The 57,671-nt window shown below is 65.6% G+C and carries 47 protein-coding genes (2 of these 47 running past the window's edge); 16 read left to right on the forward strand and 31 right to left on the reverse strand.

Translation table 11 applies throughout. The annotated features are described in order from the left end of the window. The 6 genes from lnt to E1N52_RS11535 all read left to right on the forward strand — a co-directional run. Positions 1 to 1,004: the 3' portion of an apolipoprotein N-acyltransferase gene (lnt, locus tag E1N52_RS11510; RefSeq protein WP_133182877.1), read on the forward strand. Its footprint begins 688 nt before the window's first position; 1,004 of the gene's 1,692 nt are visible here — the last part of the coding sequence; the start codon falls outside the window, past its left edge; it ends in the stop codon at positions 1,002 to 1,004. 248 nt (positions 1,005 to 1,252) lie between these two features. Next, positions 1,253 to 2,260: a glycine--tRNA ligase subunit alpha gene (gene glyQ, locus E1N52_RS11515; RefSeq protein ID WP_133182879.1), complete on the forward strand. Its 1,008-nt coding sequence runs from the start codon at positions 1,253 to 1,255 to the stop codon at positions 2,258 to 2,260. Positions 2,261 to 2,276: 16 nt separating this feature from the next. After that, positions 2,277 to 4,376 carry a glycine--tRNA ligase subunit beta gene (glyS, locus tag E1N52_RS11520; protein WP_133182881.1) on the forward strand — a complete coding sequence of 700 codons (2,100 nt, stop codon included), beginning with the start codon at positions 2,277 to 2,279 and terminating at the stop codon, positions 4,374 to 4,376. Between the two features lie 30 nt (positions 4,377 to 4,406). Continuing rightward, entirely contained in the window at positions 4,407 to 4,970 is a 564-nt protein-coding gene (gmhB, locus tag E1N52_RS11525; RefSeq protein ID WP_133182883.1) for a D-glycero-beta-D-manno-heptose 1,7-bisphosphate 7-phosphatase, read from the forward strand. Between the two features lie 41 nt (positions 4,971 to 5,011). After that, a complete protein-coding gene (locus tag E1N52_RS11530; protein WP_133182884.1) occupies positions 5,012 to 5,773 on the forward strand; it encodes a lysophospholipid acyltransferase family protein in 762 nt (253 codons plus the stop codon). Between the two features lie 145 nt (positions 5,774 to 5,918). Next, positions 5,919 to 6,818 (forward strand): M48 family metallopeptidase, encoded by a 900-nt coding sequence (locus E1N52_RS11535; protein WP_133183015.1) that lies wholly within the window; start codon positions 5,919 to 5,921, stop codon positions 6,816 to 6,818. Positions 6,819 to 6,926: 108 nt separating this feature from the next. Here the strand turns inward: E1N52_RS11535 and gloA are convergent, their stop codons facing one another. Then, complete coding sequence (gloA, locus tag E1N52_RS11540; RefSeq protein WP_133182886.1) at positions 6,927 to 7,313, reverse strand: lactoylglutathione lyase; 387 nt, start codon at positions 7,311 to 7,313, stop codon at positions 6,927 to 6,929. A gap of 188 nt (positions 7,314 to 7,501) precedes the next feature. On the opposite strand from gloA, the gene panE reads away from it, so the two are divergent. Further along, entirely contained in the window at positions 7,502 to 8,452 is a 951-nt protein-coding gene (gene panE / locus E1N52_RS11545) for a 2-dehydropantoate 2-reductase (protein WP_133182888.1), read from the forward strand. A gap of 42 nt (positions 8,453 to 8,494) precedes the next feature. On the opposite strand, the gene rsmA is transcribed toward panE, so the two are convergent. The 4 genes from rsmA to E1N52_RS11565 form a co-directional block, all read right to left on the reverse strand. Next, positions 8,495 to 9,322 (reverse strand): 16S rRNA (adenine(1518)-N(6)/adenine(1519)-N(6))-dimethyltransferase RsmA, encoded by an 828-nt coding sequence (gene rsmA, locus E1N52_RS11550; RefSeq protein ID WP_133182889.1) that lies wholly within the window; start codon positions 9,320 to 9,322, stop codon positions 8,495 to 8,497. Between the two features lie 15 nt (positions 9,323 to 9,337). Beyond that, positions 9,338 to 10,360 (reverse strand): 4-hydroxythreonine-4-phosphate dehydrogenase PdxA, encoded by a 1,023-nt coding sequence (pdxA, locus tag E1N52_RS11555; RefSeq protein ID WP_133182891.1) that lies wholly within the window; start codon positions 10,358 to 10,360, stop codon positions 9,338 to 9,340. 21 nt (positions 10,361 to 10,381) lie between these two features. Further along, positions 10,382 to 11,740 (reverse strand): peptidylprolyl isomerase, encoded by a 1,359-nt coding sequence (locus E1N52_RS11560; protein ID WP_484217451.1) that lies wholly within the window; start codon positions 11,738 to 11,740, stop codon positions 10,382 to 10,384. Between the two features lie 103 nt (positions 11,741 to 11,843). After that, positions 11,844 to 14,228 carry an LPS-assembly protein LptD gene (locus E1N52_RS11565; RefSeq protein ID WP_133182894.1) on the reverse strand — a complete coding sequence of 795 codons (2,385 nt, stop codon included), beginning with the start codon at positions 14,226 to 14,228 and terminating at the stop codon, positions 11,844 to 11,846. Positions 14,229 to 14,476: 248 nt separating this feature from the next. Here E1N52_RS11565 and E1N52_RS11570 point away from each other — a divergent pair, with 248 nt between their 5' ends. Then, positions 14,477 to 15,562, forward strand: a complete 1,086-nt coding sequence (locus E1N52_RS11570) for an aminoglycoside phosphotransferase family protein (RefSeq protein WP_133182895.1) — start codon at positions 14,477 to 14,479, stop codon at positions 15,560 to 15,562. A gap of 62 nt (positions 15,563 to 15,624) precedes the next feature. Continuing rightward, positions 15,625 to 16,335, forward strand: a complete 711-nt coding sequence (murU, locus tag E1N52_RS11575) for an N-acetylmuramate alpha-1-phosphate uridylyltransferase MurU (RefSeq protein WP_165979360.1) — start codon at positions 15,625 to 15,627, stop codon at positions 16,333 to 16,335. A gap of 47 nt (positions 16,336 to 16,382) precedes the next feature. Here murU and E1N52_RS11580 read toward each other — a convergent pair whose 3' ends face one another. Next, positions 16,383 to 18,299, reverse strand: coding sequence for an ABCB family ABC transporter ATP-binding protein/permease (locus E1N52_RS11580; protein WP_133182899.1), 1,917 nt, complete (start codon positions 18,297 to 18,299; stop codon positions 16,383 to 16,385). Positions 18,300 to 18,585: 286 nt separating this feature from the next. On the opposite strand from E1N52_RS11580, the gene E1N52_RS11585 reads away from it, so the two are divergent. After that, positions 18,586 to 18,981 (forward strand): acyl-CoA thioesterase, encoded by a 396-nt coding sequence (locus E1N52_RS11585; RefSeq protein ID WP_133183016.1) that lies wholly within the window; start codon positions 18,586 to 18,588, stop codon positions 18,979 to 18,981. Between the two features lie 40 nt (positions 18,982 to 19,021). Here the strand turns inward: E1N52_RS11585 and E1N52_RS11590 are convergent, their stop codons facing one another. Together E1N52_RS11590 and E1N52_RS11595 are read right to left on the reverse strand one after the other, a co-directional pair. Continuing rightward, on the reverse strand, positions 19,022 to 22,576 hold the full coding sequence (locus E1N52_RS11590) for a sensor domain-containing protein (protein ID WP_246089030.1): 3,555 nt from the start codon (positions 22,574 to 22,576) through the stop codon (positions 19,022 to 19,024). A gap of 238 nt (positions 22,577 to 22,814) precedes the next feature. After that, positions 22,815 to 23,297 (reverse strand): nitrate reductase associated protein, encoded by a 483-nt coding sequence (locus E1N52_RS11595; protein ID WP_133182901.1) that lies wholly within the window; start codon positions 23,295 to 23,297, stop codon positions 22,815 to 22,817. A gap of 175 nt (positions 23,298 to 23,472) precedes the next feature. Between E1N52_RS11595 and fdhD the strand changes: the two genes are divergently transcribed. Further along, positions 23,473 to 24,330 carry a formate dehydrogenase accessory sulfurtransferase FdhD gene (fdhD, locus tag E1N52_RS11600; RefSeq protein WP_133182903.1) on the forward strand — a complete coding sequence of 286 codons (858 nt, stop codon included), beginning with the start codon at positions 23,473 to 23,475 and terminating at the stop codon, positions 24,328 to 24,330. A gap of 14 nt (positions 24,331 to 24,344) precedes the next feature. Here fdhD and E1N52_RS11605 read toward each other — a convergent pair whose 3' ends face one another. The 18 genes from E1N52_RS11605 to E1N52_RS11690 form a co-directional block, all read right to left on the reverse strand. Beyond that, the gene (locus E1N52_RS11605) at positions 24,345 to 25,115 is read right to left on the reverse strand and encodes an enoyl-CoA hydratase (RefSeq protein WP_133182905.1); all 771 of its coding nucleotides are present in this window, start codon (positions 25,113 to 25,115) and stop codon (positions 24,345 to 24,347) included. Positions 25,116 to 25,218: 103 nt separating this feature from the next. Next, positions 25,219 to 26,418, reverse strand: coding sequence for an acetyl-CoA C-acyltransferase (locus tag E1N52_RS11610; protein ID WP_133182907.1), 1,200 nt, complete (start codon positions 26,416 to 26,418; stop codon positions 25,219 to 25,221). A gap of 34 nt (positions 26,419 to 26,452) precedes the next feature. Then, on the reverse strand, positions 26,453 to 28,894 hold the full coding sequence (locus tag E1N52_RS11615; RefSeq protein ID WP_133182909.1) for a 3-hydroxyacyl-CoA dehydrogenase/enoyl-CoA hydratase family protein: 2,442 nt from the start codon (positions 28,892 to 28,894) through the stop codon (positions 26,453 to 26,455). Between the two features lie 129 nt (positions 28,895 to 29,023). Further along, positions 29,024 to 30,811: an acyl-CoA dehydrogenase C-terminal domain-containing protein gene (locus E1N52_RS11620; RefSeq protein WP_133182911.1), complete on the reverse strand. Its 1,788-nt coding sequence runs from the start codon at positions 30,809 to 30,811 to the stop codon at positions 29,024 to 29,026. A 70-nt stretch (positions 30,812 to 30,881) separates the two neighbouring features. Continuing rightward, complete coding sequence (locus E1N52_RS11625) at positions 30,882 to 31,481, reverse strand: TetR/AcrR family transcriptional regulator (RefSeq protein ID WP_028206015.1); 600 nt, start codon at positions 31,479 to 31,481, stop codon at positions 30,882 to 30,884. A 242-nt stretch (positions 31,482 to 31,723) separates the two neighbouring features. Beyond that, on the reverse strand, positions 31,724 to 33,112 hold the full coding sequence (locus E1N52_RS11630; RefSeq protein ID WP_133182913.1) for a phospholipase D-like domain-containing protein: 1,389 nt from the start codon (positions 33,110 to 33,112) through the stop codon (positions 31,724 to 31,726). 7 nt (positions 33,113 to 33,119) lie between these two features. Next, positions 33,120 to 33,596: a dihydroneopterin triphosphate diphosphatase gene (nudB, locus tag E1N52_RS11635; RefSeq protein WP_133182915.1), complete on the reverse strand. Its 477-nt coding sequence runs from the start codon at positions 33,594 to 33,596 to the stop codon at positions 33,120 to 33,122. A 149-nt stretch (positions 33,597 to 33,745) separates the two neighbouring features. Next, on the reverse strand, positions 33,746 to 35,551 hold the full coding sequence (gene aspS / locus E1N52_RS11640) for an aspartate--tRNA ligase (RefSeq protein ID WP_133182916.1): 1,806 nt from the start codon (positions 35,549 to 35,551) through the stop codon (positions 33,746 to 33,748). A gap of 63 nt (positions 35,552 to 35,614) precedes the next feature. Further along, entirely contained in the window at positions 35,615 to 36,256 is a 642-nt protein-coding gene (locus E1N52_RS11645) for a DUF502 domain-containing protein (RefSeq protein ID WP_042266455.1), read from the reverse strand. A 96-nt stretch (positions 36,257 to 36,352) separates the two neighbouring features. After that, positions 36,353 to 36,709, reverse strand: a complete 357-nt coding sequence (locus E1N52_RS11650; protein WP_133182918.1) for an FmdB family zinc ribbon protein — start codon at positions 36,707 to 36,709, stop codon at positions 36,353 to 36,355. Between the two features lie 218 nt (positions 36,710 to 36,927). Then, on the reverse strand, positions 36,928 to 37,578 hold the full coding sequence (locus E1N52_RS11655; protein WP_133182920.1) for a methyltransferase domain-containing protein: 651 nt from the start codon (positions 37,576 to 37,578) through the stop codon (positions 36,928 to 36,930). A 32-nt stretch (positions 37,579 to 37,610) separates the two neighbouring features. Further along, entirely contained in the window at positions 37,611 to 39,188 is a 1,578-nt protein-coding gene (gene ubiB, locus E1N52_RS11660; protein WP_133182922.1) for a ubiquinone biosynthesis regulatory protein kinase UbiB, read from the reverse strand. An 18-nt stretch (positions 39,189 to 39,206) separates the two neighbouring features. Further along, positions 39,207 to 39,842 (reverse strand): ubiquinone biosynthesis accessory factor UbiJ, encoded by a 636-nt coding sequence (locus E1N52_RS11665; protein ID WP_133183018.1) that lies wholly within the window; start codon positions 39,840 to 39,842, stop codon positions 39,207 to 39,209. Positions 39,843 to 40,013: 171 nt separating this feature from the next. Then, on the reverse strand, positions 40,014 to 41,036 hold the full coding sequence (locus E1N52_RS11670; protein ID WP_133182924.1) for a Tim44 domain-containing protein: 1,023 nt from the start codon (positions 41,034 to 41,036) through the stop codon (positions 40,014 to 40,016). Positions 41,037 to 41,072: 36 nt separating this feature from the next. Beyond that, positions 41,073 to 41,804, reverse strand: a complete 732-nt coding sequence (gene ubiE, locus E1N52_RS11675) for a bifunctional demethylmenaquinone methyltransferase/2-methoxy-6-polyprenyl-1,4-benzoquinol methylase UbiE (RefSeq protein WP_133182926.1) — start codon at positions 41,802 to 41,804, stop codon at positions 41,073 to 41,075. A gap of 87 nt (positions 41,805 to 41,891) precedes the next feature. Then, on the reverse strand, positions 41,892 to 42,305 hold the full coding sequence (locus E1N52_RS11680) for a gamma-butyrobetaine hydroxylase family protein (RefSeq protein ID WP_133182928.1): 414 nt from the start codon (positions 42,303 to 42,305) through the stop codon (positions 41,892 to 41,894). A 77-nt stretch (positions 42,306 to 42,382) separates the two neighbouring features. Next, positions 42,383 to 42,808: an HIT family protein gene (locus tag E1N52_RS11685; protein WP_133182930.1), complete on the reverse strand. Its 426-nt coding sequence runs from the start codon at positions 42,806 to 42,808 to the stop codon at positions 42,383 to 42,385. Positions 42,809 to 42,849: 41 nt separating this feature from the next. Beyond that, positions 42,850 to 46,896, reverse strand: a complete 4,047-nt coding sequence (locus E1N52_RS11690) for a DUF3683 domain-containing protein (protein WP_133182932.1) — start codon at positions 46,894 to 46,896, stop codon at positions 42,850 to 42,852. Positions 46,897 to 47,444: 548 nt separating this feature from the next. Between E1N52_RS11690 and ilvA the strand changes: the two genes are divergently transcribed. From ilvA to queF, 3 genes are read left to right on the forward strand one after another with little or no spacing between them, the layout of a single operon-like run. Then, positions 47,445 to 48,971 (forward strand): threonine ammonia-lyase, biosynthetic, encoded by a 1,527-nt coding sequence (gene ilvA / locus E1N52_RS11695; RefSeq protein ID WP_133182934.1) that lies wholly within the window; start codon positions 47,445 to 47,447, stop codon positions 48,969 to 48,971. A 12-nt stretch (positions 48,972 to 48,983) separates the two neighbouring features. Continuing rightward, complete coding sequence (locus E1N52_RS11700; protein WP_133182936.1) at positions 48,984 to 49,904, forward strand: 5'-nucleotidase; 921 nt, start codon at positions 48,984 to 48,986, stop codon at positions 49,902 to 49,904. Further along, a complete protein-coding gene (gene queF / locus E1N52_RS11705) occupies positions 49,901 to 50,725 on the forward strand; it encodes an NADPH-dependent 7-cyano-7-deazaguanine reductase QueF (protein WP_133182938.1) in 825 nt (274 codons plus the stop codon). The genes E1N52_RS11700 and queF overlap by 4 nt, the downstream gene beginning before the upstream one ends. A gap of 81 nt (positions 50,726 to 50,806) precedes the next feature. Here the strand turns inward: queF and mtgA are convergent, their stop codons facing one another. The 5 genes from mtgA to mpl all read right to left on the reverse strand — a co-directional run bounded on the left by mtgA (position 50,807) and on the right by mpl (position 56,659). Beyond that, positions 50,807 to 51,496, reverse strand: coding sequence for a monofunctional biosynthetic peptidoglycan transglycosylase (gene mtgA, locus E1N52_RS11710; protein WP_246089033.1), 690 nt, complete (start codon positions 51,494 to 51,496; stop codon positions 50,807 to 50,809). Between the two features lie 120 nt (positions 51,497 to 51,616). Further along, positions 51,617 to 52,492 (reverse strand): shikimate dehydrogenase, encoded by an 876-nt coding sequence (gene aroE / locus E1N52_RS11715; protein ID WP_133182941.1) that lies wholly within the window; start codon positions 52,490 to 52,492, stop codon positions 51,617 to 51,619. Beyond that, complete coding sequence (locus tag E1N52_RS11720; protein ID WP_133182942.1) at positions 52,489 to 54,615, reverse strand: ribonuclease catalytic domain-containing protein; 2,127 nt, start codon at positions 54,613 to 54,615, stop codon at positions 52,489 to 52,491. The genes aroE and E1N52_RS11720 overlap by 4 nt, the downstream gene beginning before the upstream one ends. A gap of 80 nt (positions 54,616 to 54,695) precedes the next feature. After that, entirely contained in the window at positions 54,696 to 55,271 is a 576-nt protein-coding gene (locus E1N52_RS11725; RefSeq protein WP_133182943.1) for a YqiA/YcfP family alpha/beta fold hydrolase, read from the reverse strand. After that, a complete protein-coding gene (mpl, locus tag E1N52_RS11730; protein ID WP_133182944.1) occupies positions 55,268 to 56,659 on the reverse strand; it encodes a UDP-N-acetylmuramate:L-alanyl-gamma-D-glutamyl-meso-diaminopimelate ligase in 1,392 nt (463 codons plus the stop codon). The genes E1N52_RS11725 and mpl overlap by 4 nt, the downstream gene beginning before the upstream one ends. Positions 56,660 to 56,909: 250 nt before the next feature. Between mpl and E1N52_RS11735 the strand changes: the two genes are divergently transcribed. Further along, on the forward strand, positions 56,910 to 57,554 hold the full coding sequence (locus E1N52_RS11735) for a UDP-N-acetylmuramate--alanine ligase (RefSeq protein ID WP_133182945.1): 645 nt from the start codon (positions 56,910 to 56,912) through the stop codon (positions 57,552 to 57,554). An 11-nt stretch (positions 57,555 to 57,565) separates the two neighbouring features. Next, on the forward strand, positions 57,566 to 57,671 hold the start of the coding sequence (locus tag E1N52_RS11740) for a TlpA family protein disulfide reductase (RefSeq protein ID WP_133182946.1). The gene runs 461 nt beyond the window's last position; only the first 106 of its 567 coding nucleotides appear in the window; the start codon lies at positions 57,566 to 57,568; its stop codon lies off the right edge, out of view.

Here is a 57,671-nt window from a genome sequence, read left to right on the forward strand (position 1 = left end):
TGGCGCCCCGGCGCGGCGCAGTGGCGACGCCGGCGCTGCTCGCGCTCGCTGTGATCGCCGCCGGCCTGCTGCTCTCGCTCGTCTCGTGGACGCAACCCTCCGGCACGCCGCTCAACGTGCGGCTGCTGCAAGGCAACGTCAAGCAGGATATGAAGTTCTCGGAGCAGGGCACGATCGACGCGCTCAACGAGTTCCAGAAGCTGATTACCGAAAAGCCCGCCGATCTCGTCGTCACGCCCGAAACCGCGGTGCCGGTGCTCGTGCAGGAAATTCCCCAGAAGTTCGGCCGCGATGTTCGCGCCTTCGCCGACGGCACCAACACGGCCATCCTGTTCGGCGCAGTGGGCGGCACGATCACGTCCGATGGGCGCGTGATCGACTACACCAACAGCCTCTTCGGCATCACGCCGGGCCAGAACGGCCTCTATCGCTACGACAAGCATCACCTCGTGCCCTTCGGCGAATTCGTGCCCTGGGGCTTCCGCTGGTTCGTCAATCTCATGAACATCCCGCTCGGCGACTTCGCACGCGGGGCGCCCGTGCAGCCGCCCTTCCGCGTGCACGGTGAGTTCGTGGCGGTGAACATCTGCTACGAGGACATCTTTGGCGAGGAGATCGCGCGCACCGTGCGCGAGAGCCCGACCTCGCCGGGCATCCTCATCAACTCGACGAACCTCGCGTGGTTCGGCGACACCATCGCGCTCGACCAGCACCTACAGATCGCGCGCATGCGCTCGCTCGAAACCGGCCGCCCGATGCTGCGCGCGACCAATACGGGCGCCACCGCCGCCATCGACGCGAAAGGCCGCGTGATCGCTCGCCTGCCCACGTTCACGGTGGGCTCGCTCGACGTGAAAGTGGAAGGCACGAGCGGCTTCACGCCCTACGTGACGAGCGGCAACAACACGGTGATCGCCATTTCGTTGCTGCTGCTGGCGCTCGGCTTTGCGTTCGGACCGGCTTTCAAGGGCGCGAAGGAACGCAAGCCGGCGAACGGAAAATAAGCCGCGCGCAAAGGACACGAAACCTCGCGCTGACGACACAACCACACCGCTGCCGGCCGCCCGAACCCCGTCCAGGTCTCAAGGCTCCGGCAATCCGGTAAAATTCAACGTTTTAGCACCTGGCCGCCTCCGGCCCGGGCCACGCAAGGGGAATGGGGCAAAGCGGAACATCGCTGCCCCGCCGGCGCGCTCGCCTGGCGGGCCGCCGCATTCCGCCCCCGAAAGCCCGAAAGACACTGCAGGCACACATGCTCACGTTTCAGCAAATCATCCTGACGCTCCAGTCTTACTGGGACAAGCAGGGCTGCGCACTGCTCCAGCCGATCGACATGGAAGTCGGCGCCGGCACCTCGCACGTCCACACCTTCCTGCGCGCAATCGGCCCCGAGCCATGGCGCGCGGCCTATGTGCAGCCCTCGCGCCGCCCGAAGGACGGCCGCTACGGCGAGAACCCGAACCGTCTGCAGCACTACTACCAGTACCAGGTGGTGCTCAAGCCCGCGCCGGAGAACATTCTCGACCTGTACCTCGGCTCGCTTGAGGCGCTCGGCTTCGACCTGAAGCAGAACGACGTCCGCTTCGTCGAAGACGACTGGGAGAACCCGACGCTCGGCGCCTGGGGCCTCGGCTGGGAAGTGTGGCTCAACGGCATGGAAGTCACGCAGTTCACCTACTTCCAGCAGGTGGGCGGCATCGACTGCAAGCCGGTGCTCGGCGAGATCACTTACGGTCTCGAGCGTCTCGCGATGTATCTGCAGAAGGTCGAGAACGTCTACGACCTCGTCTGGACCGAGTGGGAAGAGCAAGGCCCGAACGGCCCGGAAATGCGCCGCCTCACGTATGGCGACGTCTACCACCAGAACGAAGTCGAGCAATCGACCTACAACTTCGAGCACGCGAACGTCGACCTGCTGTTCACGTTCTTCAATGCGTACGAAAGCGAAGCGAAGCGCATGATCGATCTGCAGCTCGCGCTGCCCGCGTACGAACTCGTGCTCAAGGCCGGCCACACGTTCAACCTGCTCGACGCGCGCGGCGCAATCTCCGTGACGGAGCGCGCAGCGTACATCGGCCGCATTCGCGCGCTTTCGCGCAGCGTGGCGCAGTCGTACTACGAGTCGCGTGAGAAGCTCGGCTTCCCGATGCTCGGCAACCCCGTGCACGGCGTGCCTGGCCTCACCACCGACGAACAGGACGCCGCGATGCCCGCCTGGGCGCCGCCGCTGAAGGTCGAACGCAAGTTCGACGAGGCATGACCGGATCTCAAGAACAATGACGCAAGCTCATCACGCCACTCTCCTCGTCGAACTGCTGACCGAGGAACTGCCGCCGAAGGCCCTCGCGCGCCTGGGCGACGCGTTCGCCGAAGGCATTGCGCAACGCCTCGCCGCGCGCGACCTGATCGAAGGCGATCTCTCGTTCGAACGTTACGCGACGCCGCGCCGCCTCGCCGTCACCATCAAGAACGTGCGCAGCGTCGCGCCCGAAAAGCAGGTGCGCGAAAAAGTGCTGCCCGTTTCGGTCGCGCTCGACGCCAACGGCCAGCCCACCGCGCCGCTCGCGAAGAAGCTCGCGGCACTTGGCTTCCCTGATTTCCCCGTGAGCGACCTCGAGCGCGCGAGCGACGGCAAGAACGAAGCGTTCTTCCTGCGCTACTCGGCGCCGGGCGCCACGCTCGCCGACGGCCTGCAAGCCGTGCTCGACGAAGCGCTCGGCAAGCTGCCGATCCCGAAGGTCATGACCTACCAGCGCCCGGACGGCAGCAACGTCCAGTTCGTGCGTCCGGTGCATCGCCTCACGGTGCTGCACGGTGACCAGATCGTGCCGGTCACGGCATTCGGCGTCGACGCAGACGACACCACGCGCGGCCACCGCTTCCTCTCCGAAGGCCTGATCGCCATCCAGCACGCCGACGAGTACGCGCACACGCTCCAGCACAAGGGCTTCGTGATCGCGAGCTACGCCGATCGCCGCGAGTCGATCCGCGCGCAACTCATCGAGCAGGCCGGCAGCGACAAGGTCGTCATGCCCGAGTCGCTGCTCGACGAAGTGAATTCGCTCGTCGAATGGCCGGTCGTGTACGCGTGCAAGTTCGAGGACGAATTCCTGCAAGTGCCGCAGGAATGCCTGATCCTCACGATGCAGACGAACCAGAAGTACTTCGCGCTCACCGATGATCAGGGCCGGCTGCGCTCGCGCTTCCTGATCGTCTCGAACATCGCGACGCAAACGCCCGACGAGATCGTCGAGGGCAACGAGCGCGTGGTGCGCCCGCGTCTGGCCGACGCGAAGTTCTTCTTCGAGCAGGACAAGAAGAAGCCGCTGGCCGACCGTGTGCCGCTGCTCGCGAACGTGGTGTATCACAACAAGCTCGGCTCGCAGCTGCAACGCGTGGAGCGCCTCGAAGCGCTCGCCGGTCGGATCGCCCTGATGTGCAGCGCCGATATCGCGCTCGCGGAACGCGGCGCGCGCCTCGCGAAGGCCGACCTGTTGACCGACATGGTAGGCGAGTTCCCCGAGCTGCAAGGCACGATGGGCACCTATTACGCGCGCCACGACGGCGAGCCCGAAGAAGTGGCGATTGCGTGCTCCGAGCACTACCAGCCGCGCTTCTCCGGCGACACCCTGCCCGCCACCACGACGGGCACGATCGTCGCGCTCGCGGACAAGCTGGAAACGCTCGTCGGCATCTGGGGCATCGGCCTTGCGCCCACGGGCGAAAAGGATCCGTTCGCGCTGCGCCGTCACGCGCTGGGCGTGCTGCGTATTCTCGTCGAGAAGCAGCTGCCGCTCGACCTCGTCGAGCTGCTGCGCGCCACCAACGCGCAATTTGCCGGCATCGAGGCCGTGACGGAGTCGACCCAGGCCATCTACGAGTTCTGCATGGACCGTCTGCGCGGCATGCTGCGCGAACGCGGCTTCGCGGCCACCGAAGTGGACGCGGTACTCGCACTGAACCCCACGCGCTTCGACGACATCGTTTCGCGTCTGGATGCGGTGCGCGAATTCGCAGCGCTCGCGGAAGCGGCCTCGCTCGCGGCGGCCAACAAGCGCATCTCGAACATCCTCAAGAAGTCCGAGGGTGCGGAAGACGCCGGCGTGCAGATCGCCCTCTTCGTCGAATCCGCCGAGAAGGCGCTCTACGCGCAGCTCGAACAGGTTGCGCCGCGCGTGGAAACGCAACTCGCCGCACGCGAGTACACGGGCGCGCTCACCGCGCTCGCCGCGCTGCGCGAAACCGTGGACACGTTCTTCAACGACGTGATGGTCAACGCCGAAGACCCGGCGCTGCGTGCGAACCGCCTTGCGCTGCTCAAGGCGCTGCATCGCCAGATGAACAGCGTCGCGGACATCTCGCGACTCGCTGCATAAGCGGACACATGCGGAACTGAGCGAAACGCCATGCCGACCAGCACCACCAGAAAACTCGTGATCCTCGACCGCGACGGCGTGATCAACGTCGACTCCGACGCGTTCATCAAGTCGCCGGACGAATGGGTCGCGATACCCGGCAGCCTCGAAGCGATCGCACGCCTGAACCAGGCGGGCTATCGCGTCGCGGTGGCGTCGAACCAGTCGGGCATCGGGCGCGGACTGTTCGACATGGCCGCGCTCAATGCCATGCACGCGAAGATGCACCGCCAGGCGGCAGCCGTGGGCGGCCGCATCGACGCCGTGTTCTTCTGCCCGCACACGGCGCAGGACCACTGCGAGTGCCGCAAGCCGCAGCCGGGCATGCTCAAGATGATCGCGGAACGCTTCGAGATCGAACCGGCCGATACGCCGGTGGTGGGCGACTCGCTGCGCGACCTCCAGGCTGGCGCGGTGCTCGGCTTTCGCACGCACCTCGTGCGTTCGGGCAAGGGCGAGAAGACGCTCGCCGCCGGCGGCCTGCCCGAAGGCACGCTGATCCACGACGACCTGCGCGCTTTCGCGCTCGACTTTCTCGCGAACGTCACTGCGTAAAGGCGCAGGCGGCTTACGCGAACATTAAACCGGCTCGACCGATGCGCTTTCTCCGCTCCCTGCTGCTGTTCATCTATTTCATCGTCTACACGATGCCGTACGCCACGGCGTGCTTTATCGCGTTCCCGTTCATGAACGCGACGCGGCGCTACTGGATGGCCGTGGGCTGGTGCCGCTCCACGCTCTTCGTTGCGCGCCACCTCAATGGCATTCGCTACCGCATCGAGGGTATGGAGAACCTGCCCGACGGGCCGGCAGTGCTGCTTTCGAAGCACCAGTCCGCATGGGAGACGCTGGCGTTCCCCGCGCTCATGCCGCGGCCAATGTGCTATGTGTTCAAGCGCGAGCTGCTGTTCGTGCCGTTCTTCGGCTGGGCGCTGGGCATGCTGAAGATGGTTCACATCAACCGCAAGGAAGGCAAGAACGCATTCACTTCGGTGATACGCCAGGGCAAGCAGCGCATGGCCGAAGGCGCATGGGTGATCATGTTCCCCGAAGGCACGCGCATTCCGGTTGGCAAGCAGGGCAAGTACAAGACCGGCGGCCCGCGCTTCGCCATCGAAACGGGGGCGCCCGTGGTGCCGATCGCGCACAACGCGGGCCACGTCTGGCCCCGAAACTCGTTCATCAAATATCCGGGTATAGTCACGGTGTCGATCGGCAAGCCGATCGAGACGACCGGACTCACGCCCGACGAAGTGAACACGCGCGTGGAAACGTGGATCGAAACGGAAATGCGGCGGATCGATCCTGAGGCGTATCGCGAAACGGATGGCGCAGCGGCGAAAGCGGCACGGATTTGAGGCGCAGAGCGTGCTCGCTCGCATCGCGCGAAGCGTAGTGGCGCGGATGTGGGCGCTGCTCGCCGCACGGCTGGGCGCGCCGCGCAACACTGCGCCAGAAGCCCCGCGCAAACGCCGCGCACGCCCACCCGCACCAGGCCTGACGATGCAGAAGTCCCCCACGCCGCGCCCAAACGCGGCACTCGACAACCGGCAACTCGACTTGCCGCTCTTTGCTGAACCGGCGCCTGTCGTGGCGCCCGATGCGTCCTCTCCCTCTCTCACACCGCTGCCTGCCACTCCGCCATCGCCCGACAAGCCCGGCAAGGCACCGCTTGCGCCGGATGGCACGCGGCTGCGTACTGTCGCGCTTGGCGCGCGTACGCTGCATTACCGGCTCAAGCGCTCGTCGCGCAAATCGATCGGGTTCGTGATCGACGGCACCGGGCTCAGCATCACGGCGCCCCGGTGGGTCACGATCGCCGATATCGAGACTGCTATCGCCGAGAAGCAGCGATGGATCTTCGCCAAGCTCGCCGAATGGCAAACGCGCACGGAGCAGCGTGCCCTGCCGCGCGTGGATTGGAGCGATGGGGCTGAGCTGCCGTTTCTTGGCAAGCCGATTACGGTGAAGCTGGGGGCTTCTTTGCTCGCGTTCGATCAGGAGACGCGCGTGCTTGCGTTGCCCCTGCCGCCGCATGCCGACGCGCAGCAGATCAAGGACCGCGTGACTGGGTGGCTTCAGGGTGAAGCGACGCGGATATTCGGTGAGCGGCTCGACGTGTATGCCGAGAAGCTTGGCGTCTCGTTTCGGTCTTACGCGCTTTCTTCGGCAGCGACGCGATGGGGCAGTTGTTCAAGCGAAGGGAGAATTCGCTTGAACTGGCGGTTGATTCACTTTCCGCTCTCCGTCGTGGACTATGTGGTGGCGCATGAGCTCGCGCATTTGCGCGAGATGAATCACAGCCCGAGGTTCTGGCAAACGGTGGAGTCGATTTTTCCGGAGTTCCGCGAGGCGAGGAAGCAGCTCAAGCAGCATCCGCCGGAGATGGTGCCGGGGATGTGATATCCCCATTACGAGTTCGCGAATTCCAGCTGAATTTCAATTCATTCGCAGTTCGAAGCAATTCACCGAAGAAACAGGCTGGATTGCCAGCCTGCACTACCAACGTCCTTACTTCTTCCGCTGAATGAACTCGATCTTGTACCCATCCGGATCGGTCACGAACGCGATTACCGTGCTCCCATGCTTCATCGGGCCGGCTTCGCGCACCACTGTCCCGCCCTGCTCCTTGATCTTCGCGCAGGCGGCGTAGGCATCCTCCACCTCGACCGCCAGATGGCCGAAGCCAGTCCCAAGATCGTACGAAGCCGTATCCCAGTTATGCGTGAGTTCGATCACGGTGCCGTCGCGCTCGTCCGTGTACCCGACGAAGGCCAGCGTGAACTTGCCATCCGAGTAGTCTTCGCGGCGCAGCAGTTTCATGCCGAGCAGTTCGGTATAGAACTTGATCGAGCGATCGAGGTCGCCGACCCGAATCATCGTGTGCAGCAGGCGCATGGTGTACTCCGTTTTGCCGTCGTCAAAAAACGGACTGTACCAAAAACGGGCCAGCCCTGCCGACGTCGGCAAGATGTGCCGATTTGCTCTAGCATGAACGCCATCCCGAAATTGCTACGGCAATTTCGCCAGCTAAGCGTAAGCAAAGCACGTAAGCAAGCAATCAACGTGAGAGACGAGGAGTAGACATGCGAATTCTGGTAGTCGGTGCGGGTGCGACGGGCGGCTATTTCGGCGGCCGGCTTGCCGCTGCGGGGCGTGACGTAACGTTTCTGGTACGCGAGGCGCGTGCCGCGCAACTGCGCGAAGCGGGCCTCGTCATCCGCAGTCCGGTGGGCGATCTCACGCTGCGCGACGTCAAGACCGTCACGCGCGAAGCGCTCGAGTCGCAAGGCGGCCAGCCGTACGATCTCGTCCTGCTGAGCTGCAAGGCCTACGACCTCGACAATGCCATCGATTCGTTCGCCGCAGCCGTCGGTCCCAACACGTTGATCCTGCCGCTCCTCAACGGCATGCATCATCTCGAAGTCCTGCAGGCGCGCTTCGGTACGCAGGCGGTGCTGGGCGGTGTCTGCCTGATCGCGTCCACCCTCAACGACAAGCGCGAGATCGTGCATCTGAACGACGTGCAGGCCATCACGTTCGGCGAACTCGGCGGCGGCGTCTCGGCGCGCGTGCAAGCCGTAGCGGATCAGTTCGGCAATGCCGGCTTTCACGTGAAGGCGAGCGATCAGATCCTTCAGGAGATGTGGGAGAAGTGGGTGTTCCTCGCGTCGCTTGCGGGCAGCACGTGTCTTTTCCGTGCGCCGATTGGCGTGATTCTCGCTACGCCCGACGGCGCCGGGATGATCGAGCGCCTCTTCGCCGAATGCCGCGCAATCGCAGCCGCACACGGCCACGCCGTGCGCGACAGCTTCCTCGAGCGTTCGCGCGCGATGCTGTTCGCCAAGGGATCGGCGCTCACCGCCTCGATGTTGCGCGACGTGCAGAACGGTTCGCGCATCGAAGCCGATCATGTGCTCGGCGACCTGATCCAGCGCGGCGGCGCGGCGCAGCACGCGTCGAATGAGCTTTCGGTGCTGCGCGTCGTCTACAGCCAGCTCAAGGCCTACGAGGCGCAGCGCGCCGAGGCTGCCTGAGCAACGGCTAGCGCACCGGCCGGGCGGCGCGCCACGCGCACATCACGCGCCGCCGGCCCCTTCCAGCGCCTGCGCGAGACTCACATACTCTTCGACGGGCACTTCCTCGGCGCGGCGTGCCAGATCGAAGCCCAGCGCGTCGAAGTCGAGGCGCTCGCGGTAATCACTGAGCGTGTTGCGCAGCATCTTGCGGCGTTGCGAGAACGCCGCCGTCACGAGTTCGCCGAGCACGGCGTCATTGACCTTCGGCAGTTCGTGCGGCGCGTAGGGGATCATGCGCACGATCGCCGAATCCACCTTCGGCGGCGGCTGGAACGATTCGGGCGGCACGTCGATCAGCTTGTCGATCACGTAGCGGTACTGGAGCATCACCGTGAGACGGCCGAACGCCTTGCTGCCCGGCTCCGCCACCATGCGCTCGACCACTTCGTTCTGCAACATGAAGTGCTGGTCGATCACGCGCTCGGCGAACGTGGTGAGGTGGAACAGCAGCGGGCTCGAAATGTTGTACGGCAGGTTGCCGACGATGCGCAGCGAAGGCTTCTCGCCCGGCGCCGCGAGCGAGCCGAAGTCGAACGCGAGCGCGTCGCCCGCGTGGAGTTGGAGCAGCGGGCCGAACTTCTTCGTGAGGCGCGCGATCAGGTCGCGGTCCAGCTCGACCGCGTGCAGCGGCGATTCGGGCGTGGCGAGCCGCTCGATGAGCGGCTCGGTGAGCGCGCCGAGACCCGGCCCGATCTCGACCATGCGCTCGCCGCGCTGCGGGCGGATGACGTCGACGATCGAATCGATCACGCCCGTGTCGACGAGGAAGTTCTGGCCGAAGCGCTTGCGCGCGAAGTGGCCCTGGTGCTGTCTGCTGCTATTGGACATCTTCTCTGGAATCAATCAGATGGCGCGCCGGTGGCGCGCCATCGAAACGGCGGTGTCGAGGGCGGCGATCAGGCTGCCCGCGTCCGCGCGGCCAGTGCCGGCGAGGTCGAGCGCGGTGCCATGATCGACCGAGGTGCGCACGATCGGCAAGCCGAGCGTGACGTTGATGCCTTCGCCGAACGTCGCGTATTTCAGGACCGGCAGGCCCTGGTCGTGGAACATCGCCAGCACGCAGTCCGCGTCCTTGAGGTAGCGCGGCTGGAACAGCGTATCGGCGGGGTACGGGCCGCGCGCGTCGATGCCCTGCGCGGCGGCGGCAGCCAGTGCCGGCGAAATCGTGTCGATTTCCTCGCGCCCCAGGTAGCCGTTCTCGCCCGCATGCGGGTTGAGGCCGGTCACGAGGATGCGCGGCAGCGGCACGCCGAAATGATGCCGCAGGTCATGGTCGATGATGCTCAGGGTTTCGACGAGCCCCTCGACCGTGAGCGCCGCCGACACGTCCTTGAGCGGCAAATGCGTCGTGGCGAGCGCCACGCGCAGCGGGCGCGCGCCGGTGCCCGCCAGCATCATGACCACGCGCGGCGTGTGCGTGCGTTCGGCGAGGTATTCGGTGTGGCCGGTGAAGGGCACGCCGGCGTCGTTGATCGTGCTCTTTTGCAGCGGCGCGGTGACGATGGCGTCGAATTCGCCTGCCAGTGCGCCGTCGATGGCGCGGTCGAGCAGCGCCAGCACGTAGCGGCCGTTTGCGGCGTCGAGCTTGCCGGGCTTGGCGGGCGCAGCCAGCGCCACATGCTCGACCTGCACGGGCTGGTTCGCCAGCACGGCGGCCCAGTCGACTTTCGCGGCCTGCGCGCGCGCTTCGAGCAGCGCGCTGTCGCCGAGGACGACGAACTGCGCGTCGGGCCAGTGCGCCGAGGCGCCCGCCAGCGCGGCGGCAGTCAGCTCGGGGCCGACGCCGGCCGGCTCACCCGTGGTGATGGCAATGCGGATCGGCCCCGCCCTCCGCGGAGCCGGCGACGACGATGCGGAGGCGTTCATGGCTCGATCCCTTGGTGACTCTTAGTTGTGCGGCGGCGTCATGCCCGCGATCTTGTAATCGACGTAGGCGCTGTCGCGCAGTTGACGCAGCCAGTCGGCGTAGGCCTGCTCCGCCTTGCGCTGGCCGATGGCCTGGCGCGCGAGTTCCATTTGCTGCGCGATCGAGCCTTCGGCGTCGCGGCGGCCCAGCACCTGGATCAGGTGATAGCCGTACTCGGTGCGTACCGGCTCGCTCAACTGGTTGTCCTGCAGCGTATTCATGGCGCGCTCGAACTCGGGCACGGTTTCACCCGGGCTGATCCAGCCGAGGTCGCCGCCCTGCGAGGCCGAGCCGTCTTGCGAATAGGTGCGCGCGAACTTGGCGAAGTCGCCGCCCGCCGCGATTTCCTGGCGGATTTCGAGCAGCTTCTGGCGCGCCTGGGGCTCGGACATGCCGTCGCCCACGCGCAGCAGGATGTGGCGCACGTGCGTTTGCACGAGCTTGGGCGCGTCGGCGGCCGTGCCCTGGCCCTGGCGGCGCTCGACGAGGCGCACGATCTCGAAGCCGTCGTTGGTGCGGATCACCGAGGGGTTCACCTCGCCCGGACGCATCGTGGAAGCGGCAGTCACGAATTCAGGCGGCAGCTTCGACTGCGGCTGGAAGCCCATGTCGCCGCCCTTGCCCGCGTCGCTCGCCTGCGAGTTCGACTTCGCGAGGCTTTCGAACTTGCTGCCCGACTGAGCTTCCTTGAGCAGCGCATTGGCCTTCGCCTGCGCGGCTTCGATGTCGGTTTCCGAGGCGTTCAGCGGCGCCTTGATGAAGATGTGCTGGAAGTGCAGGTCGTTCGACTGGCCCGCGTTCGGTCCGCGCTGGCTCGCGATGTAGTTCGCGACTTCGGCGTCCGTCACCGTGACCTTGCTGTCCACTTCCTTCTCGCGCAGCTTCGAGAGCGTGAGTTCGGTGCGCGCGTCGCGCGTGAACGTGGTCCAGGGCACCCCGGCCGCCTCGATGCGCGCGCGATAGGTCGCGAGATCCATGCCGTTGGCCTGGGCGAGGCGCTCGAGCGTGCGCTGCACGGCGGCGTCGTCTACGGTGATGCCGTCTTCCTTGGCCTTCTGGAGCTGAATGCGCTCGAGCACCATCTGGTTGAGCACCTGCGCGCGCAACTGCTCATCGGGCGGAACCGGCGCGTTTTGCTGCTGCAGCCGGTGAGCAATCATTTCGGCGCGGCTGTCGAGCTCGCGCTGCGTGATCACGCCGTCATTGACGACTGCGGCGATCGTGTCGACCGTCTGGCCGTTGCCGGCCGGGAGACCTTGAGCTTGCGCCGGCGCGGCCGGCAACACGCCTGCGACGGCGAAGAGACTCGCAGCGTACGCTGCCAGGCGAAGCTTTTTCATGATTCCCACAGATACTCCAATGTTGGCGGGCACGCTTCGCCCGTCTCTATGCATCCGACACCGCGTTGCCCCGAGGCGCAAGCAATGCGCTCCGGATCACGCGTTATTGATAATCAGTGAAGCGCGAGTCCGGCGGCGCCTGACCCGGCAGCTGCGTGTACCCCGGCACTGCCGTGCGGAACGCCGCCACCAGCCCGTTGTCGACGTTCGACAGTCCCTTGAGCGTAAGCTGCGCGAGAAACCGCGTTGACGAATTCGGCGTGCCCGACGTATTGAGCCCGTTCGCGTAACGCTGCAGGCCGACCCCGAGCACCCAGCAGTCGGCGTCGTACTGCATGCCGACCAGGCCGTCGACGATCCGATGGCCGTTCAGATCGTAGTTGAAGCGGCCCACGGCGTACACCCGGTGCGAGAACGGCCATTGAGCCGAGATCAGGACCTGATTGATCGGCTGGAAGTCGAGCGTGGTGTTCGCGCGCGTGTAGCGGTAGGCCACGTTCAGCACGCGGCTCGTTCCCGGGCTGTACCCGAAACCGATGCTCGCCTTCGTGAGCTGGTTGCTGTCGGCATTATATTGGAACGCCGTTTCCGAAGCGAAACCGGCCCCGATTTTCAGTGCAGCGCCCGCGATCAGGTCCGAATGCGTCGCCTGACTCGTGCTTTCGCCCGAGTTGAGCGTGACGCGTTGATCCTGGAAGTAGTACTGCTGCGCGATCACGAAGCGCGCGCGCTCGTCGCCCGAAGCCGGGTCGATGAAGCGCGTGGTGAGCGCGGCCGTCAGGCGGTTCGCGTCGGCAATGCGGTCGTTGCCGACGAAGGTGTTCGGCGTGAAGATTTCCGCGAGGCCGAAGTCCGACTCGGCGGTATCGAAAAGGGGCGCGAACTGCTGGTTGCGGTACGGCGTGTACACGTAGTACAGGCGCGGTTCCAGCGTCTGGATGTAATCCTGACCGAACAGATGCACCGAGCGGTCGAACACGAGGCCCGTGTCGAAGCTGAAGGTCGGGATCGATTCGGTGAAGCTCTTCGGCGTGCCCACAGGCGAGCCGAAGGTCGTGCCCGCCGGGCCGATGTTGCTCAGGTTGTACGACGCGAAGTGCCACTGCACCTTCGGCGTGACGAAGTAACCCGGCCCCATCAGGGAGTAGGACACGTACGGGTTGAAGACGACGCGGTCGCCTTCGGTCGCATTGTCTTCCGTGATGCGGAAGCGCGAGTAGTCGGCTTCCATGCCGTAGTCGAAGCCGCCGACGTTGTACTTCGCGTACTTCACATTCAACTGCGGCTCGCGGCCATACGGCGGCGTCGACGACTCGACCGTCTGCCAATGCTGGTAGCGGCCCAGCACGGACCACGGCCCGTTGTTGTACGTGAGGCCGGCTTCCTGCTGGTACAGCGTCTGCGTGCCGTTCAGGAACTGGTTGGCCGGCGACGACAGGTCCGACGGATAGGTGTTGTCCGAGACCTTGTTGTAGTAGACGTAACCGCCGAACCCGTTGCCGAAGTTCTGGTTGTGCTGGATGAACAGCGCGTAGCGGTTCGTCTTCGTGATCGCGTCGTCCGGCAGGAACGTTCCGGTGATCGATCCCGAGTAATTCGTCGAGAGATACCGGTAGTTGCCCTGCAGGAACACGCCCCGCTTCGAGATGATCTCGGGCGTGAACGTGAAGTCGCGGTTCGGCGCGATGTTGAAGTAATACGGCAGCGAGATTTCGTAGCCGTTCGTCGAGCTGACCGAGAACGTCGGCGGCAACAGGCCGCTGCGACGGTCACCCGAAAGCGGAAACGACAGCCACGGGCTCGCGAAGATCGGCACGTCCTGGAAGAACAGCACGGCGTTGTGCGCCACGCCTTCGTCGCTGCCGGTGTCGAAATCGAATTCGCTGCCCTTGATGTACCAGGCCGGATTGGTCGAGCAGTGGCACGCGGTGTAGGTGCCGGTCGTGAGCACCGAGCGCTCGCTGTCCAGCAGGTCGGCGCGCGCGGCGCTGCCCGAGCCGCCCGTGAGCGTGAAATGGTACTTCGGCGCGGGCATGAAGCCCTCGTTCGCCTCGACCTTCAAATGCGCCTCGGGCCCCGAGAACGTCGTGCCGTTCTGCACGACCGTGACATTGCCGTAGGCATTGGCCATGTCGGTGTCCTGGTCGTAGTGCAGGGCGTCGCCCTTCACCACGTTCGAACCCTGGCGCAGCTCCGCGGCGCCTTTCACGGCGAGGTCGGTGTCCACCGTGCCGGTCGTCGAATCGCCGAGCACGAACGTTGCCGGGTGCTGGCCCGACGCATTGGGGTGATCTTCGAGTTGCGGCGCGAGCCGCAGGCTCCACGGGCCGTCCAGCTGCTCGGGCTGCGCGGCCGCGCCCGAGAGCTGGGCGTGCGCGAGCGCGGGCACCAGACCCGGTACGGCCAGGAGTGCCGCGATGAGCCGCCGCTTGCCCGGCACGCCGTCGTCACTAGGGGAGATCGTCTGGAAAAACTGTCTGGGCGGCATGTATGGTTTTGGCGAATCGGCCCGGCCGCCAGCCCTCTCCATGATGGTGGCCCGCCTGGGCACACCCGCCTCCCGATGAACCGGATCGAGGCCGGGGTGCAAACAATTAATTACAATTCATCGAACCCTGGAGCGACGATGAATGCGGCGAGCGAACCGTCATGCGGGCTTTGGCGCGAGTCGCGTCAAAAAAGTCGTGGGGTATTATATGGCAAGACGTTGATCCACTGATTTTGCCTCTGGCTTTCATGACCTTTTCCGCCGCGCATTCTTCCGCCGCATCCCCCGGCGCCTCTCCGTCCGCTTCGCTGACCGACAATCGCCGCGACCTGCTCGCCGCCTGGCTAGGCAGCCACGCCCAGCAGTACGCCCTCGACCTCGCAACGCTCGCCCCGGCGTCGGCCGACGCGAGCTTTCGGCGCTATTTCCGCCTCGCGAGCGCGGGCGCGCACGGCGCGACGCTGATCGCCGTCGACGCCCCGCCGCCCGAAAAGAGCCGCGAATTCGCCCAGATCGCGCAGCTGCTCGAAGCGGCCGGCGTGCACGTGCCGCGCGTGCTCGAAACCGATTTCGACGCGGGCTTCATGCTCGTCACCGATCTCGGCACTGCGCCCTACCTGAATGCGCTGCAGGAAGCCGGCCCGGGCACGCGCTCGCGTGAGCTGATGCGCGACGCCATCGACGCGCTGATCCGCTGGCAGCTCAGCTCGCGGCCAGGCGTGCTGCCGGACTTCGACGAAGCCTTCATGCGCCGCGAAATGGAGCTGATGCCCGAGTGGTATCTGGAGCGCCATCTGGGCCGCAAGGTGGACGAAGCCACGCGCGGCGTGCTCGATCGCACCTTCGCCCTCCTCGTGGCGAGCGCCCGCGCGCAGCCGCAAAGCTTCATGCTGCGCGACTTCATGCCCCGCAACCTGATGATCGCCACGCCCAACCCCGGCGTGCTCGACTTCCAGGACGCCGTGTATGGCCCGATCACCTACGACGTCGTCTCGCTGCTGCGCGACGCGTTCCTGAGCTGGGACGAGGAGTTCGAGCTCGACTGCTTCGCGCACTACTGGGAGCGCGCCAAGAAGGCGGGGCTGCCTGTCGATGCCGACTTCGGCGAGTTCTACCGCCAGCTCGAGTGGATGGGCCTGCAGCGCCACATCAAGGTGCTTGGCCTCTTCTGCCGCATCAACTATCGCGACGCCAAACCGCATTACATGGCCGACCTGCCGCGCTTTCTCGCCTATGCGAGCAAGGTTGCGCACCGCTACCGCCCGCTCGCGCCGTTCGCGCGGCTCATCGACGAGCTGCAGGGCAGCGCCGTCGAAGTCGCTTACACCTTCTGAAACGGGCCGTCATGACCCAATCGAATCACACGCCGGCCAGGGCGAGCCACGGCCGCACCGCCATGATCTTCGCCGCCGGACGCGGCGAACGCATGCGTCCGCTCACCGACACCTGCCCGAAGCCGCTCCTCGCCGTGGGCGGCAAACCGCTCGTCGTGTGGCAGATCGAGCGGCTCGCCGCGGCGGGCTACACGCGCATCGTCATCAATCACGCATGGCTCGGCGCGCAGATCGAAGCCGCGCTCGGCGACGGTGCGCGCTTTGGCGTCACGCTCCATTATTCGCCCGAGCACGACGCGCTCGAAACGGCGGGCGGCATTGCCCAGGCGCTGCCGCTCATCGAGTCGACAGGCGCGCCCGAGGTGTTCCTCGCGGTGAGCGGCGACGTCTACAGCGCCTACGATTTCGCGCGCCTGAACACGCACGCGCAAGTGCTCGCGGCGCAAGAACAGCCGGGGATGCATCTCGTGATGGTGCCGAACCCGCCGTTCCACCCGAAGGGCGACTTCGCGCTGGGCGCTGACGGCCGGCTCGCGCTCGACGGCGCACCGCGCTACACGTTCGGCAATATCGGTCTCTATGACACGCGCATGTTCCGCGATCTCGCACCCGGCACGAAGCGCGCGCTCACGCCGTACTATCGCGAGGCAATCGCGCAAGGTCGCGTGAGCGGCGAGCTATACGACGGCGTCTGGGAAAACGTCGGCACGCCCGCGCAGCTCGAAGCGCTCGACGCCGCGCTGCGAAATCCGACGAGCGCGCACCACGGCTGAAACCGTCAACGCAACGCGCCGTGCAAACGCCGGCGCGGCGCGCTTCTTCAGTTTCCACCCGCCGCCGGCAACTCCACCTGCCCCTGCTGTGACTGGGGCTGGGGCGTCTCACCCGCCTTCTGCTGCTGAAGCGCCCACATCTGCGCATAGTGGCCGCCCGCGTGCAGCAATTGCGCATGCGTGCCGCGCTCGACGATGCGCCCGTGATCCATCACGATGATCTGTTGCGCGTGCACGACGGTCGAGAGCCGGTGCGCGATCACGAGCGTGGTGCGCTCGCGCGCGATCTGGTCGAGCTCGTGCTGGATCGCGCGCTCCGAGCGCGAATCGAGCGCTGACGTCGCCTCGTCGAACAACAAGATCGGCGGATTCTTGAGCAGCGTGCGCGCGATCGCCACTCGCTGCTTCTCGCCGCCCGAAAGCTTGAGACCGCGCTCGCCCACGGGCGTGTCGTAGCCCTTGGGCAGGCTCTCGATGAACGCGTGAATGTGCGCCGCGCGCGCCGCCGCGATCACTTCCTCCCGGCTCGCCGTGGGCCGGCCATAGGCGATGTTGTAGTAGATCGAGTCGTTGAACAGCACCGTGTCCTGCGGCACGATGCCGATCGAGGCGCGCAACGAGTCCTGCGTCACATCGCGGATATCCTGGCCGTCGATGGTGATCGCCCCACCGCTTTTGCCAGGATCAGAGCGATCGAGATCGTAAAAGCGGAACAAGAGCCGCGCGAGCGTGGATTTGCCCGAGCCGCTATGCCCCACCACGGCCGTGGTCGTGCCCGCCGCAATCGTGAAGCTCAGATCGTACAAAATCTGGCGCGACGGCTCATACGCGAAGTTCACGTGCGAAAAGCGCACCTCGCCGCCGCGCACCGCGAGCGCCTGCGCGCCGGGCACGTCGGCCACTTCGCGCTCGACGGTGAGCAGCGTGAACATGCGGTCCATGTCGGTGAGGCTTTGCTTGAGCTCCCGATACACCACGCCGAGAAAATTCAGCGGAATGTAGAGCTGCAGCATGAAGGTGTTGATGAGCACGAGGTCGCCGAGCGTGAGCCGCCCCGCCATCACGCCTTGCGTGGCGCGCCAGAGGATGAACACGAGCCCGGTGCCGATGATCGCCTGCTGCCCGAAGTTGAGCGCCGAAAGCGAGTGCTGCGACTTGATCGCGGCCTGGCGATAGCGGTGCAGGTTTTCGTCATAGCGTTTCGTCTCCCACTCTTCGTTGCCGAAGTACTTCACCGTCTCGTAGTTGATGAGCGAATCGATCGCGCGTGCATTGGCGCGCGAATCGAGCTCGTTCATCGTGCGGCGATAATGCGTGCGCCACTCCGTCACCTTCACCGTGAACACGATGTAGGCCACGAGCGCGATGAGCGTGACGATCGCGTAGTACGCCTCGTACTTCACCACGAAGAAGCCGAGCACGAGGCCCACTTCCACGAGCGTCGGCAGGATGCTGTAGAGCGAATACGAAATGAGCTGCGTGATGCCGCGCGTGCCGCGCTCGATGTCGCGCGACATACCGCCCGTCTGCCGCTCGAGGTGAAAGCGCAGCGAGAGCGCATGCAGATGGCGGAACACCTTGAGCGCGAGCTGACGCACGGCGCTCTCGGTCACTTTCGAAAACAGAATCTCGCGCAGCTCGGTGAAAAGCGACGTCGACAGACGCACGACGGCGTACGCCAGCACGAGCAGTCCGATGCCGCCCGCGAGCACGATACCGGGCGCGTGCTCCGCGCGGCCGAGCGCCGTGAGATGGCGCACCGAGGCGAGTCCGTCGACGATGTGCTTCATCACGATCGGCACACCGAGGTTGGCGACCTTCGCGCCGATCAGGCACGTGAGCGCGAACGCCACGCGCCATTTGTAGGCCGTGAGGTAAGGCAGCAGCGAGACGATCGTCTGCCAGTCGTTGCGCGGCCCGGTGGCGGGCAGCGCGGGTTCGTTGGAAGCGGGAAAGCGGCGCATGGGCAGGCGGCGAGATGCATGTGCGATGCAGCGCGCGAAGGCCGGTTCGGGAACCGGAGCCTGGCGCGGCGCAAACGGCACGGCGAGTCATGTGGGGTGGTCGGCGACGGGTTTCGCGAAGGTGGAGGGCTCTAATCGACCCGCCCGCCGCGCCTTATGCTTTCCCGTACAATTCCTGATCAACGTATTGTCGCAGAAGGCGGCGCACCCCGCTGAGCGCCCCGCGCCGGCGCGAGGCCAGCGCCGCGGCTCCGTACGCCGTTCGTTCCCTTTTCATGGAAGCCCGATGACCGACTCCTTCCCGCTCCCCCAAAAATCGCCTGCGCTGCGCGTCGTGCCGCAGCCCTCGGACGCCAACGTTCACGGCGACGTCTTCGGCGGCTGGATCATGGCGCAGGTCGACATTGCCGGCTCGATTCCGGCGAGCCGCCGCGCCAACGGGCGTGTCGCGACCGTCGCGGTGAACTCGTTCGTGTTCAAGCAACCGGTGTTCGTGGGCGATCTGCTGAGTTTCTACGCCGATATCGTCAAGACCGGCAAAACCTCGGTGACCGTCGAGGTCGAGGTGTACGCGCAGCGCATGCGCCTCCAGGACGAAGTCGTCAAGGTGACGGAAGCCACCCTCACCTATGTCGCGACCGGCACGGACCGCCGCCCGCGTCAGTTGCCGCCGATCGAATAACGGCAAGCGCAACCGCGAACGCCCGGCCAGGGCGCCGGGCTCAAACCGTCCACGCGAGCCCGGGCGCTTCCTCGTAGGTCGCGCTCGCGCGCAACAGCGCCGCTGCCTCGTCGCCCGGTAGCGGCGGCGCGAAGAAGTAGCCTTGCAGCTCGTCGCACGCGCGCTCGCGCAGGAAGGCGAACTGCGCCGAGGTCTCCACCCCTTCCGCGATCACCTGCAACTGCAGCTCGTGCGCCAACGCGATGATGGCCGCCGTGATCGTTTCGTCGTCGCTGCTCGTGCCGATGTCGGCCACGAACGAGCGGTCGATCTTGAGCCGGTCCACCGGCAGACGCTTCAGGTAGCTCAGGCTCGAATAGCCGGTGCCGAAGTCGTCGATGGCAATGCCGATGCCGAGCGCGTGCAGCTCGTTCAACATCGACACGGCTTCTTCGGCATTGCGCATGAGCGTGCTCTCGGTCAGCTCGATTTCGAGCCAGCACGCTTCCAGCCCGGTTTCCTGCAGCACGTCCTTCACGAGTTGCGCAATGTCGCGCTGGTGGAACGTCTTCGCCGAGAAGTTCACGGAAACGCGCACGGGCGGCAGCCCCGCGAGCTGCCACGCGCGATTCTGCCGGCAGGCCTCGCGCAGCACCCAGTCTGAAAGCGGGCCAATCAGGCCGCTCTCCTCGGCCACGGGAATGAACTGCGCAGGCGACACGAGCCCAACCTCCGGATCGCGCCAGCGCACGAGCGCCTCCATGCCGATGATGCGCCCGCCCTCGATCTCCACCTGCGGCTGGTAGTGCAGCAGGAACTCACTGTCGCGCAGCGCCCGGCGCAGGCGCCGCTCCAGATTCAGGCGCGCCCCCACGTTCGCGTTCATTTCGGGCTGGAAGAACTGGAACGTGTTGCGGCCCATGTCCTTCGCGCGGTACATCGCGACGTCGGCCTTCTTCATGAGTGTTTCGGCGTCGTTGCCGTCCTGCGGGTAGACGCTCGCGCCCATGCTGCAGCCCACATACAGCTCGGTGCCGTCGATCCACACCGGCTCCGAGATCAGCGAGCGCGCCCGCTCCATCCAGCCGATCAGCGATTTCTCGTCGATGGTATCGGTGAGCACGATCACAAACTCGTCGCCGCCGTGGCGCGCGACCGTATCGGTCGTGCGCGTGCAGCGCTGGAGCCGCTCGGCCACCACGCCCAGCAGCCGGTCGCCCACGCTATGGCCAAGACTGTCGTTGACGTTCTTGAAGCCGTCGAGGTCGATGAACACCACGGCAACGCCCGAGTCGTGCCGCTGCGCCGCGAGCAATGCGTGCTGGAGACGGTCGCGCAGCAGGTTGCGGTTGGGCAGCAGCGTGAGGCTGTCGTAGTTCGCCTGGTATTCGAGCTGCTCCTGGTAGCGGATCAGCTCGGTCACGTCGTTGATGATGCCGATGTGATGCGTGATGCGGCCATCGAGATCGGGCACCGGCGCGATCAGCAGCTGGTTCCAGAAGAGCGCGCCGTCCTTGCGGTAGTTGCGCAGCACGGCGCTCACTTCGCGATTGGAAAGCAGCGCCTTGCGCACCGCGATGAGTCCGTCCTGATCGCGGTCGTCGCGCTGCAGGAGGCGGCAGTCCTGGCCGATCACCTCGGCCGGATCGAAGCCCGTGATGCGGCGAAACGCCGGATTCGCGTACTCGATCAGATTGCTGCCGCCCGGGCCCGGCGCGGTGATCAGAATGGCGTTCACGCACGCGTCGAGCGCGCGGCTTTGCAGGCGCAGCGCGAGGTCGGCGCGCTTGCTTTCGGTGGTGTCGGAGTACGAGCCGAGCACGCCGATCACGCGGCCGTCGCCGTCGAGCAGCGGCAGCTTGCTCGTGAGCGTCGTGCGGTGCAGGCCGTCGATCGTGTGGTTGTCCTCGTAGTTGATGCGCGGCAGCCCCGACTCGATCACCTCGCGGTCCTGTTCGCGCATGCCGTCGGCGTAGGCGCGCCACGGCAGGTCGTCGTCGGACTTGCCGATGATCTGCTCGGGGTACGCGAGGCCCGCGTCGCGCGCGAAAGTCATGTTGCAGCCGAGATAGCGCGACTGCGCGTCCTTCCAGAAGATGCGCTGCGGGATGTTGTCGATCACCGACTCGAGCATCTGGTTCGAGCGCTGCGCCTCCGCTTCGGCCTTGATCTGCTCGGTCACGTCGTCGGCGAGCACGAACACGGCGTCGCGGCCGAGGAAGGTGAGCGAGTGATGCGAGATGTCGGCGCTGATGATCGAGCCGTCGCGGCGGCGATGGTGCCAGATGCCGGCCATCATGCGCACGTTCTGCGTAAGCGTGTCCGAGCGCGTGAGGTGTTGCTCGAGCCGCGAAACGTCCTCAACGGGACGGATATCGCGGATCGTCATCGTGAGGAATTCTTCCTCGCTGTAGCCGTACTGCTGGATCGCGGCGGTGTTGACGGCAAGAAAGCGCAGCGTCTCGCGGTCGAACACGTACATCGGCACCGGATGCGCGTCGAACAGACCCTGAAAGCGCTCGCTACGCAGGCGCATGCCGCTCACGGCGCGCAGCTTCTCGCGGGCGGCGCTCTCGCGCGCGCCGAACGTGTAGATGAGGAGCGTCCCACCCGCGAGCATCGTCACGATCAGCAGCAGCAACGCGCGGCCGCCCGAGCGCGCCGAGTCGGCGAGCGCGGCGGCGAGCGCCAGATCCTCGGCGCGTTGCAGCGACGCGATCTGCCCGTCGAGCTGATCCACGAGGTTGTCGAAGCGGATGTATTCGCCGGCGAGCCACGCGGCAGTGGCGGGTGATGGCGTTGCGGCGCCGGTCGCGGGCGCTCCGGCAGGCGATGGCGTTGCCGGGTCGGGAAGCGCAGCGGTCGCCACGATGGGGTGCTGGACACCGTTCTCGACAGCCGGCGCCACCGTGAGCGTATCGAGCGTCACGGCGCTCGCCGCTCCGTCCGCCGCGGCGTGCAGCGGCAAGATCGTACCGGTCACGACATGACCGGCCATGCGCGCGTCTGCCGTATTCCCGGTTTGCACCGACTTCGCGGCGGCGGCGTTGCGGGCGCTCGCATCGGGCGCGCCCCATGGCGCTGCGGGCGAGCGTGCGGCGTTCGCGGGCATTGCCGTGCCGAATTCCTGGCCGGACGCACCGTCAGCCGGCACAGCCTGCGTTGCAGCGCTCGCGCTCGCCCCCGCCGCCACGGCAGCCTGCCCGCGCTCGTCGGCGACGCGCTGCTCGGCGCGCGCAAGCGTCACATCGATCTCGCTCGCAATCGCGGCTCCCTGCCCCGCCAACGCGTCGAAACGGGCTGCAAGGTTGGCGTTGCCGGCCAGCTCCGTGCGCAGTGCGCGGGCGGTTTCGTCGAGCATCGCGGCGCGCGCGTCGTGCGCGGCGGCCGACTCCGGCTGGCCCTGCATGGCGAATCGGCCCAGCGCGCTCACGCTGCTGCCGAGCGCATCGCGATAGCGGTCGAGGTCGTGGCGGATCGTCGCCGCCTGGCTCGCGCGCAGGTCGATCTCACGCTGGCCGTCGATCTGCGTCCACGCGACAAAAGCGTTTGCGCCAACGGCCGCCGCGACGACGGCCAGATTGATGAGTTGGCGCTTCGAAAAAAGAAGGTTCATGAATGCCGAGCGTCGTTCGCGCCCGCGCTATGAGCGCGGGATGATGGGTCACGACTGCGCGCGACCGGTCGGCGCCTGACGCGCCAACCCGAAATAACGGCAGGGCCGGCCTGGTCTTGAGGGTCAATGTGGAGAAAGAAGCGGAAAACGACCGCGGCGGCGCGCGGCAGCCGCGGTTAGCGGGAATCGGGTAGGGATCGGCGATAAATCGTGGCGGGCGGGACCCAGCGGGAAACCGTTACCGCGGCACCGCCAGCCCGAACTCGTGCATCGCCGGCGCGAAGTCGTGATTGCTCTCGGGTTTGCGCGCGAGCTTCGCAAGCACGTAGCGCTGGAACGGGTCGAGCTGCGCCCAGTCTTCGAGGTCAGGCGCCTGCAGGCTGGCAAGCTCGGACTGCAGCGCAATACCGCCCGGCACCGCGTTCACGTCGCGCCAGGCGGGCGCCTCTTCGGGCGCGAACCATTCGGGTTCGACGTTCGCGTGCGTGCGCATCATCTCGAAGAGCGCGTGGTCGAAATTGGGCTCGATTTGCGTGTCCTCGTCCACGGGGAAACACGCCAGCAGCCGGCGGTCCTCGTAGGGCAGCAGTTGCCATTGCGCAAGAGAAATGCGCAGACCAAAACGATCCAGGTTGAAGCGCACGCACATCGGGATATAGGTGAGGTTTTCCGACGAGTCGACCTCGAACCGGAAAAGCAGCGGAGCTTCGTTCAATGCCATGACGGTATCCTCGCGAGGCGGGCATAAGCGCGGGCGGCCCGCTTGAGGTATTTTAGAACCTTCCGCGCGCGGTGCGGCCCCGCTGTCCCCCAGCGGCGCTGCGGTACCGCGCCGCACAAGGACCGATGGAGTTTTGCGCTTGTCCCCCTCAACTCGCACCCCAACCCGCACGCCAATGAGCACCGCAGACCGGCCGCAGATCGCGACGACGAATCCCCTCGAAACCGAAGGCCAGCCTGGCGCCATCGAATTGCGCGTGCACCGGCACCGCGGCGGCGCCGTGGAAACACGAGAGGATTACGTGGGCCAGGAATGGCCCGTCGCGCTCGTCTTCAACGGTATTTCGCACGCGGTCATGATGTGCACGCCGCGCGACCTCGAAGCGTTCGCCGTGGGCTTCGCGATCTCCGAAGGCATCGTCGGGCGCAACGCCGACATTCAGGACATTGAGGTGTACTGGCATGCGGAATCGGATCTGCCGCACGCCGAAGTCCACTTGACCGTGGTCCAGCAGGCGTTCGTCGAACTCAAGGAAAAACGCCGCGCGCTCGCCGGCCGCAGCGGTTGCGGCGTGTGCGGCATCGAGAGCATCGACCTGCTCGATCTCGAACCCGAGCAGGTGCCCGATACGGGCTTCGCTGCGCGCCTCGCGCCCGACGCCATTGCGCGCGCCGCACGCGAACTGCCGCAGCATCAGGCGCTCACGAAGCTCACCGGAGGCCTGCACGCGGCCGCGTGGTGCGACGAAAACGGCGCGATCCTGCGCGCCTTCGAGGACGTGGGCCGCCACAATGCGCTCGACAAGCTCATCGGCCAGCTCGTGATGGAGCGCGCCGACACGCAGCAGGGCTTCGTCTTCCTCTCCAGCCGCGCGAGCTACGAACTGGTGCGCAAGGCCGCGCGCGTGGGTATTCCGATGGTCGCGACGATCTCGGCGCCCTCCTCGCTTGCCATCGCCATCGCGAAGCGCGCCGGACTGCGGCTCGTGAGTTTCTGCCGCGAGTCCGGGTACGTCGATTACGAAACGGCGTGACGCGCCGTTAGCGTTTAATCGAACTGCCGGAAATCCGGCTTGCGCTTTTCGAGGAACGCCGTGAACGCCTCGCGTGCTTCGGGCGCGAGCAACATCTTGCCGAAGTGCACGAACTCTTCGCTCATGCGCGTCTTGACCTCGTGCGTATCCGCGCGCTTCATGAGCGACTTCGTCACGCGCAGCGACGACGCGGGCAACGCGACGAGCTTCGCCAGTTGCGCGCTAACGAACGCGTCGAGTTCGGCTGCCGGCAACACGCGGTTCACGAAGCCCATGCGATGCGCTTCCGCCGCATCGAAGGTCTCGCCGAGCAGCAGCTTTTCCGCCGCGCCCTGGTAGCCCGCAATGCGCGGCAGCAGCAGCGACGAAGCGGCTTCGGGACACAGCCCGAGTTGAGAGAACGGCACGGCGAAACGCGCATTGTCAGCGGCATAGACCATGTCGCAATGCAGCAGCAGCGTCGTACCCACGCCGATCGCCGGCCCTTTCACCGCGGCGACGAGCGGTTTCTCGAAGGCCGCGATGGCGTCGAGAAAGCGGATCACGGGCGAATCGGCGCCAGCGGGCGGCCCCTTCAGAAAGTCTTCGATGTCGTTGCCGGCCGTGAAGATCTCGGCGTGGCCGCGCAGCAGCACCGCGCGCACCGAAGCGTCATTGTTTGCGCCGGTGAGCGTGTCGGCCATCGCCTGATACATCGCGGGCGTGAGCGCGTTCTTGCGCGCTGGCCGGTCGATGGTGAGCGTGAGCACACCGTTTTCGTGTGCTACCAGGATTTCGTTGCTCATGTGCCTGTCTCCTCGTATCCCAAACGTGATACGAAAAACGGTCCGCAAACCGCGAAGTCTGCGAACCGTGTCGATTACGCCAATGCGTTGATCGGATGAACGCTTACAGCCGCTCGATGATGCCCGCCGCGCCCATGCCGGTGCCGACGCACATCGTCACCATGCCGTACTTGTAGTTGCGGCGGCGCAGGCCGTGCACGACCGTCGAGGCGCGGATCGCGCCCGTCGCGCCGAGCGGGTGGCCGAGCGCGATTGCGCCGCCAAGCGGGTTGATCTTCGAAGGATCGAGGCCGAGGTCCTGGATCACCGCCAGCGACTGCGCGGCGAACGCTTCGTTCAGCTCGATCCAGTCGAGGTCGTCCTGCTTCAGGCCCGCAGCCTTCAGCGCCGCCGGAATCGCTTCCTTCGGACCGATGCCCATGATCTCCGGCGGTACACCGCGCACCGCGAAGCTCACGAAGCGCGCGAGCGGCGTGAGGTTGAACTGCTTGAGGATCTTCTCGGAGACGACGATCAAGGCGCCCGCGCCATCCGACGTCTGCGAGCTGTTGCCGGCTGTGACCGAGCCCTTGTTGGCGAACACGGCGCGCAGCTTCGCGAGGCCTTCGAGCGTGGTGTCGGCACGCGGGCCTTCGTCCAGCTCGATCAGGCGCTCCTTCACCCTCACTTCGCCCGAAGCGAGATCGGGGAAACGCTCGACGAGCGTGTACGGCGCGATTTCGTCCTTGAACTCGCCGGCCTGCTGCGCGGCAAGCGCGCGGCGGTGCGATTCGACCGAGAACGCGTCCTGCGCTTCGCGGCTCACCTTCCAGCGCTCCGCCACTTTCTCGGCCGTGAGGCCCATGCCGTAAGCAATGCCAATATCTTCATTGCGATCGAAGATGTGCGGCGAGAGCGACGGCTTGTTGCCCATCATCGGCACCATGCTCATCGACTCGCAGCCGCCCGCGATCATCGCGTCCGACTCGCCCACGCGGATGCGGTCCGCGGCCATGGCGAGCGCCGTGAGGCCCGATGCGCAGAAGCGGTTGACGGTCACGCCGCCCACGCTCTGCGGCAGACCCGCAAGCAGCGCGCCGATCCGCGCCACGTTCAGGCCCTGCTCGGCTTCGGGAATCGCGCAGCCGACGATGGCGTCTTCGATCACGCTCGTGTCGAGGCCGGGCACCTGCGCCACGGCCGACTTGATCGCATGAACCAGCAGCTCGTCCGGGCGGGTGTTCTTGAACACGCCGCGCGGCGCCTTGCCGATGGGCGTGCGGCTCGCGGCGACGATGTATGCGTCCTGCAACTGTTTGCTCATCTCTTACTCCAGTATCTGGTGTGCGTCGTGCCGCTTAGTTGCGCACCGGCTTGCCGGTTTGCAGCATGCCCATGATGCGTTCCTGAGTCTTCTGCGTGCCGAGCAGCTCGACGAAGGCGCGGCGCTCGAGCTTGAGCAGCCATTCTTCGTCGACGAGACTGCCCGCCTCGACGTCGCCGCCGCACACCGCTTCCGCGATGCGGCTCGCGATCAGGAAATCGTGATCGCTGATGAAGCGGCCGTCGCGCATGTTCACGAGCGATGCCTTGATGGTCGAGATCGCCGAGCGGCCGGCCACCGGAATCTGCGTCGCACGCAGCGGCGGGCGGTAACCCGCGGCGGAGAGAGTGCGCGCTTCCTTCTTCGCCGTGTCGAGCAGTTCGAACACGTTGAAGACGATCGTGTCCGAAGGCTTCAGATAGCCCATTGCGCGTGCTTCGTGCGCCGAGGCCGAGACCTTCGCCATCGCTGCGTTTTCGAACGACTTCTGCAGGAACCGGAGCAGATCGCTCGGTACCGCGCCAATCGCCGCTGCGCCTTCAGCCGCGCGAATCGCCGCTTCCTTCAGGCCGCCGCCAGCGGGCACGAGACCCACGCCCACTTCCACGAGGCCGACATAGCTCTCGACATGCGCCACGCGCTTCGCGCTCTGCAGCATGATTTCGCAGCCGCCGCCGAGCGCGATGCCCGACACTGCCGTGATCACCGGCACGTTCGCGTACTTCACGCGCAGCATCGTGTCCTGGAACTTCTTCACGAACGGCTCGATGCCCTTCGCCCCGCCCATCATGAACGCGGGCATCGCCTCTTCGAGGTTCGCGCCCGCCGAGAACGGGCCGCCCGGCGCGCCGAGCTTGAGCGACGTCGGTTGCCAGATCACGAGGCCCTTGTAGCCGTCTTCCGCGATGTCGATCGCCTTCACGAGGGAGTCGAGCAGGCCCGGGCCCATCGTGTTCATCTTGCTCTTGTACGAGACGATGACGACGTCGTCCTCGCCCGCGCGGTCGTCCACCCAGGCGCGCAGGTTGTCGTTCTCGAACAGCGTCTTGCCGTAGGTCTTCGGATCGCGTGCGCTCGTTTCACCGAACAGCGCCGCACGGAACACCTGACGCTCGTACACCGGCAGCGTCGAGCGCGGCACGAAGCGCGCTTCGGCGGGCGACCACGAACCTTCCGCACCGTGCACGCCGCCGTTCGCGGCGACCGCGCCTTCGAACACCCAGGCGGGCAGCGGTGCATTCGAGAGCGCCTTGCCCGCGTCGATGTCTTCCTTCACCCACTCGGCGACCTGCTTCCAGCCCGCGGCCTGCCAGCCTTCGAACGGACCTTCGTTCCAGCCGAAGCCCCAGCGGATCGCGAGATCGACGTCGCGCGCGTTGTCCGCGATCGACTGCAGATGCACGCCGATGTAGTGGAACACGTCGCGGAAAATCGACCACAGGAACTGCGCCTGCGGATGCTGCGATTCGCGCAAGAGCTTCAGGCGCTCGGCGGGCGGACGCTTGAGGATGCGGCCCACCAGTTCGTCGGCCTTGCCGCCGCCGTCGACGTACTCGCCCGTGTTGGCGTCGAGCACCTTGATGGCCTTGCCTTCCTTGCGATAGAAACCGCCGCCCGTCTTCTGGCCGAGCGCGCCCTTCGCCACGAGACCCGCCAGCACGGCCGGCGTCTCATACACAGGGAAGAACGGGTCGTCCTTCAGGTTGTCCTGCATCGTCTTGATGACGTGCGCCATCGTGTCGAGACCCACGACGTCCGCCGTGCGGAACGTCGCCGACTTCGCGCGGCCAAGGCGCGAGCCCGTCAAGTCATCGACTTCGTCGAAACGCAGTCCGAACTTCTTCGCCTCGGCGATCACCGCGAGGATCGAAAACACGCCCACGCGGTTCGCGATGAAGTTCGGCGTGTCCTTCGCGCGTACCACGCCCTTGCCCACCACGCTCGTGAGGAACGATTCGAGCTGGTCGAGGATTTCGGGCTTCGTCTGCGTCGTCGGGATCAGCTCGACGAGGTGCATGTAGCGCGGCGGGTTGAAGAAGTGCACGCCGCAAAAGCGCTCCTTCAACGCATCGTCGAAGCCATGCGAGAGTTCGGTGATCGACAGGCCCGAGGTGTTGGTCGCGAAAATCGCCTTCGGGCCGAGGTGCGGCGCGACCTTCTTGTAGAGGTCGTGCTTCCAGTCCATGCGCTCGGCGATCGCCTCGATCACCACGTCGCATTCCGCGAGCTTCGCGATGTCGTCTTCGTAGTTCGCGGGCGTGATGTATTGCGCGTCGTCCTTCACGCCGAACGGCGCGGGCGAGAGCTTCTTGAGCGTCTCGATCGCCTTCAGCGCGATGGCGTTCTTCGGGCCTTCTTTCGCGGGCAAATCGAACAGCAGCACGGGCACGCGGGCGTTGATCAGGTGCGCGGCGATCTGCGCGCCCATCACGCCGGCGCCGAGCACGGCCACCTTGCGAATATTGAGGTTGCTCACGTTGTTCCTCCAGCGGGTATGCAATGTCGAGCGGATTGAGGTGTGAGGGCGGCGCGCGTCAACGAGAGCCGCCTCTGGACATCGTGTTGACGGGGCGCGCGCCTTTGAAAAGCGCGCGCCCGTTGGCGTTTAGAACAGCGCTTCGTCGACTTCCATCAGCGTCTTCGAACCCGCGCGCGCCTGGCGGATCGACGTGGCCGTTTCGGGCAGCAGCTTCGCGAAGTAAAAACGCGCCGTGGCCAGCTTCGACTTGTAGAACGGATCGCCCGAGCTTTCCTTGTCGAGCGCGATGCGCGCCATGCGTGCCCAGAAGTACGCGAACACGAGGTGGCCCGCCGTGCGCAGGTACGGCACCGCGGCCGCGCCCACTTCGTCCGGGTTCTGCATCGCCTTCATGCCGATTTCCATCGTGAGCTTCTGCATCTTGTCGCCGATGTCGGCGAGCGGATTCACGAACTCCTGCATTTCCGGCTTGATGCCTTCGGCTTCGACGAAATCCGTCACGAGCTTGCCGAACTTCTTGAGCTTCGCGCCCATGTCGCCCAGCACCTTGCGGCCCAGCAGGTCGAGCGACTGGATCGTGTTCGTGCCTTCGTAGATCTGGTTGATACGCGCGTCGCGCACGTACTGCTCCATGCCCCACTCGGAGATGAAGCCGTGGCCGCCGAACACCTGCATGCCGAGGTTGGTGCTCTCGAACGCGTTGTCGGTAAGGAAGGCCTTGATGATCGGCGTGAGCAGCGCGACGAGGTCCGCCGCTTCCTTGCGCTCGCCTTCGTCGCCGTGCGAGAGCTCCTTGTCGATCTGCAGCGCAGACCAGTAGGTGAAGGCGCGCGCGCCTTCGGCCCAGGCCTTCTGCGTGAGCAGCATGCGGCGCACGTCCGGATGGACGATGATCGGATCGGCGGCCTTTTCGGGTGCCTTCGGGCCCGTCAGCGAGCGCATCTGCAGGCGCTCCTTCGCATAGACCAGCGAGTTCTGGTACGCAACTTCGGTAAGACCCAGGCCTTGCATGCCGACGCCCAGACGCGCCGCGTTCATCATCACGAACATGGCGTTCAAGCCCTTGTTCGGTTCGCCGACGAGCCAGCCCTTCGCGCCGTCGAGATTCATCACGCAGGTCGCGTTGCCGTGAATGCCCATCTTGTGCTCGATCGAGCCGCACTTGATGCCGTTGCGCTCGCCCACTTCGCCCGCTGCCGTGGGGATGAACTTCGGCACGACGAACAGCGAGATGCCCTTCGTTCCCGGCGGCGCATCAGGCAGACGCGCGAGCACGAGGTGGATGATGTTCTCGGCCATGTCGTGCTCACCGCTCGAGATAAAGATCTTCGTGCCGGTGATCGCGTACGAGCCGTCGCTGTTCGGCTCGGCCTTCGTGCGCAGGATGCCGAGGTCGGTGCCGCAGTGCGGCTCGGTCAGGCACATCGTGCCGGTCCACACGCCTTCGACGAGCTTCGGCAGATAGGCCTTCTGGAGTTCGGGCGTGCCGTGTGCATGCAGACACTCGTAGGCGCCATGCGAGAGACCCGGATACATGGTCCACGCCTGGTTCGCCGAGTTCAGCATTTCGTAGAGTGCGTTGTTCACGAACGCGGGCAGGCCCTGGCCGCCGTATTCGGGATCGCAGCCGAGCGCGGGCCAGCCGGCTTCGACGTATTGCTTGTACGCTTCCTTGAAACCAGCAGGCGTGGTGACGACGCCGTCGCCGGCGTAGGTGCAGCCTTCACGGTCGCCGGTCTGGTTCAGCGGAAACAGCACCTCGGAGCAGAATTTGCCGGCTTCTTCGAGCACCTGGTTGATGGTGTCGGCGTCGAGGTCGGCGTGCTTCGGCATCTGCTTCACTTCGCCTTCCACGTTCAGCAGTTCGTGCAGAACGAACTGCATGTCGCGCAGCGGCGCGGTGTACTGTCCCATGTCATCTCTCCAAAATTTGAGCTTCGGGTCCCTCGCGCGCCGCCGCGACCTGGATGTTGCGGCTTAGGCGCTACTGGGTCTCGCTCTGATACGAAACAATCAGCTTCTCGAACGCGGCCCACGTATGCTCGACCGCGTCCGGCAGATGCAGGAAGCGGCCGTCATGATGCAGGCCGAGCGTCACGCTATACAGTTCGAAGAGCATCAGCGCGGGATCGGTCTCCTTGCGCAAATGGCCTTCTTCAATTGCCTGCGAAATGGCCCTCAGAAGCGCCGCGCGCCACATCGACACGCTCGCGACCAGCGTCTCGCGCACCTGGCTGTCCGCGCGGTCGTCGTACTCGACGGCGCCGCTGATGTAGATGCAGCCGGTCGTGACTTCGTGAATGCGCTTCTCGAACCATCGCGACAGCATCGCACGCAGACGCGGCAAACCGCGTGGCTCGCGCAAACTCGGAAAGAAGACTTCTTCCTCGAATCGACGGTGGTACTCGCGCACCACCTCGACCTGCAGGTCTTCCCGAGATCCGAAGTGAGCGAAGACGCCACTCTTGCTCATCTGCATGCGCTCGGCGAGCAGGCCGATGGTCAGGCCTTCAAGGCCATCGCGACCTGCCAGGTCGAGTGCTGCATCCAGAATGGCGGCTCGTGTCTGTTCGCCTTTTCGCATAGCTTTCTTTACCGTAACGATGTGGCTGCGATGTAGCTGTCAACTGCTCATTAACTGCTTACATCTATGCCTGAATTAAATCGAACGGCCGTACTATTGTTGAGGACAGCCGTCCGCGAAACAAGGACTTTATTAGAAACCGATTTCTAACCGGTACTCTAATTTTCGGGGTTCGTGCGCCGTGCGCAAGCCGACATTCTCTCGATTGCACACGCGCTGATTCGTATGGCAGCGTTCTGTTTCTAGTCGTAGCCGCCCACGGTGATGAGCTTCATGAGCGCACGATAGAACGCCCAGGCGAGCCAGTTCACGGCGCGCACGTGCCACGGCCGTGCTTCGTAACGCGCGCGGTCGATCTGCGCGGCGTCGCCGAACGCCGAGAGGATCTCGCAGCGCAGCTGTTCGATCTGCGGATGCTCCACGAGCAGCACGTTGGCCTCGTTGTTGAGCACGAGGCTGAGCGCATCGAGGTTCGAGGAACCCACGGTGCCCCAGCTCGAATCGACGACGGCCACCTTGCCGTGAAGCATCGTTTTCTCGTACTCAGCAATCTGCACGCCCGCGCTGAGAAGCTGGTGATAGAGGAACGGCACCCCGTAGTCGAGCACCTTGAATTCCTTTCGTCCGACCAGAAGCTTGACCGCCACGCCGCGCTCCGCGGCGCTCACGAGCGCGCGACGCAGCCGCCGGCCCGGCATGAAGTAGGGATTGGCGAGCAGCACTTCACTGCGCGCCTCGCCGATGGCGTCGAGATACGCCTTTTCGATAGCGCGCCGGTTCACCACGTTGTCGCGCGCGACGAACGCCACGCAAGGCACGTGCGCCGCGCGCGGATCGCGCACGCTCGCGCGCAGGCGCTCGCGCAGACGCGTGAAGAAGCGTTTCGCCCGCGGCGAACTCACAGTGGGTGCAAGCGCGCGCAGCGCGTCGTCGACGATCTGCGTGGGGCGCCCCACCGTGTGGCCGGTGGGATGCGGCGACATGAAGCCCGCGCTCGCGGGCACGCCGGGCGACAGCTGCTGGGGCAGCGGCGGCCGGTAGCCGAGCCGGATGCGCCGCCACTGCTGCTCGATCGCGAGGCGCACGTCCACGACCACGGGACCGTACAGCTCGACGGCGAAATCCCAGCGCGCGTACGGCAGCCTGTGGCCGTCCTGCTCGAAGTCGTCGATCACGTTGATGCCGCCGCAAAAGGCGAACTGATCGTCGATCACGGCGAGCTTGCGGTGCGTACGCGAAAAGCCGAAGCGCCCGAAGATGTGCGGGTTGTAGACGCGGTGCTCCACACCCGCGCCCGGCCAGGTCTCGAACAGCGCAATGCGCGGCGAGCCGATGCCGTCGGTGATGACGCGCACGCGCACGCCGCGCGCCGCCGCGCGCATGAGCGCATCGGAGAGTGCGCGGCCGATGTCGTCGTCGCAGAAGATATAGGTTTCGAGCGCAACGTCGCGCTCGGCGGCGTCGATGCGCTCGATCATCGCGCCGAACAAACCGGCGCTCGAACCGAACAGGCGCACGTCGTTGCCGCTCGTGAAGCGATAGCGCGAACGATAGCGCCGGCCAAGCAGCGCCTCGCGCAGCCTCACCACGCGCTGCGATTCAATGCCGGGATCGGTACTGGTGTCGCTCATGTTCCGCTCACCCGCGTCCTTCGCGCAGCCGCATGGGCAGTTGCAAGATGGCCTCGCGATTCGACCACGAGAAGCACTTCGCCGCCGCCTGCTCGTAGGGCAGCCACAGATAAGCCGTATGCTCGCGCGGCGCGAGCGTGACGACTGTGCCCGTGGGCACTTCCAGGCTGAACCAATGCTCGGTATTGCGCGTGACGCCGTCCGCATAGCGATGGCGCCACACGGGATAGATTTCGTACTCGATCTCGTGATGCCAGTCGAGCAGCGCCGCCTGCGGAACGGCCTGCGCGCCGACAGCAATACCCGTCTCCTCGCCCACCTCGCGCACGGCGGTTTCGGCGAACGGCTCGTCCAGGCGATCTTTCGAGCCGGTGACCGACTGCCAGAAACCCGGCCGGTCGGCGCGTTCGATGATCAGGACCTCCAGTTGCGGCGTATGGATGACGACGAGTACGGATTCCGGAATCTTCGGCGGCTTCTGCATGGCGATGGTGCGTGGGGGAGGAACGCGCGCTGCGCGCTTGCGGCGCGTCTAAAGGTAATTTAACGCAAAAAGCAAAAAAGGCGCACGATGCGCCTTTTTTGTTGTTGCGATGCAAAAGCCCTGACGGGCCTTCGCAGCAGGATTGCGGCTTACTGCGCCGTCTTTTGCTCGGGCTGACGCAGACGGATGTGCAGTTCGCGCAGCTGGCGCTCGTCCACCGGGCTCGGGGCCTGCGTGAGCAGGTCCTGCGCGCGTTGCGTCTTCGGGAACGCGATCACGTCGCGAATCGAATCGGCGCCGGCCATCATCGTCACGATGCGGTCCAGACCGAACGCGATACCGCCGTGCGGCGGCGCGCCGTATTGCAGCGCGTCGAGCAGGAACCCGAACTTCGCGCGCGCTTCTTCCGCATTGATCTTGAGCGCGCGGAACACCTTGCTCTGCACGTCTTCCTGATAGATACGCACCGAGCCGCCGCCGATTTCCCAGCCGTTCAGCACCATGTCGTAAGCCTTGGCGAGGCAGCGGCCCGGATCCGTTTCGAGGTATTCCAGGTGCTCGTCCTTCGGGCTCGTGAACGGGTGGTGCGCGGCCACGTAGCGGTTCTCTTCCTCGTCGTACTCGAACATCGGGAAGTCGATCACCCACAGCGGCTTCCAGCCCTTCTCGACGAGACCGTTGGCCTTGCCGAACTCCGAGTGGCCGATCTTCAGGCGCAGTGCACCGAGGCTGTCGTTCACGACCTTCGCGCGGTCTGCCGCGAAGAAAATGATGTCGCCGTCTTGCGCGCCGGTGCGCTCGAGGATCGCGGCGATCGCGGCGTCGTGCAGGTTCTTGACGATCGGGCTTTGCAGACCGTCACGGCCCTTCGCCGCTTCGTTGACCTTGATCCACGCGAGACCCTTCGCGCCGTAGATACGCACGAATTCCGTGTAGCCGTCGATGTCGCCGCGCGACAGCTCGCCGCCCTTCGGCACGCGCAGCGCCGCGACGCGGCCGTCCTTCGTGTTGGCCGGAGCGCTGAACACCTTGAAGTCGACGTCCTTCATGGCGTCGGTCAGCTCGGTGAATTCGAGCTTCACGCGCAGGTCCGGCTTGTCCGAACCGAAGCGGCTCATGGCTTCCGCATACGGCATGATCGGGAACTTCGCGTCGAGCTCGACGCCGATCGTTTCCTTGAACACGTGACGCGCCATGTCTTCGAACAGATCGCGGATTTCCTGCTCGCCGAGGAACGACGTTTCGCAGTCGATCTGCGTGAATTCGGGCTGACGGTCGGCGCGCAGGTCTTCGTCGCGGAAGCACTTGACGATCTGGTAGTAGCGATCGAAGTTCGCCACCATCAGGAGCTGCTTGAAGAGCTGCGGCGACTGCGGCAGCGCGAAGAACTGGCCTGCGTTCACGCGCGACGGCACGAGGTAGTCGCGCGCGCCTTCCGGCGTGCTCTTCGTGAGCATCGGCGTTTCGATGTCGATGAAGCCGAGCGCGTCGAGATACTTGCGCACGGCCATCGTCACGCGATAGCGCAGACGCAGGTTGTGCTGCATTTGCGGACGGCGCAGGTCGAGGACACGATGCGTGAGGCGCGTGGTTTCCGAGAGGTTGTCGTCGTCGAGCTGGAACGGCGGCGTGACCGACGCGTTGAGCACCACGATTTCGTGGCACAGCACTTCGATCTTGCCGCTCGTGAGGTTCGCGTTAACCGTGCCTTCCGGACGATTGCGAACGAGACCCTTGACCTGCACGCAGAACTCGTTGCGCACACCTTCGGCGATCTTGAACATTTCCGCGCGGTCCGGATCGCACACGACCTGAACGAGGCCCTCGCGGTCGCGCAGGTCGATGAAGATGACGCCGCCATGGTCGCGGCGGCGCTGTACCCATCCGCACAGCGAAACAGTTTGGCCCAGCAGCTGTTCGGTCACCAGACCGCAGTATTCAGATCTCATCGACATGATGTTCGTCTTTCGTTATGCATGAATGAACGGGAGCGGCGCGCGGCTGCGCGTCGTCCGGTATTAAAGCGGAGGATCGATGGGGCGGCGTGGTGAGGTTGCCGGCGCGACCACGCCCATCGAAACAATATACTTGAGCGCGGCGTCGACGGTCATGTCCAGCTCGACCACCTCGCTCTTTGGCACCATCAGGAAAAAGCCCGACGTCGGATTCGGCGTAGTCGGGACATAGACGCTCACGTGATCTTCCTGCAGGTGGTTGACCACGTCGCCGCCGGGAATGCCGGTGAGAAACGCGATCGTCCACGAACCCTTGCGCGGGTATTCGATCAGGAGCGCTTTGCGAAATGCATTGCCGTTGCTCGAAAGCAGTGTATCGGAAACCTGCTGGATGCTGCCGTACAGCGGTCCGATGATCGGAATGCGGCGCACCAGCGCGTTCCACCACTCCACCAGCTTCTGGCCGATGAAGTTGTGCGTGAGCAGACCGACCCCGAAGATGAACGCGAGCGTGAGCACCGCGCCGAGTCCCGGCAGGCGCACGCCGAACATGCGCTCCGGGCGCCACGATTCGGGCAGCAGCAGCAGCGTCTGATCCATCGTGCCGATGACGAGGTTCAGCACCCACAGCGTGATGGCCAGCGGCACCAGCACCAGCAGGCCGGTCAGGAATACCGATTTGAACGTCGCTTTCTTGATCGTCATTTACACCGCCATGCGGGTCGCGCGGCATACGGGCTGCCGGCGCGGCTTCGGCGCGGTGCGTGTCCCCGGAAATACGGGGAGCGCACCGCAGGTTTTTCAGGTCGAGGCTGCCGGGCTGGGCGTGCTCGCTGGGCTGCTTGCGGCGGGCGCGGCTGTGCTCGAGTCGGTGGAAGCGCTCGCGGCGCCCTCGCTGGCCGGCTTGCTGCCTTCCGACGACGCGCTTTCGCCTGGCGCCTTCGCGCCGGCCGCCGCGCCGCTCTTACCCCCGTTTCCGCCGCGGAAATCGGTGACGTACCAGCCAGAACCCTTCAGCTGGAAGCCTGCTGCGGTGACCTGCTTGCGAAACGTGTCCGCGCCACAGCTCGGGCACTGCGTCAGGGGCGCATCGCTCATCTTTTGGAGCACGTCCTTGTCGAAGCCGCACGACTCGCAGCGATAAGCGTAGATCGGCATGATCTCTTTCCTGATGAAAATCTGATAATTGCTTGCAAAGCCTTGAATTATAGCCGCAAACCAGGATCGCCCCTGGCATTTACCGGGGTTGGGTGCCCAGCGAGGAGGGTCGGAGGGTCGCGGCCGCCTCAAGTCAGATGAGGGCAGGTTGCGCGCACATCAAGAGCGCGCGCGGCCATGCAAGGCGGCGCGCGCATGGAGCGAGCGCCTGGGACAGCTCAAACGGGCGACGGCGCGACGTCGTTGCGGCACCACACGAGCCAGCGCTCGCGCCCGACGAAAACGGGCAGCGAGTCGGCCACGGGCTGATCGTCGGCCAACGTGAAATACGGCGTGAGCAAGGCGTCGAGTTCGTCGCGCGCGATCGCGAACGGCGGCCCCTTGGGCGTCTCGCCGATGAAGAAGTAGCCCGCGAGCAACGCGCCGGGCTGCAACAGTTGGGCCATGCGGGTGGCGTAGCTCGCGCGCTGCGCTTTGGGCAGCGCGCACAGGAACGCGCGCTCGAACACCCAGGCCGGCGTGAACGGCGGCGTGTAGGCGTAGAAGTCCGCCTCTTCGACGACGTCGGCGTACTGCCCCAGCGCCGCGCGCGCGCTCGCGACCGCGGCCGGCGCGAAGTCGATGGCGCGCACCGTACGGCCGCGCTCGGCGAGCCAGCGCGCCTCCCAGGCGTTGCCACAGCCCGGAATCAGCACCGCGGCCTCGGGGTGCGCCGTGGCGAAGACTTCGAACTGTCGCTGCACGCCCGCCTGATCCCATGGCGTGAAGCCGCGCGCAAAGCGCTCGTCCCAGAACGAGGGCGACGCCGGGTCGCGGGTTTCGAACTCGGGTACTTCGCCCGGTTGCGGCGGCAGGGTCGGGTCGCTCATCGTCTCACTCCTGGATCTCTTCTCGGGGTCCGTCAGCCACCGTAGGCGAACGCGAGCCACACGCGCGCCGCCACCATGCCGACGCCCACGGCCACGCCGAACACGAGCAGGCCCTGCAGCAGGCGGTTCGTGCGGCGTTGCTCGGCGAGCATCGCGCGGATCGTCTCGTCGTTCGCGAAACCGCCAGGTTCCTGTCGGTGCAGCAGCGCCTGGTGCACGAGGCGCGGCAATTGCGGCAGCGTCTTGCTCCATTGCGGCGCTTCGATCTTGAAGCGCTCGTACCAGCCGCGCAGGCCGATCTGCTCGGCCATCCAGCGCTCGAGATACGGCTTCGCCGTTTTCCAGAGATCGAGCTCCGGATCGAGCGAGCGCCCGAGGCCCTCGACGTTGAGCATGGTCTTTTGCAGCAGAACGAGTTGCGGCTGGATTTCCACGTTGAAGCGCCGCGAGGTCTGGAAGAGGCGCAGCAGCACCTGGCCCAGCGAGATGTCCTTCAGCGCCCGGTCGAAATACGGTTCGCACACGGCGCGAATCGCGCTTTCCAGCTCTTCCACGCGCGTATTCGGCGGCACCCAGCCCGATTCGATGTGTAGCGTCGCCACGCGGTGATAGTCGCGCTTGAAGAACGCGAGAAAGTTCTGCGCGAGGTAATTCTTGTCGAAGTCCGACAGCGCGCCGACGATGCCGAAATCGAGCGCGATATAGCGGCCGAAATGCGCGGGATCGAGACTCACCTGAATGTTGCCGGGGTGCATGTCGGCGTGAAAGAAGCCGTCGCGGAACACCTGCGTGAAGAAGATTTCCACGCCCTCGCGCGCGAGCTTCGGAATGTCCACGCCCGCCGCCCGCAGCTTGTCCACCTGGCTGATCGGCACGCCGACCATGCGCTCCATCACGAGCACGTTGGCCGTGCTGAATTCCCAGTACATTTCCGGCACGAGCAGCAAGTCGAGGCCAGCGAAATTGCGGCGCAACTGGCTGCCGTTGGCGGCCTCGCGCATGAGGTCGAGCTCGTCGTGCAAGTACTTGTCGAATTCGGCCACCACTTCGCGCGGCTTCAGGCGCTTGCCGTCGGCCCACAGGCGCTCGGCCCAAACGGCGATGTCGCGCAGCAGCGCGAGGTCGGAATCGATCACCGGACGCATGTTCGGGCGCAGCACCTTCACCGCCACCGGCTTGCCCGCGTGCTGGCCCGACTTCACCTTGGCGAAATGCACCTGTGCAATCGATGCGCTCGCCACCGGCACGCGCTCGAACTCGTCGAAAATCGTGTCGACCGGTGCGCCCAGCGACTTCTCGATCAGGCCGATCGCCACGTTCGAATCGAACGGCGGCACCTGGTCCTGCAGCTTCGCGAGTTCGTTGGCGATATCGGGCGGCAGCAGGTCGCGGCGCGTGGACAGCACCTGGCCGAATTTCACGAAGATCGGGCCGAGGCTTTCCAGCGCGAGACGCAGACGCAAGCCGGGCGGGTCGTCGAAACGACGCCCGATCGTGGTGATGCGCAGGAGCAGCGCCACACGCCGGTCGTTGATCCGGCTCAACATCATCTCGTCCAGGCCGAAGCGGATGACGGTGAAGACAATCTTGAGGAAACGCAGAAAACGCATGTCTGGGGGGCCTGTTGACTAGCGCGAGCCGCGCGGCGCAGCGCTTTGGCTCCCGCCACCGGCCTGTGATTTTTGTTCGAGCCGCTCGATGCGCTTTTCCACGCGCGCCAGCGCATCGCGTGCGCGCGACAGCTCTTCATTGAAGCCGTCGAGCTCGGCGCGCCGCACGAGCTGCGGATTTTCATCGAGCAGATATTCCGTGACCGAGCCGAGCACGTTGCGCCCGGTACGCAGGGCCTGCTCGCTCGCGGCGCGCGCGAGCGTGGCGATACGTGAAGCCGGCGCGTCGCCGATCAGCTTCGCGAGGTCCTCTTCGGGTTCCCAGCGCAGATGCTCGGCGAGCTTGCCGATGACCTGCGCAAACTCGGCATCGCCCTCGATCTTCACGTGCTTCATCACGGCCGCCTGGCCGCCCTGCATGAACGACGAGAGCGCGCCTGCGGGCAGCGAGAGCGTCACATCGACGTCGCCCGCATCGTGGTCCTCGACCGCACCCAGATAGCCGTCCGGCTGCACGAGCAGCGTGAGCACGACAGGCGGACAGGTGAGACGGGCCGTCTTGCCCGCATAGGGGGCGAGACGCTCGCGTGCCCACGTTTCGCGGGCGAGCAGGTGATTGACGGCAGCAGCGAAGGGCTTGGCGGCAAGAGTCATCGGCATGGAATAAGAAAACCCGCACGGGCACAAGCCCGGGCGGGTTCCTATTGTAACGTTCGAGCCACAGGATCGCGCCGCCGCCCTGCCCTCTCCCATGCGGCGCGACACCTGGAAGGCGTCGTACGCCGATCTGGATCAAGTCACGAGACGCGCGGCCCGAGTACCGGCTCAGTGAGATTCGACCTGCTGGATGCCCGCGAGCAGCCAGCCTTCGCCCGACGTGCGCGACTTCGAGAGATTCCACACCTCGACGAACGGCGCGGCCGGCTCGCCCATGGCTTCGCGAATCAGGCCGGAGAAGCGCACGCTCGCAAGGTATTCGCTGCCGCGGTCTTCCACGCCGAGCAGGTCCGCGTTGAGCTGCACGACGTCGGTCTGGTTGGGCTGCGCGCCGCGGCCCGCGAGATCGACGCGGACTTCGGCGAACATCTCGGGCGTCGTGAATTCGCGGATGTCGTCCATGTTGCCGGCGTCCCACGCGGCCTGCAGGCGCACGAAGTAGACCTTGGCGTTGCGCACGAAGGCTTCCGTGTCGAAGCCGGCCGGGATTGACGCGGCTGCCGCTGCTGGCGCGTCGAGACGCGGCGTGCTCACGGGATTGGCTTCAGGCTCGAGGTACTGCCCCGTGGGCGGCGCGGTGTAGCGCGGCTCCTGCGGCTGATACCCGCCCGACGACGAGTTCAGGCTGTTCGACGAGTACCCGCCCTGGTACGCGGGTTCCGCGGCACGGCGGCGGCTCATGAACTTGCGGATCAGCCAGACGGCGATAAAGGCGATGATCGCAATGACGATCATGTTGGCCATCATGCCGGCAAACGCCTCGCCAAGACCGAAGTGCGAAAGCAGCGCGGCGATGCCGAGACCAGCCGCGAGGCCAGCGATCGGCCCAAGCCAGCGATTGCGCGCCGGTGCGGCCGCAGGAGTAGGAGCCGGCGTGCCGGGAGCGCGCTGGGCACCGGCCTGTTGCGCGGGATTCGTGGGGGTGGGCTGGGCCGGCGGCGGCGTGGTGCTGCGCTGCGTAGCCGTGGACGACTGCTTGCCGAAACTGCGGCCGCCACCCATGCGGCGAGCCTCCGCATCGAACGACGCGAGGCTGCCGGCAATCAACACGCCAGCAAGGGCCAGGACGCCGATTCGTCTGGCCCACGATGTTGAAAGCTTTTTGGAAGCATCGATTCGGGGCTCAGACATAGCGGAAATTCCTTTAAAGACAGTGAGTTGAGAACACTAATACTTTGTGCCGACGTGTAAGGCTACCACGCCAGCTGACAAATTGTAATATTTGACGGCGTCGAGGCCGACTTGTTCCATCATCGTCTTGAGTGTTTCCTGGTCCGGGTGCATGCGGATCGATTCCGCGAGGTACTGGTAGCTGTCCGCGTCCTGGGCGAAGCGCTTGCCGAGCCACGGCAGCACCTTGAACGAGTAGACGTCGTATGCCTTCTTGAGCGGCTCCCAGACCTTCGAGAATTCGAGCACGAGCACGCGGCCGCCCGGCTTGAGCACACGGCGCATCTCGGCGAGCGCGGCGTCCTTATGCGTCATGTTGCGCAGCCCGAAAGCCACCGTCACCACGTCGAAGTAGTTGTCCGGAAAGGGAATTTTCTCGGCGTCGCAAAGGAGCGCCGGCGTGATCACGCCGTTGTCGATCAGGCGGTCGCGGCCCACCCGCAGCATCGACTCGTTGATGTCGGTGTGCCAGACCTCGCCCGTCGGGCCCGCTTTCTTCGCGAACGCCATGGAAAGGTCGCCGGTGCCGCCAGCAATATCGAGCACCTTCGCGCCGGGCCGGATGTTCGCCTGCGCGATCGTGAACGCCTTCCACGCGCGGTGCAGCCCGCCCGACATCAGATCGTTCATCAGGTCGTAGTTCGAGGCGACCGAGTGAAACACGCCGGCCACCTTCTTCGCCTTGTCCTGTTCGTCGACTGTCTGATAGCCGAAGTGGGTTTTGCTCATCGCGCTCGTCCTTTCGCGGAAGGGTGTTTGATTGGAGTGCTGCGCCGCTGTCAGAGAAGCGGCGGGGCTGGATCGTAACAGGAAGCGTCAGTGGCAGTGGCCATGCGCGGCAGGGGGCGCCGCCATAGGTGCGTCGCGCTCGACGCCCGCTGCCTTCAGTCTGGCGAAATATTCCGCCCAGAGCTCGTCCTGGCGTGTGGCGAGCTCGTAGAGCTGGTCCCACGAATAGATGCCGGTGTTGTGGCCGTCGGAGAACGTGGGCTGCAGCGCGTAGTTGCCGACACCTTCAAGCGCCGTAATCGTCACCTCACGCTTGCCCGTCTGCAGCGTTTCCTGGCCGGGCCCGTGCCCGCGCACCTCCGCCGAGGGCGAATACACGCGCATCAGCTCGAAGGGCACGCGGTAGCTCTCCCCGTTCGCATACTGGAGTTCCAGCACGCGCGAGACGGCGTGCACCACGACGCCGCTTGGCACCGGCGTATCGGATTTCAGTCCACTCATGATCGTTCCCGCTGTTGGATGCGTATTGGACGCAATTGGACGCGCATTGGACGCTCACCGCCGCGCCCGCTCAGGCCTTAAGCCTGCTCCATTTCCTGGCGCACCGCGTCGCGCAGCAGCGTGGCCTGCGCGCGGCGCTGGCCCAGCATCGCTTCGGACACCGTGCGCTGGCGCGGCGCCCAGACGGGCAGCGGGAAATGTGCGTCGTTGGTGAAGCGCGGAATGACGTGCCAGTGCACGTGCGGCACCTGGTTGCCGAGGCTCGCCAGATTCACCTTCGAAGGCTGCATGACGCGGCGCAGCGCACGCTCGACGGCGTACACCGCGCGCATCAGATGTGCCCGGTCATCCGCGCCCAGGTCCGAGAATTCCGCGACGTGCGCATTCCAGATGACCCGGCAAAAGCCGGGATAGTCGGCCTCGGCAGTCGCGAGCACGACGCGCATGCGCTCGTCCTGCCACAGCACATCGCCGCCTTCCTCACTGCAGAATACGCATGTCATCGTCGTCCCCGAACCCGTTCACGGAAAATTGAGCGCAGCCATTAGACCAGCACGCGCTCGATTCCGCCATTGTTCGCGTTCTGAACGTAGTCCGCCATCCAGTTTTCGCCAAGTATGTGGCGAGCGATTTCCACCACGATGTAATCGGCTTCGATGTTGGCGTCTTCGTTGTACCGCGACAGACCCTGGAGGCACGACGGGCAAGACGTGAGAATCTTGACGTCCTGCGTCGTACCCTGCCCGCCCGCTTCCTGCTGCGTCGCCGGCTGCACCCCGTTCGCGCCGTTGCCGACGATCGGAATGCCGCGCAGCTTCGCCGCGCCCTTGCGGATTTCCTCTTCCTTGCGGAAGCGCACCTGCGTCGAAATGTCCGGGCGCGTCACGGCCAGCGTACCCGACTCGCCGCAGCAGCGATCGTTCTTCTCGATCTTGTAGCCGTCCTTCTCCGAACCCATCAGCTCATTGACGAGCTTGACCGGATCCATCGTCTTGATCGGCGTGTGACACGGGTCGTGGTACATGTAGCGCGTGCCCGTCACGCCGTCGAGCTTGATGCCCTTCTCGAGCAGGAACTCGTGGATGTCGATGATGCGGCATCCCGGGAAAATCTTGTCGAATTCATAACCCGCGAGCTGGTCGTAACACGTCCCGCACGACACCACGACGGTCTTGATGTCGAGGTAGTTGAGCGTGTTCGCGACGCGGTGGAACAGCACGCGGTTATCGGTGACGATCTTCTCGGCCTTGTCGTACTGGCCCGAGCCGCGCTGCGGATAGCCGCAGCACAGGTAGCCCGGCGGCAGCACCGTCTGCACGCCCGCTTCCCAGAGCATGGCCTGAGTGGCGAGGCCCACTTGCGAGAACAGACGCTCCGAGCCGCAGCCCGGGAAGTAGAACACCGCTTCCGAATCGACGTTCGTCGTCTTCGGGTTGCGGATGATCGGCACGATCTTGTTGTCTTCGATGTCGAGCAACGCGCGCGCCGTCTTCTTCGGCAGGTTGCCCGGCATCTTCTTGTTGACGAAGTGGATCACCTGCTCGACCACGGCCGGCTTGCCCGTCGATGCGGGCGGCAGCGCCGTCTGCTTCTTCACGACCTTCTTGAGCAGGTCGTTGCCGAGACGCTGCGCCTTGTAGCCCACGCCCATCATCGCGGTGCGCGCGAGATTGATGGTCTGCGGGTTCGTGGCGTTCAGGAAGAACATGCCCGCCGCGTTGCCCGCGTTGAACTTCTTCTTGCCCATCTTGCGCAGCAGATTGCGCATGTTCATCGTCACGTCGCCGAAGTCGATCTTGACCGGGCACGGCGTCACGCACTTGTGGCAGACCGTGCAGTGGTCGGCCACGTCGTTGAACTCGTCCCAGTGCTTGATCGACACGCCGCGGCGCGTCTGCTCTTCGTACAGGAACGCCTCGACCAGCAGCGACGTGGCGAGGATCTTGTTGCGCGGGCTGTACAGCAGGTTCGCGCGCGGCACGTGCGTCGCGCACACCGGCTTGCACTTGCCGCAACGCAGGCAGTCCTTCACCGAATCGGCGATCGCGCCGATGTCGGACTGCTTCATGATGAGCGACTCGTAGCCCATCAGGCCGAACGACGGCGTGTAGGCGTTGCGCAGGTCGGCGCCTTCGAGCAGCTTGCCCGCGTTGAAGCGGCCTTGCGGATCGACGCGTTGCTTGTAGGCGCGGAACTCGGCGATCTCCTCATCCGTGAGGAATTCGAGCTTCGTGATGCCGATGCCGTGCTCACCCGAGATCACGCCGTCGAGCGAACGCGCGAGCTTCATGATGCGCGCGACCGCATGGTGCGCGTCCTGCAGCATCTCGTAGTTGTCGGAGTTGACCGGCAGGTTCGTGTGCACGTTGCCGTCGCCGGCGTGCATGTGCAGCGCCACGAACACGCGGCCGCGCAGCACCTTCTTGTGGATCGCCTGGGTCTCGTCGAGGATCGGCTTGAATTCGCCGCCATTGAAGATCTTGCGCAGTTCCGCGCGGATCTCCTGCTTCCACGAGATCCGCACCGTGCGGTCCTGAGTCACGTGGAAGACGTTGGCGTCCGGCTGCGCGTCCACGCGGTCGGCGAACTTTTCCGCCAGCGCCTCGTAACCCAGTTGCACGAGATAGTGCTGCGCCTCGCGCAGCGACAGATCGAGCTTCTCGCCCACGAAGGTCCAGCGCTCGCGCACGCGCTTGAGCAGGTCGAGCGCCTGCTGGACGCGGTCTTCGAGCAACTCCGCGGAGGGAATCTCGTTCGCGTCGTCCGTCTTGCCGAGCGGCAGCTTGCCCGCTTTGAAGAACGCTTCGAGCGCGTCGACCAGTTGCAGCTTGTTCTTGATCGACAGCTCGATGTTGATGCGCTCGATGCCGTCCGTGTACTCGCCCATGCGGTTGAGCGGGATCACGACGTCTTCGTTGATCTTGAACGCGTTGGTGTGCTTGGCAATGGCGGCCGTGCGGCTGCGGTCGAGCCAGAAGCGCTTGCGCGCCTCGGCGGACACCGCGACGAAGCCTTCGCCGCTCTTGCCGTTGGCCATGCGGATGACTTCCGAGGTCGCGGCGGCCACGGCATCGGCGTCGTCGCCGACGATGTCGCCGATCAGCACCATCTTCGGAAACGCGTTGCGCTTGCTCTTGGTCGCGTAGCCCACGGCGCGCAGATAGCGCTCGTCGAGGTGCTCGAGGCCCGCGAGAATCGCGCCGCCCTGCTTCGACGTTTCGAACAGGTAGTCCTTGATCTCGACGATGCTCGGAATCGCCTCACGCGCCTGGCCGAAGAACTCGAGACACACCGTGCGCGTATGCGCGGGCATCTTGTGCAGCACCCAGCGCGCGGACGTGATGAGCCCGTCGCAGCCTTCCTTCTGCACGCCCGGCAGGCCCGCGAGGAATTTGTCGGTGACGTCCTTGCCGAGGCCTTCCTTGCGGAAGCGCTTGCCTTCGATATCGAGCGATTCGGAGCGCAGCAGCTTTTCGCCCGGCGCGTATTCGCCGTCGAACCACTTCAGCTCGAAGCGCGCCACGGGAATGTCGTGGATCTTGCCCATGTTGTGGTCAAGACGCGTGACCTCGAGCCAGTTGCCCTGCGGGTCGACCATGCGCCACCAGGCGAGATTGTCGAGCGCCGTGCCCCACAGCACGGCCTTCTTGCCGCCCGCGTTCATCGCGACGTTGCCGCCGATGCAGGACGCATCGAGCGAAGTCGGATCGACTGCGAAGACGAAGCCTGCAGCGTCGGCGGCCTCGGTCACGCGGCGCGTGACCACGCCCGCGCCCGAGAAAATGGTCGCGACCTTGCGGTCCACGCCCGGCAGGTCGGTCATCTCGACGGGGCCGAGCTGCTCGAGCTTTTCGGTATTGATGACGGCGGAGAACGGGGTGAGCGGCACCGCGCCGCCCGTGTAGCCCGTACCGCCTCCGCGCGGAATCACGGTGAGGCCGAGTTCGAAACAGGCCTTGATGAGGCCGGCGATTTCGGCTTCGGTATCGGGCGTGAGGACGACGAACGGATATTCCACGCGCCAGTCGGTCGCGTCGGTCACGTGCGAGACGCGCGCGAGGCCGTCGAAGCGGATGTTGTCCTTCGCCGTGCGCTTGCCGAGCACCTTCGTCGCGCGGCGGCGCAGGTCGGCCATCTTCTCGAACTCGCCCGCGAAGGCATCGATGGCGCGGCGCGTGGCGCTGACCAGTTTTTCGACGCGCGCGGCGCGGTCCACGCCTTCCTTGTCGGTGTGCTCCTGCAGGTCGGCGCGGCGGCGCTTCTCGATTTCGGCGAGGCGGTGGTTCAACGCCTCGATCAGGAGCGCCCGGCGCTTCGGATTGTCGAGCAGATCGTCCTGCAGATACGGGTTGCGGCGCACGACCCAGATGTCGCCCAGCACTTCGTAGAGCATGCGCGCCGAACGACCGGTGCGGCGCTCCGCGCGCAGCTCGGCGAGCGCGTTCCATGCGTCTTCGCCGAGCAGGCGGATGACGATTTCGCGGTCCGAAAACGACGTGTAGTTATAGGGAATCTCGCGCAGGCGCGGTTCGATGTCGGCGGCCACGGCGGCGGCGGCGCCGTGAGGATCGAAAACTTGAGGTGCGTTCATGGTTGGACGACTCTTTGGGCCAGTCCCGCGCACGGCTTGCGGCCGCTGCGACGGATACTGACGGGGCGCGTGGGGCGCTATTCTGAAATCGTGTCCGCCTGTGGCAGGCTGCGGACGAAAGGGGTGGGGAGGCACATGGCGGCAACGCTCACGCCGATGGTTCCCCGGCGCTCGGATTTAGCGACACGATCGTGCGTGGCGGGCGTGCCGCTGCGCCGCCGGGCGGGTTACGCGCCGTGCGGGCATCAAATGGGCTGTCCGAGGTTGCCAGTGCATCATCCGATCCTTGTTTCGAAAAAGGATTTTACCGCATGATCCGCACCCGCGCTGACGCTGCGTGGGAACTTGGTGAACACACAAGATTCACTTGCGTTGACGGATGGTTCGCGGCGGATTGCGCGTGCTTTGACGATGATTTGCCTTCCGGCCGGTCGGTGAATGGCGCCGCCGCATCCGGCGCAAGCCGCCTGCCCGCGCCGCCAGCGCGGGAGCCGTTGGCGCTATCATTTACGCTTCCCGCCCTACAACCGCGCCCGGCGCGCCCTCGCATGGCCTCCCACGACGATTACCTGAAGAAAATCCTCACCGCCCGCGTCTACGATGTCGCCCGCGAGACCGAACTCGAGCGCGCCCCGAACCTCTCGGCGCGCCTGCGCAACGCCGTGTTCCTCAAGCGCGAGGATAACCAGCCGGTGTTCTCCTTCAAGCTGCGCGGCGCGTACAACAAGATGGCGCACCTCTCGCCCGCGCAACTCGAGCGCGGCGTGATCACCGCCTCGGCGGGCAATCACGCGCAGGGCGTGGCGCTGTCGGCGGCAAAGCTCGGCGTGAAGGCCGTGATCTGCGTGCCGGTGACCACGCCGCAGGTGAAGGTCGATGCGGTGCGCGCCCACGGCGGCGCGACCGTCGAGGTCGTGCAGGCCGGCGAGTCTTATAGCGACGCCTACGCCCACGCCGTGCGCCTGCAGGAAGAGCGCGGCCTGACCTTCGTGCATCCGTTCGACGATCCCTACGTGATCGCCGGCCAGGGCACCGTGGCGATGGAAGTGCTCAGCCAGCATCAGGCCCCGATTCACGCGATCTTCGTGCCGATTGGCGGCGGCGGACTGGCTGCGGGCGTGGCGGCGTACGTGAAAGCCGTGCGCCCGGAGATTAAGGTGATCGGCGTGCAGACCGACGATTCCTGCGCGATGGCGCAGTCGATCAAGGCGGGCAAACGCGTGGAACTCACCGAAGTCGGCCTGTTCTCGGACGGCACGGCCGTCAAGCTGGTGGGCGAGGAAACCTTCCGCCTGTGCCACCAGTATCTCGACGAAGTGCTCACCGTCGACACGGACGCGCTTTGCGCCGCGATCAAGGACGTCTTCCAGGACACGCGCAGCGTGCTCGAACCCGCAGGTGCACTGGCCGTGGCGGGTGCGAAGCAGTACGCGGAGCGCGAGGGCATCGAGGGGCAAACGCTGGTGGCGATCACCTCGGGCGCGAACATGAACTTCGACCGCATGCGCTTCGTGGCCGAGCGTGCCGAGGTGGGCGAGGCGCGCGAAGCGGTGTTCGCGGTGACGATCCCCGAGGAGCGCGGCAGCTTCAAGCGCTTCTGCGAGCTGGTCGGTACACGCAGCGTGACCGAGTTCAACTACCGCATCGACGACGCCGAGCGCGCCCACATCTTCGTGGGCGTGCAGATCCGCAACCGCGGCGAGTCGCAGCAGATCGCGAAGACCTTCGTCGATCACGGCTTTCCGACCGTCGATCTGACCGGCGACGAGCTGTCGAAGCAGCACATCCGCTACATGGTGGGCGGGCGCTCGCCGCTCGCGCACGACGAACGCCTGTTCCGCTTCGAGTTTCCGGAGCGGCCGGGCGCGCTCATGCGTTTCCTTTCGTCGATGGCGCCGAACTGGAACATCAGCCTCTTCCACTACCGTAACCAGGGCGCCGACTACAGCTCGATTCTGGTGGGCATCCAGGTGCCCGCCGCCGAAGACGCCGAGTTCCGCCGCTTCCTCGCCACGCTTGGTTATCCGCACTGGGAAGAGACGAGCAATCCGGCGTATCGGTTGTTCCTCGCATAACGAGCGGCCATCGTGTCTGTTTCGCTTTCCGACAAGCTCGTCGTCGCCATTTCGTCGCGTGCGCTCTTCGATTTCGAGGAGGAAAACCACGTGTTCGAAGCCGGCGACCTGCAAGCCTACGAGGCGCTCCAGCGCGAGCGCCTGAACGTGCCCGCGCGGCCAGGCGTGGCGTTCGCGCTGATCCGCAAGCTGCTCGCGCTCAATGACGGCGCGCATCACGTTGAAGTGGTGATCCTCTCGCGCAGCGATCCCATCAGCGGTCTGCGCGCGTTCAGTTCGTGCCGCGAGCACGGGCTCGACATTCAACGCGGCGTGTTCACGCGCGGACGCGAGCCGTGGCATTACCTCAAGCCGCTCAACGCGTCGCTGTTTCTCTCCGCGAATCCGGCTGATGTGAAGAGCGCGCTCGACGCCGGATTCCCCGCTGCACGCGTCTTTCCGGAATCGGCGACAATGGCGGAACGCAACGCGCACGAAATTCGCATTGCGTTCGACGGCGATGCGGTGCTGTTTTCCGACGAAGCCGAGCAGATTTTCCAGAGCAAGGGGCTGTCCGCCTTCGTGAGCCACGAGCGCGACAACCGCGAACTGCCGCTCGCGCAAGGCCCGCTTCAGCCGCTGCTTGCAGCGCTCAACCGCCTGCAGAAGCTCGCCGACGCGAACGCGCAAATGCGCATCCGCACCGCCCTCGTCACCGCGCGCTCGGCGCCCGCGCACGAGCGCGCAATCCGTACGTTGATGGCCTGGAACATCGAAATCGACGAAGCGATGTTCCTTGGCGGACTCGACAAAGGCCCGTTCCTGCGCGAGTTCGAACCCGATTTTTTCTTCGACGACCAGATCCGCACCTGCGAATCCGCGCGCTCGGTCACGGCCACCGGGCACGTGGCAAGCGGCGTGACCAATCTCGCAACCGAAGCCAACGCATCATGACTCCCGACCAATCTCCGCTCGGCAAGGCCTCCACCTATACCGAGCAATACGACGCTTCGCTCCTGTTTCCGATCCCGCGCGCGGGTGCGCGCGAGCAGATCGGCATAGGCGCGCAATTGCCCTTCTTCGGCAGCGATATCTGGAACGCCTACGAGCTTTCGTGGCTCAACGCGCGCGGCAAGCCGCAGATCGCGATCGCCACGTTCTTCATTCCCGCCGACTCGCCGAACATCATCGAATCGAAGTCGTTCAAGCTCTATCTGGGCTCGTTCGCGCAAACGCCGTTCGAATCCGCCGAGGTGGTGCGCGACACGATCAAGCGCGATGTGACGGCGGCTTGCGGCGCGTCGGTATCGGTGCGGTTCGAGCAGCCGGGTGCGTTCGGCAAGATCCCGTTCGAGGAATTCGATGGGCTCTCGCTCGACCGCCTCGATCTCGACACGGAGATCTATCACCCGGAGCCGACGCTGCTTAAGGCGGCCTTCGACGAAGCCCCGGTAGAGGAAACGCTGATCTCGAACCTGCTCAAGTCGAATTGCCCGGTGACGGGCCAACCCGACTGGGGCAGCGTGCAGATCCACTACGTCGGGCCGCAGATCGATCAGGCGGGCCTGTTGCGCTACATCATCTCTTATCGCAATCACACGGGCTTTCACGAGCAGTGCGCCGAGCGCATCTTCATGGACATCCTGCGCGAGTGCAAACCGGACCGGCTCGCCGTCTATGCGCGCTACACGCGGCGCGGCGGCCTCGACATCAATCCGTTTCGCACCAACTTCAACATGCCGATGCCGGATAACGCGCGGCTCGCGCGCCAGTAAGCGGAAGAAACGCAGTCAATCAAAAGAAAACGCGCCGCAAAGACGGCGCGCTTTTCATTGGCGTGACGATTCGACGCCGCATCAATGCGGCAGCTCAGCCGCCCCCATGCGCCGCGCAATCACAGCGGTGCGCTGCGCGAGATACGCCGAGTTGCGATGCTCGTCGAAGTACTTGGGACGCGGCAGCATCACCGCGAGCCGCGCCGACTGCCACGGCGTGAGCTTCGCGGCGCTCGTGCGGTAGTAGTAACGCGCGGCGGCTTGCGCGCCGTACACGCCGTTGCCCCACTCCACCGAATTCAGATAGATCTCGAAGATGCGCTCCTTGTCGAGCAGCGTCTGCAGCATCCACGTGATGATGAACTCCTGGCCCTTGCGGATGTAGCTCTGCTCGCGCGAGAGGAACAGGTTGCGCGCAAGCTGCTGCGTGATGGTCGAGCCGCCGCGCACGATATGGCCGCGCTGCTTGTTCTTTTCCCACGCCTGGAGAATGGCGTCGGTTTCGTAGCCGTTGTTGTTGACGAAGTTCGCGTCCTCGGATGCGATGATCGCGCGCTTCAGGTTGCGCGAAATCTGGTCGTACGGGACCCATTCGTGCTGGATAGAGAGACCGGGGCGGTCGGTCGAAAGCCGTGCGGCATCGCTGCGCATGAACGCAGTGGTTTGCGGATTGACGAAGTTCCAGAGCGCGATTTGCGCGAAGTAAAAGAGCTGCAGGGCGATCCACGCAATCGCGAACACCGAGACCACCCAGGTCAGCCACCGCAGCATGCCAGGACGTTTTCGCGACTGCGCGCGCCGCCCGCTGCCGCTCGCGACCGCCGCGGCTTGCGCACCGATGGCTTGCCTGCGCATGGCGTCGTCTCCGTTTTGTGCGAGAGGCGCCGGGCGTTACGCGGCCTGCGCGGCGAGCTGCGCGCGCAACGCCGCCAGCACCGGCGCGCCCTCGGGCCGCACGCCGCGCCACACGAAGAACGACTCGGCGGCCTGCTCGACCAGCATGCCAAGGCCGTCGGCCGCGCGCGCGCCGAGTGCCTGCGCGTGGCGCATGAACACGGTCGGCTGCGCACCGTACATCATGTCGTAGGCGAGCGTGCCGGTGCCGAACGCGCGCTCGTCGCATTCGGGCAAGGCCGCGTCAAGGCTGCCCGCCGTCGCGTTCACGATTACGTCGTAGGATTTAGGATCGAATGCCCCAGGACCGCCACCGTTGAGGAGGCAGCCGAACTCGCCAGCCGCGCCTGCGAACTGCTCGATGAGCGCGTGCGCCTTGGGCGCCGTGCGGTTCACGATGGTGATCTCGCGCGGCCGGCGCTCGAGCATCGGCAGCACGACGCCGCGCGCCGCGCCGCCCGCACCGAGCAGCAGCACACGCGCGCCTTCGAGCGAAACGCCGAGGTTCACCTCGATGTCGCGCACGAGGCCGAAGCCGTCGGTGTTGTCGCCGAAGATGCCGTCTGCGTCGAAGCGCAGCGTGTTCACCGCGCCCGCCGCCGCCGCTCGAGGCGAGAGCTTGTGCGCAAGCGCGTGCGCTTCCAGCTTGAACGGCACGGTCACGTTCAGGCCGAGGCCGCCCGCCGCGTGAAAGGCCTGCACGTGCTCGACGAAACCGTCGAGCGGCGCGAGCAGGCGGTCGTATTCGACGCGCTCGCCCGTTTGCAGCGCGAACTGCGCGTGGATGTACGGCGACTTGCTGTGCGCCACCGGATTGCCGACTACGGCATAGCGGTCGGCATGCACACCAGGCTTCGACTCGCTGACGCTCATTCGCGCGGCTCCGTAGCGTGCTGCTCGCTCGATTGTTCTTCCGCTGCGGGCGCATCGCTTGCCGCCTCGCCTTCGGCGTCGTCTGCTTCCGCGACAGCTTCCGCTTCGCTTTGCGCGGACTCGTCGGCGGCTTCGATCAGCTCTTCGTCTTCGCCCGCATCCTCTTCGGCCTGCTCGCCGCTCGTCACGACAGGCGCGTCGAGCACGCGCAGCATGCGCACCGAAGCCTCGATGGTCAGCTCGTCGATCGACAGCACTTCCATCATCAGACGCGTGCCGCGCGCGTGCACGCCGAGTGCGGGCACGTGCATGAGCAGCGGCACTTCTTCGAAGCGCACCAGGTCGTCCTTCACCACGCTCGCCGGAAATTCGCGGCGCGGCTCGCGACCGGCCTCACCGCGCATTTCCTGCTGCAGCCAGCGCAGGCACCAGAAGTACTCCATGCGCCGCTGATGGTCGGCGTAAGCGGTGTAAGTCTCGTCGAAGCCCTGCACGACGGCGAAGAGATCGGCGTCCTTCGGTTTGAACGGTGCGACGAGCTTGGCGGCCACACCGTGCTCCACGCAAGCGAGCAGCTGCCACTGGTTCACGAGGTCCACATAGCGGCGCAGCGGCGACGTGCTCCACGCATACTGCGCGACGCCAAGGCCTTCGTGAGGCGCGGCGTTGGTTTGCATACGCGTGCGCTTGGGACCGGTCGGCGCGCCGAACGCGCGCTGCGAGCGATAGATGCCCGGCACGCCATGATCGTGCAGGAAGGCGCCCCACGTGGAGTTCGCGAGAATGGCCAGCTCCGCGACGATCATATCGAGCGGCGAGCCGCGGCGGCGCGGCGAGATGGTCACATGCTCGCCTTCAACGTAGAAGTTGAAGTCGGTGTTGCGCTGGACTTCGCGGCGCAGGCCGTAACCCGCGCGCGCCTGCTGGCGCTTCTCGAACAGCGCCTGCGCGAACGGCCACAGCACGGCGATGTCGTCCTTGTGCGGATACTCGCCCGTGCCCGCAGCGAGCGTCTCTTCGGTGACGACTTCGTCGAGCGTGTTGTGACGCAGATTGTTCTTCACGAACACCCGCTCGGCGCGCGTTTCGGTCGCGACGATTTCCTGCGTCTCGCGGTTCACGATGCAGTAGAGCGAAAGCGCCGGACGCAGACCGCCTTCCTTGAGCGTGAACGCGTCGACGAAATCGTCGGGCAGCATCGTGATCTTGTCGCCGGGCATGTAGACCGTCGAAAGACGCGTGCGCGCGATCGTGTCCGCCGTGTCGCCGCGCTGGATGCCCAGCGCGGGCGCCGCGATGTGAATACCGATGCGCACGCGGCCGTCGGCCAGATGCTCGATCGAGAATGCGTCGTCGATTTCGGTCGTGGTGACGTCGTCGATCGAAAACGCCTGCACGTGCTCGGCGGCGTCGGGCAGATCCTCGGGCAGCGTGCCCACCTCGACGGGCGGGAAGCCGGTGCCGTGCGGGAAGAAGTCCGCGAGGAAGCGTGCCTCGTGCAGCGCGCGCGGCGAAGCAATGCCGCCGTTTTCGAGCATGAGGCGCGGCATCGAAATGCCGCGTGCGGCGGCTGCCGCTTCGAGCGCCTTGTATTCGATCGAGTTCTTGTCCGGCTTCGTGAGGAGTCCGAGCGCCTTGCCTTTGAACGCCTCGGGCAGTCCACCCGCCTTCAGCTCGTCTTCGTAGCCGGCCTGCACCAGCGCCTGCTGACGCTTGCGCTCGAGCGAGGCCAGCGCCATCTTGAGCTGCTCTTCAGGCGCGCGCTGATATTGGCCGCGTCCCTTGCGGCGGAAGTACACGGGCGAGCCATGCAGGCGCAGCACGAGCGCGGCGCGCTCGACCGGGCCGTAGGTTTCGCCGAAGTACTCGCTCGCAAGCGCCGTGTACGCAAATTCGTCGGCCGGCGCGCATTCCCACAGGAAGTCCAGATCGATCTCCTGGGCGGCGGCGTCCGCCTGCTCCAGCAGTTCGCTCGCAGCCGGCTTCTCGAACTCGATCAGAACATCTTTCGCGCGCACCTTGGCGCGCCGCCCGCCCGGCAGCTCGACCTGAAATGCATCGCCCTGGCGCGACAGCACACTGCCGGCCTTGAAACTGCCCGATTCCTCAAAGAAAACGTTCACTCAATACTCTCGTTCAGACTTGCTTCGACCGCCGGCGCGGCGCGCGGGCGGTGCTGTATACATATAGGCGTTCGCACGCATCAAGCGGCATCGCAGAAACGGATCACTTCGTCGACGTAATCTGCGAACTCGCTGATGCCATGATCGCTGCCTTCGATCAGGTGTGTGGGCACACCCGGATAGTGCGCGAGCATCTCGCGGTAATCGAGCACTTCGTCGCCGGTCGCGGCGATCAGATAGTAGCGCGCGGGTTGCGTCACCGTCGTAACGGCCAGCGCGCGCAACTCTTCCAGATGACTCGGTTCGACGACGATGCTGCCGCCGCCATGCCAGAGCGGCTGCTCGCCGAGATACTTCGACAGATCGCGGTCAGGCACCACGGCGGGGTTCAGCAGCGCGGCGCGCCAGCCGTGCTTTTCCGCGAGATGCGTGGCGAAGTAGCCGCCAAGCGAACTGCCGATGAGCGTGACGCGCTCGCCCGGCTTCAATTGCGCGCCGATCTCCTGCTCGGCGAGCGCAATCGCCTCCTGCGGCGAAACCGGCAGCGTCGGGCACAGCCATTCGCCGCTGCGTCCCAGCTCGGCCATGCGCGCCGCCAAGAGGCGCGCCTTGAACGACTGGGGCGACGAGCGAAAGCCGTGCAGATAGACGATCACGCCGCGCTCCGTGCCGATAGCGCATCGAGCAGCTTTTGATGCACGCCGCCGAAGCCGCCGTTGCTCATCACGAGCACCTGGTCGCCGGGGCGTGCGGCTGCGACGACCGCCTTCACGAGCGCTTCAAGATCGTGGAATGCGCGGGCCTTCTCGCCGAGCGGCGCGAGTGCACCGGCGAGATCCCAGCCGAGCGCGTCCTTGCCGCTCGGTGCGCCGTAGCCGAACACGAGGTCGGCGTCGGCGAGACTGGCGGGCAACTGCGCCTTCATCACGCCGAGCTTCATCGTGTTCGAGCGCGGCTCGAGCACGGCGAGGATGCGCGTGTTTTCGTGGCCCACGCGCGTGCGCAGGCCGGCGATCGTCGTTTCGATGGCCGTGGGATGGTGCGCGAAGTCGTCGTAGACGGTCACGCCGTCAACGCTGCCGCGCACTTCCATGCGGCGCTTCACGTTGCGGAACGTGGCGAGCGAGGCCGCGGCCTGCGCGGGCGGCACGCCCACGCTGCGCGCGGCGGCAATCGCCGCGAGCGCGTTCAGGCGGTTGTGCTCACCCTGGATCTGCCAGTCCACCACGCCTGCACGTTCGCTGTTGTGATAGACGGCGAAGCGCTCGTCCACGGCCACGCCGTCTTCGGCGGGCAGCGCCTGCCAGCCGCCATCCACGCCGAAGCGTTCCACGTCGCTCCAAACGCCGCGCGTGAGCACGCGTTCGAGCGCGTCCGAGCGGCCGTTCGTGACGATGCGGCCAACGCCCGGAATCGTGCGCACGAGGTGATGGAACTGCGTTTCGATCGCCGCGAGATCGGGGAAGATGTCGGCGTGATCGAATTCGAGGTTGTTGAGCAGCGCCGTGCGCGGACGGTAATGAACGAACTTCGAGCGCTTGTCGAAGAACGCCGTGTCGTATTCGTCGGCTTCGATCACGAAGAAGCTCGAATCGGTCAGGCGCGCCGACACGCCGAAATTCAGCGGCACGCCACCGATCAGGAAGCCGGGATTCAGGCCCGCGTCTTCGAGCAGCCATGTGAGCATCGAGCTCGTGGTGGTCTTGCCGTGCGTGCCCGCCACCGCGAGCACCCACTTGTCGCGCAGCACGTGGTCGCCGAGCCACTGCGGACCCGACGTGTACGGCAAGCCGCGATTGAGGATCTCCTCCATCAGCGGGTTGCCGCGCGTGACTACGTTGCCGATCACGTAGAGATCGGGATTGAGTTCGGTCTGGCTCGCGTCGTAACCCTCGATGAGGCGGATGCCCTGCGCTTCGAGCTGGGTGCTCATCGGCGGGTACACGCCGGCGTCGCAGCCGGTCACCGTGTGGCCCGCGCTGCGCGCGAGCACCGCGAGTCCGCCCATGAACGTGCCGCAGATGCCGAGGATATGGATGTGCATAAGCCTGTCGCGCCGCGCGGGCGTCGTGAACGCGTTGATCGGATTGATCAGGTTGAAAAGGACGGAGAAGCTGGAACGACGGCAGTCCTGCGCCGCCGCAGCAAAGAACGGGTATTGTACCCGAGGCCCCGAGCCCTATTGGCTCCACCACGGCCTCCCCGGCGATGGAAAATCCCTGGGCGCCCCGGCGGCGGGTGCGGCGCAGTGGCCGCCTGCGGGAGCCCAGGGCGATCTCTAGTATGATTGAAGGATGGTTCGCAGATCACATTTCGATCCCCAGCGCGTGCGCGAGGAAATCGCCATCGCGGCAGCAAGGATGATCGCCGAGGACGGCCTCGACTACGCCACCGCCAAACGCAAGGCAGCCCGGCAGGTGGTTGGGGAAACGCGTATCGAAGGCACCTGGCTGCCCGACAACGATCAGATCGAGGAAGAGATCCGCGAATATCAGGCCCTCTTTCAGAGCGACAGTCAGCCGATGGTGCTGCGCCGCCTGCGCGAGATCGCGCTCGAATGGATGCAGCGGCTCGAGGCGTTCAATCCGTTCCTGACCGGCGCGGTGCTCAACGGCACGGCGGGCGAGCACTCCGACATCCATCTGCAGATTTTTTGTGACAACGCGAAGGATGTCGCGATCTGGCTCCTGAATGCGAACGTGCAGTACGACGTGTCGGAGACGCGCCATTTCGCGGCTCGCGGCTTCGTGGAGACACTCAGCTTCATGTGGCGCCCGTCACGCGCCGAGGAGCCGGTGGGCATCCACGTTGCGCTCTACAATACGGACGACTTGCGCGGCGCCGTGCGCGCCGACGCGCGTGGCAGGCTGCCGCGCGCCAATGCGCAGGCCCTCCAGGCGCTGATCGACGAGAGCGGCGCCACTTCTTCCACAACCTGAAAACGGCAGCGATGAATACGAAGCGGATTCTGGCCGGCGTGGCAGTAGCGGCAATCGCCGCGGGCGGCGGCATACTGGCTGGGCACTGGGCAACGAGCGGCAGCGCCGGCGTGGCCG

Origin of the sequence: Paraburkholderia guartelaensis, from assembly GCF_004353905.1 — a bacterium.
In the GTDB taxonomy this organism is placed as follows: Bacteria; Pseudomonadota; Gammaproteobacteria; order Burkholderiales; family Burkholderiaceae; genus Paraburkholderia; species Paraburkholderia guartelaensis.

Coding starts and splice junctions, on each gene's coding strand:
- ubiE (WP_133182926.1), bottom strand. CDS start 41,804: ATGAGCAAAACCCACTTCGGCTATCAGACAGTCGACGAACAGGACAAG.
- nudB (WP_133182915.1), bottom strand. CDS start 33,596: ATGCAGAAGCCGCCGAAGATTCCGGAATCCGTACTCGTCGTCATCCAT.
- pdxA (WP_133182891.1), bottom strand. CDS start 10,360: ATGAACGCCTCCGCATCGTCGTCGCCGGCTCCGCGGAGGGCGGGGCCG.
- E1N52_RS11630 (WP_133182913.1), bottom strand. CDS start 33,112: ATGAGCGACACCAGTACCGATCCCGGCATTGAATCGCAGCGCGTGGTG.
- rsmA (WP_133182889.1), bottom strand. CDS start 9,322: ATGTCCAATAGCAGCAGACAGCACCAGGGCCACTTCGCGCGCAAGCGC.
- E1N52_RS11570 (WP_133182895.1), top strand. CDS start 14,477: ATGACCTTTTCCGCCGCGCATTCTTCCGCCGCATCCCCCGGCGCCTCT.
- E1N52_RS11685 (WP_133182930.1), bottom strand. CDS start 42,808: ATGACATGCGTATTCTGCAGTGAGGAAGGCGGCGATGTGCTGTGGCAG.
- E1N52_RS11585 (WP_133183016.1), top strand. CDS start 18,586: ATGACCGACTCCTTCCCGCTCCCCCAAAAATCGCCTGCGCTGCGCGTC.
- ilvA (WP_133182934.1), top strand. CDS start 47,445: ATGGCCTCCCACGACGATTACCTGAAGAAAATCCTCACCGCCCGCGTC.
- E1N52_RS11625 (WP_028206015.1), bottom strand. CDS start 31,481: ATGCGAAAAGGCGAACAGACACGAGCCGCCATTCTGGATGCAGCACTC.
- E1N52_RS11610 (WP_133182907.1), bottom strand. CDS start 26,418: ATGAGCAAACAGTTGCAGGACGCATACATCGTCGCCGCGAGCCGCACG.
- glyQ (WP_133182879.1), top strand. CDS start 1,253: ATGCTCACGTTTCAGCAAATCATCCTGACGCTCCAGTCTTACTGGGAC.
- gmhB (WP_133182883.1), top strand. CDS start 4,407: ATGCCGACCAGCACCACCAGAAAACTCGTGATCCTCGACCGCGACGGC.
- E1N52_RS11650 (WP_133182918.1), bottom strand. CDS start 36,709: ATGCCGATCTACGCTTATCGCTGCGAGTCGTGCGGCTTCGACAAGGAC.
- E1N52_RS11655 (WP_133182920.1), bottom strand. CDS start 37,578: ATGAGCGACCCGACCCTGCCGCCGCAACCGGGCGAAGTACCCGAGTTC.
- E1N52_RS11580 (WP_133182899.1), bottom strand. CDS start 18,299: ATGCGCCGCTTTCCCGCTTCCAACGAACCCGCGCTGCCCGCCACCGGG.
- ubiB (WP_133182922.1), bottom strand. CDS start 39,188: ATGCGTTTTCTGCGTTTCCTCAAGATTGTCTTCACCGTCATCCGCTTC.
- aspS (WP_133182916.1), bottom strand. CDS start 35,551: ATGTCGATGAGATCTGAATACTGCGGTCTGGTGACCGAACAGCTGCTG.
- gloA (WP_133182886.1), bottom strand. CDS start 7,313: ATGCGCCTGCTGCACACGATGATTCGGGTCGGCGACCTCGATCGCTCG.
- mpl (WP_133182944.1), bottom strand. CDS start 56,659: ATGCACATCCATATCCTCGGCATCTGCGGCACGTTCATGGGCGGACTC.
- E1N52_RS11620 (WP_133182911.1), bottom strand. CDS start 30,811: ATGGGACAGTACACCGCGCCGCTGCGCGACATGCAGTTCGTTCTGCAC.
- E1N52_RS11535 (WP_133183015.1), top strand. CDS start 5,919: ATGCAGAAGTCCCCCACGCCGCGCCCAAACGCGGCACTCGACAACCGG.
- panE (WP_133182888.1), top strand. CDS start 7,502: ATGCGAATTCTGGTAGTCGGTGCGGGTGCGACGGGCGGCTATTTCGGC.
- E1N52_RS11645 (WP_042266455.1), bottom strand. CDS start 36,256: ATGACGATCAAGAAAGCGACGTTCAAATCGGTATTCCTGACCGGCCTG.
- fdhD (WP_133182903.1), top strand. CDS start 23,473: ATGAGCACCGCAGACCGGCCGCAGATCGCGACGACGAATCCCCTCGAA.
- glyS (WP_133182881.1), top strand. CDS start 2,277: ATGACGCAAGCTCATCACGCCACTCTCCTCGTCGAACTGCTGACCGAG.
- E1N52_RS11565 (WP_133182894.1), bottom strand. CDS start 14,228: ATGCCGCCCAGACAGTTTTTCCAGACGATCTCCCCTAGTGACGACGGC.
- E1N52_RS11590 (WP_246089030.1), bottom strand. CDS start 22,576: ATGAACCTTCTTTTTTCGAAGCGCCAACTCATCAATCTGGCCGTCGTC.
- queF (WP_133182938.1), top strand. CDS start 49,901: ATGACTCCCGACCAATCTCCGCTCGGCAAGGCCTCCACCTATACCGAG.
- E1N52_RS11665 (WP_133183018.1), bottom strand. CDS start 39,842: ATGACTCTTGCCGCCAAGCCCTTCGCTGCTGCCGTCAATCACCTGCTC.
- E1N52_RS11530 (WP_133182884.1), top strand. CDS start 5,012: ATGCGCTTTCTCCGCTCCCTGCTGCTGTTCATCTATTTCATCGTCTAC.
- E1N52_RS11735 (WP_133182945.1), top strand. CDS start 56,910: ATGGTTCGCAGATCACATTTCGATCCCCAGCGCGTGCGCGAGGAAATC.
- E1N52_RS11595 (WP_133182901.1), bottom strand. CDS start 23,297: ATGGCATTGAACGAAGCTCCGCTGCTTTTCCGGTTCGAGGTCGACTCG.
- E1N52_RS11670 (WP_133182924.1), bottom strand. CDS start 41,036: ATGTCTGAGCCCCGAATCGATGCTTCCAAAAAGCTTTCAACATCGTGG.
- E1N52_RS11690 (WP_133182932.1), bottom strand. CDS start 46,896: ATGAACGCACCTCAAGTTTTCGATCCTCACGGCGCCGCCGCCGCCGTG.
- E1N52_RS11680 (WP_133182928.1), bottom strand. CDS start 42,305: ATGAGTGGACTGAAATCCGATACGCCGGTGCCAAGCGGCGTCGTGGTG.
- aroE (WP_133182941.1), bottom strand. CDS start 52,492: ATGAGCGTCAGCGAGTCGAAGCCTGGTGTGCATGCCGACCGCTATGCC.
- E1N52_RS11560 (WP_484217451.1), bottom strand. CDS start 11,740: ATGAAAAAGCTTCGCCTGGCAGCGTACGCTGCGAGTCTCTTCGCCGTC.
- mtgA (WP_246089033.1), bottom strand. CDS start 51,496: ATGCTGCGGTGGCTGACCTGGGTGGTCTCGGTGTTCGCGATTGCGTGG.
- murU (WP_165979360.1), top strand. CDS start 15,625: ATGATCTTCGCCGCCGGACGCGGCGAACGCATGCGTCCGCTCACCGAC.
- E1N52_RS11605 (WP_133182905.1), bottom strand. CDS start 25,115: ATGAGCAACGAAATCCTGGTAGCACACGAAAACGGTGTGCTCACGCTC.